The organism is Pseudomonadota bacterium, assembly GCA_039028155.1.
Taxonomy (GTDB): domain Bacteria; phylum Pseudomonadota; class Alphaproteobacteria; order SP197; family SP197; genus JANQGO01.
In genome coordinates this window covers 1-57,671 of sequence record JBCCIS010000010.1, presented here as the reverse complement: position 1 = coordinate 57,671, position 57,671 = coordinate 1, and the positions used below count along the sequence as shown (strand labels likewise).

The window sequence follows — 57,671 nt, the reverse complement described above, 5'->3', positions numbered from 1 at the left end:
CTCGGCCTGGAACAAGGCGAGGCGATCACCCATCCCTGGGTCAACAAGGCGATCGAGCGCGCCCAAGCGAAAGTCGAGGCCCGCAACTTCGACATTCGCAAGACCTTGCTGCGTTTCGACAACGTGATGAACGATCAGCGCAAGGTTATCTACGAACAACGCCGCGACCTCATGCGCGCCGAGGAAGTGTCTGAGACGATTGGCGAGATGCGCGAGCAGGTCATTGAGGATCTGGTTGGACGCTGCATTCCGCCTGACGCCTATCCCGAGCAGTGGGAGACAGCGTCTCTGGAAGAAGAGGTCCACCGCATTCTGGGTCTTAACCTGCCGGTTGCCGAGTGGGCCAAGGAAGAAGGCATCGCGGATGAGGAAGTCCGCGAGCGCATCCTGACGGCCGCGAACGATAAGTACGCCAAGAAAGAAGAGACCTATACGGAAAAGGTCATGCGCCTGGCGGAAAAGAGCCTGTTGTTGCAGATCATCGACCAGCGCTGGCGTGACCACCTCCATTCGCTCGATCATCTGCGTCAGGCGGTTGGCCTGCGCGCCTATGCACAGAAGGATCCGCTGCGTGAGTATCAGGCCGAGGCCTTCAGCTTGTTCGACCGCATGCTCGACAATGTTCGCGAGTCCGTCACCCAGGTTTTGATGCATATCGAGATTCGCGTCGACGCCGATGCCGATCAGCTGGCGCCACGCGAGCCGTCCCGTCCAATGCAGGAAAGCCGCAGCGATCCGGCGTTTGCCCAGCAAACCGGTCAACCCGCACAGACAGCGCCATCAGATCGCTTGGCCTGGCAAGCAGGTCAGGCAGTCAGCCGTGTCGATCCCAAAGATCGCGATCCCAATAACCCCGCGACATGGGGCAAGGTCGGACGCAACGAGTTATGTCCGTGCGGCTCGGGCAAGAAGTACAAACACTGTCACGGCAAGCTCGAGCAGGCCGCCGGGGCTTCGACCGCGGTTCATTGACCAAAACGAAGAAACCCGCGCGTCCGTTCCGGTTCTTCGACAACCGCGAAAAGTATCTGCTGTTCATCACCACCTGTAATGAGAAGCAGGTAACAGCTGAACGCATCGGCGCTGAAGTCGGTCATGTGCGCGCCCGGCCACCGGCCTTCCGGCTGTTTGACGCCGGTGTCGGCGACGCGACGGTTCTCTCGCTCGTCATGCGGCGCATGCACCATCGCATGCCGGATATCCCATTCCTGGTCGTCGGCAAGGAATCCAACCCGGAGAACTTGCGCGTCAGCCTCGAAAAACTGCCCGATCGTTTCGCCGAACACCCGCGCACGGTCGTCGTCCTGACCAACATGTTCTATTCGGAAGCGCCATGGCTTTCTCCCAACCGCGAGACGATGCGCGACAAGGTGAACTGGCACGAAGTCCAACTCGCCGGCAACACAGCACACGAATACGACAAACAGGTCCATGAACTCTCCGCCTTTGTCGAACGCTGCTGGCAGACGACAGCGAGCCACAAGACCGGCAACCCGCTCTATGTCGAGCCGTCCGTTCTGGTGCTCTACCGAGCTGATCAGAGTTTCGCGCTGAGCGATGTAATCCCCGATCCCGGCCGCTTCGATCCGGGCTACGACCTTGTTATCGCATCGCAGCCCTACCGTTCGCGGCTCCCGGCCGAGATCAAGGTCCACAATGTGCTGGCACCGCTTGCGCGTGCCCTGGCGCCAGGCGGACGCATGATCACAGTGCAGTCAACGCCAAAGGGATCGGGCATGGACATCATCCGCCGGGTGTGGCCGCGCGATGACGTCTTCACGACACCGCGTCAGGAGCTGTTGAAGGAACTCGAACGTCAGATCGGTGACGAATGCCCCGATCTCGAGTTCCTGAAGCAGCGCGCGAGTGAGGCCGAGTTCCGTTTCGAACTCCAGCTCTCGCCGGAGGAACTCTCCGGCTCGATTGGCACATCGCCCCTTCTGGCCGCATGGAACGCCGCCGTCTACGTCGCCCAGATCGGTGATGCCGAGTTACAGCAGGCGATGTCGTCGACCCGCTATTTGACTGAGACACGCAAGGTGCTTGAGAAGAACCGAGGCCTGGAGTTTGTCAACGAGGCCTTCGTCGTCGCCCGCAAACGCCGATGAATGAGACCTAGCTAAGGCTCTTGTGGCCCATGGCCATGAACTTGTCGCGCCGGCGCGCGACCAACTCGCCGGCGGGCACGTCATTCAACTCATCGAGGGCCCGGGCGATGGCATCACCGACCCGGCCAATCTGGGCCTCAGGATCGCGTTGGGCGCCGCCGACCGGCTCACCGATCACCTCATCGATCACGCCCAGCTTGTCGAGGTCCTGGGCGGTCATGCGCAGCGCCTCGGCGGCCTGCGCCGCTTCATCGCCGCTGCGCCACAGGATCGATGCACAGCCTTCCGGCGAAATCACCGAATAGATCGCGTGCTCCAGCATCAAGACGCGGTCGGCAACGGCAATCGCGATAGCGCCGCCCGACCCGCCTTCACCGATGACAACCGCGACGAACGGCACGCCCAGTTGCAGCGATGTCTCGATCGACCGTGCGATTGCCTCCGCCTGGCCGCGCTCTTCCGCACCGATGCCGGGATAGGCGCCCGCGGTGTCGATCAGCGAGATAACGGGCAGGCGAAACTGGTCGGCCAAGTTCATGAGCCGCACAGACTTGCGGTAGCCTTCAGGCCGCGCATAACCGAAGTTGTGCTTCACCCGATCTGCCGTGTCGGCGCCCTTCTCGTGGCCCATGACCACGACCGACTGACCGCGGAACGATCCAAGCCCGGCGACGATCGCCGCATCTTCGCCGAAGAAACGATCGCCCGCCAACGGGACGAAATCGTCGATCAAGTGGGCGATGTAGTCGGACGTATGCGGCCGGTCGGCATGGCGCGCGACCTGTGCCTTCTGCCACGGCGTCAGCTTGCTGTAGGTCTGGTTTAGGAGACGGTCGAGTTTGCCCTGCAGCCGCGCGACCTCGTCGACGATGTTGACGCCGTCGCCGTCCGACAGCTTGCGCAGCTCCTTGATCTTGCTTTCAAGTTCCGCGATCGGTTTCTCGAAGTCCAGATAGTGCTGCATGGCTGTGGCGCCCTGGCCGTTTCCGGGATCAGGCCGCGCCGGCGATCTGTTCGGCCTTGCGCACCATGACTTCGGCCTGCTTGATCGACGCGATATCGATCAGCCGGCCGTCAAGCGAGACCGCGCCCTGGCCTTCCTTCTGGGCCTTGGCCATGGCCTCCAGAATGCGCTTGGCCTTCTCGACCTCGGCTTCCGAGGGGCTGTTGACCTCGTTGGCGATATCAATCTGGGACGGATGGATCGCCCACTTGCCCTCGCAGCCCAGCACGGAGGCGCGATTGGCCTGGGCGCGGAACCCGTCGGGATCCTTGAAGTCGCCGAACGGCCCGTCGATCGGCCGCAACCCGTTGGCGCGGGCGGCGACCACCATGCGCGCGATGGCGTAGTGCCACATGTCGCCCCAGTGATAGTCGCGCGGCTTATCGCCATCGATGTCGGTCAGAACGCCATAGAGCGGGTTCGGGCCGCCGATCACCGTGGTGCGCGCCTTGGTCGACGCGGCATAGTCGGCAACGCCGAAATGCAGGCTTTCATTACGTTTGCTGGCCCCGGCGATCTCGTCGACATTGGCCATGCCTAGCGCGGTTTCGATGATCATTTCGAAACCGATCCGCTTCGTGCGGCCCTTGGCGTCCTCGCACTGGGTCACCAGCATGTCGACGGCATAGACGTCGGCGGCGGTGCCCACCTTGGGGATCATGAAGAGATCGAGCCGGTCGCCGGTCTGTTCGATGACGTCAATGACGTCGCGGTACATATAGTGGGTGTCCAGCCCGTTGATGCGGACCGACAGGGTCTTCGACCCCCAATCGATGTCGTTGATCGCCTCTATGACGTTTTTGCGCGCCTGCGGCTTGTCGTCCGGCGCGACCGCGTCCTCCAGATCCAGGAAGATCACGTCGGCGCCGCCGCTGGCCGCCTTCTCAAACAACTCCGGACGGCTGCCCGGCACGGCCAGTTCGCTGCGGTTAAGGCGCGCCGGCGCCTGCTCGACGATGGTAAAGCTCATCAAATCCTCCCGGTGGGCTCACCCCTGATTTGGGCGCTCCAATGCCTTTAGGAACCCCCGCCTGTCAAGCCCGTGCTAGCGGGTGGTGCTCGGCGACCGCCTGCTTCAGACGTTCTTCTAGCACATGGGTGTAGATCTGGGTTGTCGATATGTCGGCGTGACCCAGGAGCTTTTGGACCGACCGCAGATCGGCGCCATGCGCCAGGAGATGGCTGGCAAAGGCGTGGCGCATGACATGGGGCGAGACCCGTTCCGGATCGATGCCGGCCTCGCGCGCCAGATCCTTCAACATGTTGCCGACGGTCTGGCGGGTCATGTGACCACTGGCGGCGCGCGACGGAAAGAGCCAGGGCGCGCCGCTGTCAGAAGCCGCGCGCCATGCCGCGACCGCATCCTGTGCCGGCCCGCCGAGGGGCACCAGGCGTTCCTTGTTGCCTTTGCCGCGCACGACGAGATAGGGCCGGTCGTCGGCCGCCGCGGAGGCCGGCAGGGCGATCAGTTCGGAAACCCGAAGGCCGGTCGCATAGAGCAGCTCGATGACAGCCTGGCGGCGCAGACCGTCGGCGCCCTCGCCCGACCGGGCCGCCGCGAGCAACGCATCGACATCCTGCTCGCTCAAGACCTTGGGGATCGAAGCGCCACGGCGCGGCGCCTCGATCGCGGCGCTGGGATCGTCCGTGCGCTCACCCTCGGCATAGAGAAAGCGGAAGAACTGACGCAGGCACGACAACCTGCGGGCCGCCGTGCTGGCACTGCTGCCGCGCCGGTTAAGAGCCGTCAGATAGGCGCGCAAATCCTCGGTCCCAGCATCGGCCAGCGTGACCTTCCGGCGCGCCAGGAACCCGGCGGCATCGACGAGGTCGCGCTCATAAGCGGCAACCGTGTTGGACGCTGCGCCGCGCTCAGCCAGCATCATTTCCAGGAAGGTCTCGATACCCCGGGTCCGGTCGGCGGGTTCGTTTGTTGTCATGGTTCAGGCGCCGTTGGCGAACGCCGCCTCCAGGGCGATCAGACGGGCATCCTGGCCCAGCCCGACCTCGCGCAACGCCGAGACCACTGCGCCAAGCGTCACGGCATCGGCGCCAGAGGGACCGCCATCGCCCAACACGACCAGGGCGACCAGAACGGTCTGACCAACCTGCTGCGTGCTTGCCGAGCGGATCATGGCATCGATCAGTACGGTCTTCTGCACGGCCTCGCGGCTTTCCTGCGGTCCAAGCAGAAGCTCCGGCAGCAAGGGATCGACGGCCTCGTCGTCCAGTCCGGTCAGAAGCGAGGCATAGATCTCGCCACGCGCACGGGGGTCGCTTTCGGTATCCGCGGCAATCTGCTCCCACCACACCTTCATGCGTTCGCCGTCATCGGGTAGTTGTTCGCCGAAAGCCATGCGCATCAGGGGCCAAAGCGACTGGCTTTCGGCCAGCGCCGTCCCGTCGGAGCGTGCGCGGTCCTCCAGCAGCGGCCACCAGCGCGCGGCCGCTTCCGGGTCGCCCGCAACCAGCAATGCCGCGACGGCGTCGCCGGCAAACCACGACAGTTCCGGCGTCAAGCGCAACGTCGACACCTCGGGTGCGATGACGCGCGCGATCGCCGCGTAACTGACGATACCGCCATCGGCCAGGGCGTTGGCCAGGAGCGCGCGGTAAACCTCCGCCCGCGCCGTTTCACTCGGCTGGGTCTGGCCCGCCTGGTAGAGCAGCGCGCGTCCCTTGGGGCCGCCGATCTTCTGGGCGGTGCTCAACGCGTTGGCGCGCTCGACATCGGTAAAGGTCACCTGGTCATAGATCGCACCGAGCTCGGCGGGGTCCAAAACTGCCTGCGCCACGGCAATCTCGGCGGCCGGCAGCCTTGTATCGAGGGTCAGATCCTGATCCTGAGCCAACGCAGCCAGAACAGCGGGTTCGCCATCGCTGACGGCGGCGGGAAGGATCGCGACATCGGCCTGGAGCGCCATGGCAAGCAGCAGCGGATTGACATCGGCGAGCGAGTCCAGCGTCGCGCCGGGCTCGCCGCGAACCGCGCGGTCGAGCCTCAGAAACAGCGGGCTGATATCGGCGCCCTGGTCGCGAAGCAGGCTCAAGCCTAGGTCGGCTTGGCCATCCTGCCCATCGATCCGCTGACAAAAGATCATGGCTTCCTGCCAATAGACCCCGTCATCGGCGCGCAAGATCTCGCGGATCAACGGACAAGCCCCGGCAACATCACCCTCCAGCAGCATCTGGTTGATGCGCGGGCCCATGACCGCCGGCTCGCGCGTCAGGTTGCCGGCACTGCTCAACAGGGCCTCGGCGTCCTCGCCACGGCCCAGGGCGACCAGGCGGTCGACCCGGTAGCCCAGGAACTCGGCCGGGTCGATGGCGCGCGGCGGCTCGGCGGCCGACAGCAACAACCGGCCGGCCAGCCGGTTCATGGCGGCGGAATCGGTCGCCGTCGGAATGTTCGGAAGAAGCGCCTGGGCGATCGCAGGATCGGCATCGCGCCACATGTCGCTTGGCAGGCCGCCAGTTTCGGCGTCCAACGTGCCCGCGCCGCCGCCGCTTGGCGCGGTCAGGGCCTCGATTTCGACCTCCGGCGCCACTGTGGTCTCCGGCGCGCCCTGGCCCGTGCTTTCCTGGTCAAAACCGGGGATGATGAACAGCGGCTCGTTGCTGTCCGACTGCGCCCAAACGGCGCCGGTCGGCCACAACAAACACAAGGATACGGCCAGGGCCAGCCGGCTAATTTGTGAAGCGGTCATCCGGAATGGTTTTCTCAACCGTGGCGGTCGGCGGCGGGATGTCCCATGTCATGAGGAAGGTGCCACCCCCGACGACAATGATTACCACAAGCAAAAGGAAGAGTTTTGTGAAGATCCCCATGGCCTCATAATGTAGCTGAAATGGGCGGTTAAGAAAACTTTGTGCTATCGTCGCTTCATGGCGCTTGTACGGCAGTCCACGACATGGCGGCGCCCTGATCTCCTAATCCATCCGGGCCGTTTTGACCAAATCACGTTCACAATCCTTCCCCAAGACCGTCACGCTGGTCGGTCTGATGGGCGCCGGCAAGTCGACGGTGGGCCGCCGTCTGGCGACCCGCCTGAACCTGCCGTTCATGGATGCCGATCACGAGATCGAATCCGCGGCCGGCTGCACCATCCCGGAGTTCTTCGAACGCCACGGGGAATCGGCGTTTCGCGACGGCGAGAGCCGCGTGATCGCCCGCTTACTGCAGGGCGAGCCGAAGGTACTGGCAACCGGTGGCGGCGCCTTCATGAACGAGAAGACACGGGAGCGTATCGCCAAGCGCTCGATCTCGGTCTGGCTGCGCGCCGACCTGGATCTCCTGGTCAGCCGGGTGACCCGGCGCGACAACCGGCCGCTGCTGAAAACCGGCGACCCGCGTGAGATCATGCAGCGGCTGATGGATGAGCGTTACCCGATCTACGCGCTGGCCGATGTTGTCATCGACAGCGACGACGGACCGCATGAGGCCGTGGTCGAACGGATCGTTGCCGCCCTGGAGGCGATGAAGGAACAAGCATGAGTACGTTCGACCAGGTTGACGTCGCGCTTGGTGAGCGCAGCTACAAGATCGTGATCGGTGAAGACCTGTTGGATCAAGCGCCCGAGCTGCTGGCGCCTGTGCTGCAGCGCGACGCCGTTTTCATCGTCACCGACCGCAACCTCGCCGACCGCCACCTGCCGACGCTGCACGAGGCGCTCGACGGTGCGGGCATCAGTCATCGCACGTTCACCCTGCCGCCCGGCGAAAAGACCAAGGACTTTGATCATCTCCAAAGGCTGTTGAACGCCATGCTGGATGAGGGTGTCGAGCGTAGCGACATCGTCGTCGCTTTGGGCGGCGGGGTGATCGGCGACCTCACGGGCTTCGCCAGCGCGATCCTGCGCCGCGGCGTCGACTTCGTGCAGATACCGACAACGCTGCTGGCCCAGGTCGATAGCTCCGTCGGCGGCAAGACGGGCATCGACACACGCCAGGGAAAGAACCTTGTCGGCGCGTTTCATCAACCGCGCCTGGTGATCGCCGACCTCGGCTTGCTGAAGACGCTGCCGCCACGGGAACTGCGGGCGGGATATGCCGAGACCGTCAAGTACGGCCTGCTCGGCGACGCCGAATTTTTTGCCTGGCTCGAAACCAACGGCAAGGCGGTTGTCGATGGCGACATTCAGGCCCTGCATCACGCGGTGAAGACAAGCTGCCGCGCCAAGGCCGATGTCGTCGCCCGCGACGAGACTGAAGCAGGCGCACGCGCCTTGCTGAACCTTGGCCACACTTTTGGCCATGCCCTGGAGACCGAAGCCTCGTTCTCAGACGCTTTGCTGCACGGCGAAGCGGTCGCGCTGGGCATGGTGATGGCGTTCGAGTTTTCCGCGAAGATGGGGCTGTGCGACGATGACGATGCAACCCGCGTTCGCCGGCACCTCGCCGCCGTCGGCCTACCCACCCACCCCGGTGAGATCGACGGCATCGCGTGGGATGCCGAGCGCATCACCGCTCACATGATGCAGGACAAGAAGGTCAAGGACGGACAATTGACTTTTGTCCTTGTTAAAGGCATCGGCCAGGCGTTTTTGAGTCGCGATGTCGATCTGATCGACATGAATGGCTATCTGGCGGATCGCCTCGCCAATCCGGACGGCAGCTCTTGAACGCTGCTCTCCGGCTCCCTGCAACCCACCGACTGAACGAGACCCGATCATGGTTCCGATAGTGGAAGCAGCCGTCGTGGTGATCTTTTTCATGATCATCCTGTCGGCGTTCTTTTCTGGTTCCGAAACCGCGTTGACGGCCGCCAACCGGTCGCTCATCCACCACCTGGAGACCGAGGGCAATCGCCGCGCCCGCCTTGTGTCGCGGCTGATCGGCGATCGCGAGCACCTGATCGGCACCATTCTGCTCGGCAACAACCTGGTAAATATTTTTGCCTCGACGCTTGCCGGTTATGCGTTCAGCCAGTTGTTCGGCGAAGCGGGCATTGTTTACGCAACCATCGTGATGACCGCCCTGGTGGTCGTCTTTGCCGAGGTCATGCCCAAAACCCTGGCGATCCGCAAACCCGAGCGCTTTGCCCTGACCATCGCACCGGTCATGAGCGTACTGGTGCGCGTCCTTGCGCCCATCACGTCCGCGGTTCAGTGGCTGGTCATCGTTATCTTCCGCCTTATCGGCGTGCGCGACAGCGACGGTAGCGCGACATCGGAAGCGGAGATCCGAGGCGCCTTGGCGCTCTACAAACACGAAGGCGGACTGGTCAAGGACGAGCACGACATGCTCGACAGCATTCTGGACCTTGGTCAGGTCGAGGTCGGCGAGGTCATGACTCACCGGCGCTCGCTGATCACCGTCGACGCTGACGGTCCGATTGACGAGCTGATCGACGAGATCCTGGCCAGCCCCTATACGCGCATTCCACTGTGGCGCGACGAGCCCGACAACATTATCGGCGTGCTGCACGCCAAGAACCTGCTGCGCGAGCTCCGCCGTTCGGAAGGCCGCACCGAGGGCCTTGCGATCGTCGACATCGCGAGCGAGCCGTGGTTCGTGCCCGACACCACGACACTGTCGGAACAGCTCACCAACTTCCGTGAGCGCCACGCCCACTTCGCGCTGGTGGTCGACGAATACGGCACCTTGATGGGTGTCGTCACCATGGAGGATATCCTTGAAGAAATCGTCGGCGAGATCGAGGACGAGTATGACGAGGACATCCAGGATTTCGCGGTGTCGGAAGACGGATCGTTCACCGTTGACGGGACATCGACCATCCGCGACCTGAACCGCGAATTCGACTGGAACTTGCCCGACGACGAGGCCAACACCATCGCCGGCCTGGTCATCCACGAAGCCCGGCAGATCCCCGAGGTCGGCCAGAATTTCGTGTTCCATGGATTCCGCTTCGAGGTCACTGGTCGTCAGCGTAATCAGTTGACCGAATTGAAGCTGACGCCCCTGGAAGAGACACTGAACGGCGATGATGAAACGCCGGCCTGATGTCCAAACAGCTGTTGTGTATGATCCATAATCGACGAAACCCCCTCTCCCCTTGAGGGAGAGGGTTGCGTAGGCTTTCGCGCGATAGCGCGCTAGCCGAAGCTGGGTGAGGGGAAGTTTGTTCCATTGGCAGCGTCTTCAATTGTGTTACGCGCTAGCGCGCGGCCCCTCACCCCGGCCCTCTCCCTCAAGGGGAGAGGGAGCGAAGACGTCTCTCCTGTGAATGGCGCTCATGTGCCGATGAGATCATGATCGCTGCTCTCGTACCTGTCCTTGTTCCGGTTGTCGTCGCGATTCTCATCGGCGTCGTCTGGGGCAAACACGGGAAACCGGTCGACCCGGGCGCGGCCAGTCAGCTGATCTTAAACGTCGGCACGCCGTGCCTGATCTTTTCGACATTGTCGACACTCAGCATCGAACCAGGCGAACTCGGCCGCATGGCGCTGGCGTCGATCTTCATCATGGGCGGCTTCATCGTTATCGGTCCATTGATGTTGCGGGTGCTGGACCTGCCGCGCGGTGTCTTTTTGTCGCCCCTCGTTTTCGGCAACCTCGGCAATCTCGGCCTGCCGCTCAGCCTGTTCGCGTTCGGACAAGAAGGGCTCGAGTTGGCGCTGATCATGTTCGCCACGCAATCGATCCTGTTCTTCACGATCGGCATGTGGCTGATGTCGGCGCAGCCCTCTCCGCTGATGATGGTCAAGACGCCGCACCCCTACGCCATTGCCCTGGCGCTCGCCTTTACCTTGACTGACACGGCGCCGCCGGTGTGGTTGATCAACGCGACCGAGCTTCTGGGCGGCATGACCATTCCCCTGATGCTGGTGATGCTCGGCGTCTCGCTGTCGCGCATGCACGTCACGCGGTTCGTCAGACCGCTCATCCTCGCCCTGCTGCGCGTCGGCGTCGGCCTTGGACTCGCCTTCGTCATCGGCTGGGTGCTCGGCCTCGAAGGCCTGGCTCTGGGTGTCGTGATGATCGCCTGTTGCATGCCCGGCGCGGTCTTCAACTACCTAATGGCGGTTCGCTTCGATCGCTCACCGGGCGAGGTGGCGAGCTACATCGTGATCTCGACCGTGGCCGTCCTGGTCCTTTTGCCGGGTCTGATCCCCTTGGCATGGTGGGTGGCGGGCACACCCTGACGCCGCTTGCGCGGCTTTCCGGCAAGGGTTTATGCTGCAGCGCACAATAACTGGAGACCGGCATGCCTCTGCCAGAACCGGCGCCACGTCGTCTGATGCACAACCGCACCATCGTCTGTGAGGGCTATGAGCGCGATGACGGCCTGTGGGACATCGAAGCCCATCTGACGGACGTGAAGACCTATGGCTTCGACAACCGGGATCGCGGCCGGATCGAAGCCGGCGAACCGATCCATGGCATGTGGCTGCGCCTGACACTGGACGAAGAGTTCGTCGTTCACGATGTCCAGGCGGCCATGGATTACACGCCCTTTGCCATCTGCAGCCACATCGCGCCGACCCACAAGAAGCTGATCGGCGAGCGTATCGGCACCGGCTGGAACCGCCGCGTCCGCGCGCTGTTGGGCGGCACCGACGGTTGCACCCACATGCGCGAGATGCTGGGCCGCATGGCGACCGTGGCAATTCAGACGATGTACGGCAAACGCAGCAAGAAGCGCGAAGAGGCGGAAGAAAGCGGGCGCAAACCGTTCGTCATCGACGGTTGTCATGCCTGGGCGAGCGACGGACCTGTTGTCGCCCATGAGTATCCCGACTGGTTCACGGGCGAGCCCTGCAAGGCCGCCAGCGACGAAACCAGGCCGGACTCACAGGGACCGACTTAACTGGACGCCTCTTCCGGCGTTTGCGTGACGAGCGCCAGAGCATGAATGTCGCTCGCCATTTCTTCCGATAAGGCTTGGTAAACCATCCGTTGCCGTTGAACCCGTCCGAGACCGCGGAATTGTGCGGCGACAATCGTGACGCGGAAATGGCTTTCGCCTTCCGGCCGGGCACCGGCATGACCGGCGTGAAGATGGGATTCATCAACGATATCAAGATGTTCAGGCGACAGCGCCGCTTTCAGCTTTTGCTCAATGGCTTGCGCGACGCGCATGGCAGTCTCCGTGGTCAAAGCCGCCCGTGTGCCTTGTCAGGCTTGGCGTGCGTCACCATACTTCGCCCATGAGCCAGGCCAAACCACAGATTGACATCAACTCGGTCGCCCCCGTCGACACGGAGACCAGGCGATGCAGCTGGGCCGGCTGTAACGAGATCGGCGAGTTCAAGGCGCCCTTGTCTCGCGACAATCTGCGGCAATACCAATACTTCTGCCTGGAGCACATCCGCCAGTTCAACAAGGCCTGGAACTACTTCGAGGGCTGGTCCCGCGACGAAATCGAGGCCTATCAGCGTGCCGACCTCTATTGGCACCGCAGAACCTGGCGCCCAGCCGACCGCGAGGCCTTCACGCGCGCCTGGCGCGAGGCAATTTTGAACGAGCGCATCGACGACCCCTATGGTTTTGTCGATGGCGAAGAGGCGGGCGGCACCAACGGACGCAGCGACGAAGAAAGGGCCAATTCCCTGCCCGACGAGCGCAAGGCCGAGATCATTTTGAAGGTCGAACCGGGCGCCTCAGAGGACCACATCAAGCAGCGGTTCAAAGAAGAGGTGAAAATCCACCATCCCGACGCCAACGGCGGCGACAAGGAGGCCGAAGAACGGCTTCGTCTGGTGATTTGGGCCTATCGCCTGTTAAGCGAAAAGAAACAGGAGATATGACGGCTTCGCGACTTGTACCCAGAGGGGTCGTTATGCCAATGTTCCCGGCCGATTCTGCCTAGCGTGTCGTCGTATTTGGCCCGTGCCGCTGATCCGATCGATAGGGATGAAGTCGATCGACGTCAGAAGGTGCGGTCCCAACCCGTTTGCAACGAGTGAAAGTTAGACCATGGCGATTGAGACCACCGAATCAGGGCTGCTGCCGGCCGGAGAGCCGGACATCATGGTGTCGGTCCCGCAGCTGTTCGGCATCGAAACCGACCTGCAGGTTCCCGCCTATTCGGAACCGACCGACCACGTGCCGCCGGTTGACGAAAGCTATGTCTTCGATCCGGAGACCACGCTCGCGATCCTGGCCGGCTTCTCCCACAACCGCCGGGTGATGATCCAGGGCTACCACGGCACCGGCAAATCGACCCATATCGAGCAGGTGGCAGCGCGCCTGAACTGGCCGTGCGTGCGCGTCAACCTGGACAGCCACATCAGCCGTATCGATCTGGTCGGCAAGGACGCCATCGTCCTGCGCGACGGCAAGCAGGTGACGGAGTATCGCGAAGGCATCCTGCCCTGGGCGATCCAGCATCCCGTCGCGCTCGTCTTCGACGAATACGACGCCGGTCGGCCCGACGTCATGTTTGTCATCCAGCGCGTCCTGGAGGTCTCCGGCAAATTGACCCTGCTCGACCAGAACAAGGTCATCCACCCGCATTCGGCATTCCGCCTGTTCTCGACCGCCAACACGGTCGGCCTGGGCGATACCACCGGCCTCTATCACGGCACCCAGCAGATCAACCAGGGTCAGATGGACCGCTGGAGCCTGGTCGCGACCCTGAACTATCTGGCGCACGAGGAAGAGGAAAAGATCGTACTGTCCAAGATGCCGGGGCTCGACAGCAAAGAAGGCCAGGAGCAGATCAAGGCCATGGTCGCGGTCGCCGATCTGACCCGCGGCGCCTTCATGGCCGGCGACATCTCGACCGTCATGTCGCCGCGTACCGTGATCACCTGGGCGGAGAACGCCGAGATCTTCAATGATCTGGGCTTCGCCTTCCGCGTCACTTTCCTCAACAAGTGCGACGAGACTGAGCGGCCGCAGATTGCCGAGTTCTATCAGCGCTGCTTCGGCAAGGAGTTGCCGGAATCGGTGGTCGCGGAACGCGCCTGAGGTAACGGCCCTTGTCACGGGACGAGAACAGCGTCGAACCATTCAAGCGGGTCCTGGTCGGCACCATGCGGGCGATTTCGCGCGACGCCGAACTGGAGGTTAGCTTCGGCGTCCAGGATCCTTCCGCTGCCGGCCACAACGCGCAATTGACCCAGCCGCCACGTGATCTGGACGTTGCGGCTGTCACGCGCTCGCGCGGCGAGTCCGACGCGCTGGCACTGAAGCTGCGTCACCACGATCCCGCGACCCACGCCAAGCGCCAGCCCAGCGGCGAGATCGGCCGCGCCATTTATGACGCCGTCGAACAGGCACGCTGCGAGAGCCTCGGCGCGCGGCGCATGAAGGGCGTGCGCGATAACCTCTCGGTCGTGATCGAGGACCGCTGCCGCGCCAAGGGCATGCACCAGATCGAGAGCCAGGAGGATGCCGCGCTATCGGACATCATCGGGCTGATGGTCCGCGAACGCATGACCGGCGAGAAACCGCCGCCGTCGGCCGCCAAGGCGGTCGACATGTCGCGCAAGTGGGTCGAGCACAAGGTCGGCGCCGAGCTCGACGAACTCGCGCGTTCGTGCCGCAACCAGGAACACTTCGCTGACGTTTTGCGCGGCCTGATCAAGCACCTCGATCTGGCGGACGAGGAGACCGACCAGGCGTCCGAACAATCCGACAGCCAGTCCCAGGACGAGAACAGCGATCCCGATCAGGCCGAGGGCGAGGCCGAAGGCGAGAGCAGCGAGTCAGGCGCCGACGATCAAGCGGAAGCCGACGGCATGGACGATCAGATGGCCGAGGATGACTCAATGGCCGCCGACTCCGCCGACGCGGACGACGAGGACATGATGCCGGCCGGCTCCGACGACACCGATCCGTCCGGGCGCATGCGCCGGCCCGACGGCACCTTTGGCAACCGCCGCGAGCCGTATTATCACGCCTACACCAACGAGTTTGACGAGGTCGTCGGCGCTGATGAACTGTGCGACCCCGAGGAACTGGCGCGTCTGCGCGGCCAGTTGGATCAGCAGATCCAGCACCTGCGCGGCGTCACCTCGCGCCTCGCCAACCGGCTGCAGCGCAAGCTGATGGCCCAGCAGAACAGGTCCTGGGAGTTTGACCTGGAGGAAGGCATCTTGGATACGGCGCGGCTCACCCGCATCGTCGTCGATCCCTTGATGCCCTTGAGCTTCAAGGTCGAGCACGAGACCGAGTTCCGCGATACCGTCGTGACGCTTCTGATCGACAACTCCGGTTCCATGCGCGGGCGCCCCATCGGCATCGCCGCCATGAGCGCCGACATCCTGGCCCAGACGCTGGAGCGCTGCGGCGTCAAGGTCGAGATCCTGGGCTTCACGACACGCACCTGGAAGGGCGGCAGGAGCCGCGAGAAGTGGCTGTCGGACGGCAAGCTCGCCAATCCTGGCCGTCTCAATGATCTCCGCCACATCGTCTACAAGGCCGCCGACGCGCCGTGGCGGCGCGCGAGGAAGAGCCTGGGCCTGATGCTGCGCGAGGGGCTGCTGAAAGAGAACATCGACGGCGAGGCCCTGCTCTGGGCCCACGAGCGTCTGGTCACCCGGCCCGAGCAGCGGCGCATCCTGATGGTCATCTCCGACGGCGCGCCGGTCGACGACTCCACGCTCTCGGTCAACGCCGGCAATTACCTGGAGCGCCACCTGCGCGACGTCATCAACTGGATCGAGATGATGTCGCCGGTCGAGCTGATCGCCATCGGCATCGGCCACGACGTCACCCGCTACTACCGCCGCGCCGTGACGCTCGTCGACGTCGAACAGCTGGGCGGCACCATGCTCAACGAACTCGCCGCCTTGTTCGACGAAGAACCCACCGGCATGCGCCGCGCAAGCGGGCGCGGGCGGGCGGCATAGGCCCGCCGATCTAGTTTCTGTACTTGGCTGACCAAAATCTGGGCGTCGCCTCGTCTGGCTGCCGGTTAACCAGATAGACTGTCATGCCGTTTAGCCTAGTCTCGATAGGCGCTGGCCCATCGCCCTAGCGTGCTTCGATCCGGCTGCAGCACAAAAAGATAGAACGAGTAGGAGTATCTGAGACGACGCGCATCGCTCAAATCGATCTTGGAGCGGACGATCGCCTGCAGTTCCTCGCAGCTTAGTCTTTGCGTCTGGTAGAGATGCAGGCGGTCCTCAGGACGCACAACCAGCTGCCCATAACGATCCAACTCTCCGAAGTCCGCGTGATAGATGACCGGCCTTATGTAGACGACCCCGTTGTCGTCGATACGAACGACCTCGTTGCTGTACTCGGCCGCGATCGCGTCTTGCAGCTTTACCGCCGCTTCAGGCGTGTAGAGATCGTGGATGACGTAAGGTGAACCCTGATAGTGCGCCGTGCGACAAAGCGGATCGAGCCTGATCCAGCCCCACCAGAAACTGGCAAAGCCGTAAAGAAACCAGATCACCAGGATACCGGCGCAAACGGCTATCATCACTGGCCATCGTGTTCCCCGTTGTGTCATTGGGGTGACCGGCTTGATCCGGTGATACGCCCGTTCATGGCATCAAGAGGCCGCCAGACTGCTCCCGACGTCATTTGTCAGCCTTGTATGCGTTTTCCCACCGGAGCTTTGTTTCATAGCCCGGCTGGACCACAAAGACATAGAACGTGACGGGCCAACGATGTGGCGTCAGATCCTCTTTGTTAAACTCCGACCTAAGGTACGGTCGCACTTCATCACAGGTGAGCTTGGGGGTCTGAAGAAGAAATTGCTCGTCTTCAGGACGCACCACAAGCTGCCCCAGCCGAACGAGATCCAAGAAGTACCCGTAGTAGAGAGCCGGGCGAATGAGCACCGCACCATCGTGGTCAATGGTTACCGCCTCATCGCTGTACCGGGACGCGATGACGTCTCTTAACCGCTCGGCAGCCTCCGGTTTGTAGAGATCATCGACAACAAACGCGAAGCTTCGTCCGGGCTCGTCGACACACAACGGATCCAGCTTTTTCCAGCCCCAATGAAACTGCGCGGCGCTGTAGAGAAACCATAGAACAAGCGTACCGGATGCGACGGCCAAGCACGCCGACCAACCGAGCGGGTGGCCGCTCATTTGGTAAGCCAACGGGTGCGCGCCATGGTGTCGTGTCCCTGTGCCTATTCACCTCCTGTTCTATCACGAGGAAAGCGGCAATTGTGTGCATTTCTTGTGATAAATACACGGCACGCGTGTCCGTGTCACTCGGGGTAATCGACTCGACAAGCGGCGAATTCGACCGCACGAGACGCGTCAGCCCTTGGTCCCCGCCTCCGCCTCCAGGCCGCGGATGACGACGTCGAGGCCGAAGGCGAACTCGGCGTCGGGGTCGACATCGGCGATCTGGTCGACCAGTTCGGTGGTCAGCGGGAAGTCGCCTTTCGACAGGCTCTCGATCAGCTTGGTGCGCTCTTCCGGGCTATAGGGCGCGATCCAGTCGGTCAGCTCCCAGCACGAGAAGTTCTCCGTATAGGCCAGCAGCATGCGCGATGAGCGCACGGTTGCCTTGGGCGAGAAACCGCCAGTGCGCAGCGCGGCGTACATCGCCTCGCCCAGCCGGTGTTCGCTGGGCACCCAGTCCTCGAAAGTCGCGAACACAAGAATGACGCCGGGATGGCGGTGCGCCAACGCACGGAAAGCATGGCAGATGTCGCTGACCCGCTCTTGCCACGAACCGTTGGGCTCAGGCAACTCGCACTCGCTGATGACCGTTTCGATGACGCTGTTCATCAGTGCCGCGCGGTTCGGCACGTGATGATAGAGCGCCATCGGGTCGACCCCCATCGCGCCGGCCAGCTTGCGCATGCTGAACTGCGACGCGCCGCCACGATCGAGCATATCGATCGCCGCCTCGACAATACGCTGGCGCGACAGGGTTCCGCGTTGACTCATCGATATCGGCTCTCAAAGCAGTTGACGTACTCTACATTGTAGAAGAACCTAAATTTCTACGCCGTAGAATTTATTGAGGACTTTGACATGACACTAACTCACATTCGCAAATCTGCCATTACCCGGCGTCATTTGCTAGGAACCGGTATCGCTGCGGCCGCCGTGCTGCCATTCGCCGCACGGGCCGACCTGCCGACCAATCCCGACGTGGTCGTGATCGGTGCCGGCGCCGCGGGCCTGGCTGCCACGCGCACCCTGATGGAACGCGGCGTTTCCGTCGCCCTGGTCGAGGCCGGCGATCGCATCGGCGGACGCGCCTATACGGAGACCGAGACCTTCGGCGTTCCCTTCGACCACGGCGCCCACTGGCTGAACCACGGTACGCGCAACTTCTTCAACGGCTATGCCAAAGAGAACGGTTTCGACATCTATACCGACCCCGACAGCTACCGTGTCTTTATCGGCGACCGCGAAGCCTCGTCGAGCGAGGTCAATGCACTTTGGCAAACCTGGGGCCTGATGGACGACGAAATCGGCGAAGCCGCCGAAAGAGGCCTCGACGTCGCCCCAACGACGGTGACCTCGATGAACCTTGAATGGTCGAACACCGTCGCCTTCGGTATCGGCCCCTGGGACATGGCCAAGGACTTCGACGACTTTTCCACACTCGACTATTGGGAGACGGTCGAAGGCGGCACCAGCTGGTTCTGCCGCCAAGGTTACGGCGCCGTCGTCGCCCACTACGGCGCCGGCGTGCCGGTTTCGCTCGATACGGCGGTCAGCCGGATCGGCTGGGGCGGTTCGGGCGTCACGGTCGAGACAAACCGCGGAACAATCGAGGCCAAGGCCGTCATCGTTACCGTCTCGACCGGAGTCCTGGGCGCCGGTCACATCACCTTCGATCCGGTGTTGCCGGTCGAGAAGCAGGAATCCTTCAATGCAATCTCGATGGGCCTTTACAACCACATCACGCTTCAGTTCTCCGAGGACGTCTTCGGTGGCGGGCCGGACGGCTACCTGATGTTCCAGGTCGGCGACGACATGCGGGCCTTCGGCGGACTGACCAACATCAGCGGCAGCGGCATTTCCTATTGCGATGTCGGTGGATCGTTCGCCCAAGAGCTGGAACGGGCCGGCGATGCCGCGGCCGTCGATTTCGCCATGGGCAAGCTGAAGGAAATGCTTGGCTCGGATATCGAAAAGGCGTTCATGAAGAGCCATGTGACAACGTGGGGCCAGGACCCGCTCTTCCTCGGCTCCTATGCCGCGGCCGAGCCCGGAGCGTACCCGATGCGCGCAATCCTGCGCGAGCCGGTTGGTGACCGCATCTTCTTCGCCGGGGAAGCCTGCAGCCCGGCAGTCTGGGCCTTTGTCGACGGCGCGTACGAGACGGGCGTCGATGTGGGGCGTCAGGTGGCCGGCGAGGTCACCTGACGATCAGCGCAGATTGGTGCCGTAGAACTCCATGGTCCGCTGCCAGGCGAGCGCCGCGTCGGCCTCGTCATAGCTGGCGCGGGTCGGGTTGGCGAAGGCGTGCTCGGCCTCATACCAGTAGGCGCTCAGCGACTTGCCGGCCTCGGCCATCGCCACTTCGAAACCGTCGACCATGGGTTTGTTGATCCATTGGTCCTTGGTCGCGAAATGGCCGATGACCGGGCCTGAGAGCGGCGCCAGTTCGGCCGCCGACTTCGCGACGTTGCCGTAATAGATGACCGTGGCGTCGATTGGCCGGTCAAGCGAGGCGTTGAGCGACCATCCGCCGCCGAAACACCAGCCGACCGTGCCGATCTTGCCTGTGGTGTCGTCGCGCGCGCGCAGCCAGTCGGTCCAGGCGCCCAGCGTTTCGTTGGCTTCGGCCGCGTCGACGGCATTCATATGCGCGCGCGCGTCGTCGGGGTTGTCGGCGACCTTGCCGTCATAGAGGTCGACCGACAGCGTCGAATAGCCATGACCGACCAGGTCGGCACCGACCGCCTTGATCTGATCGTTCAGACCCCACCACTCGTGGATCAGCAGGATCGACGGCGCCGGTGTCTGGGCAGGCGCGCCGAAGGCGGCGTTGACCTGCTTGCCACCGGGCGTCGCGATCGTCACAGTCTCCAGCGATTCGGCGGCGGCGCGGGCAAGCTTGGGGTCGGCGAGAACGGCCGCCAGGCTTGTGGCGGCAAGAGGCGCGGTGATCGCTTGGCTAAGAACGTCGCGTCGGGCAAGCATGGCAGTCCTCTCGGATGGAGTTCCAATGGTCACGACGTTAACGCGCCTTTCGCGCACCACCAAGTCGTTGGCGGTCACAAGCCTGTGCGTTCTGTCGTTGACGCTGGCCGGCATCGTAGCGTGCGCGCAGGAGCCGACCGGCGAGGAGAACGTGACCACGGCAACCTTGGATCGCGACGATCCGGAACGCCGGTCCTTTGGTGAACTGACCCTGCTGGCAGGCTTCGAGCTAGAGCTCGACAACCCGGACTTCGGCGGCCTCTCCGGCCTGGACGTTACCGATGACGGTTCCCGTCTTGTCGCCGTCAGCGATCGCGGCTGGTGGGTCACCGCCGATCTGACACAGGACGACAGCGGTAAACTGCTTTCCATCGAGAACCTGTCGATCCAACCGATGTTCGACGTCGACGGCTCGCCGCTTGCCGACCGCGCGGGCGGCGACTCCGTACGCTGGCGCGACGCCGAGGATCTGGCGCGCACAACCGACGGCGGCTACTACGTCACCTTCGAGCGCGAGCATCGCCTGTGGCGTTACGACACCATCGACGCCCTGCCCTATGCCATCGAACTGCCGGGCGAGGTTGCGGCGCTCAGGTCCAATGGCGGCCTTGAGTCCGTCGCCTTGTTGCCCGACGGACGGCCTCTGGTATTCGCAGAGGAGTCCCGGGGCGACGATCAGGTCATCGACGGATGGCTGTTGGAGAACGGTGCCTGGCGAAAGCTCGCCTACCAGGGCCACGATGATTTCAGCGTCACCGGCATGGCGGGATTGGGCGATGGCAGCCTGATTGTTCTGGAGCGCTGGTTCATGGAACCGGCGTTCCTCAGCATCCGCCTGCGTCGGATCGCACCGGAGATGCTGGAAGCAGACGCCATCATCGATCCGCCGGTCCTTGCGGCGTTCAGCAACGCCCTCTTGATCGACAATTTTGAGGGGATCGCCGTGAGACCGGCGCCGGACGGCAGCGGCTACTTGCTCTATATCGTCTCCGACGACAACTTCATCTTCACCCAGCGAACGCTGCTTTATCAGTTTCATCTGGCGGTATCATGACCACGCAAACGCTCAACATCCGCTCGGCAAGCCATGACGATGTCGAAGCCTGTTTCGCGTTGTACCGCGAGGTGCAGGAGATCCACGTCGCCGCACGTCCCGATCTCTTCAAGCCGCCGGAACTAGACGACAGCTTCAGGCACCTGATCGGCGATGCAATCGATGCCGAGCACAAAGGCATCCTGCTCGCCTGGCACAACACGGTCGCGGTCGGCATGGCGATCTATGAGTTCACGCGCCTGGACCCGACCGGCGTCTACCTGATCGACCGGCCGATCCTTTGGCTGGAGTCTGTCGTCGTCTCACCCGATTACCGTGGAAAAGGGTGCGGCAAGGCGATGATGGATCTCTTGAAGAGTCTTGCTGCCGAAAACGGTGTCGAGACACTGGCTTTGGAAGCCTGGCGCTTCAATCAGGCGGCGCAGATCTGGTTCGAACGTCAGGGTTTCGCCACACACAGCAACACGATGATGGCCGTTATCGGCGACGATTAGTTTTTCGGCGCGACCAGATACTGCGGTGCGAAGAAACCCATGAGCAGGCGGTACGGCAGTAGGAGCGTCAGCGCCATCAAGCCCTTGATGGCGTAGTCGCCAATGCCGAGCTTGAACCAGTCCAAGCCCCATTCGGCGAAGAACAGGGCGAACAACAGATAGAAGAAGATCAGTGTGTCGAACGCCGACGCGATGGCCGAAGACACCAGCGGCGCGCGCCACCAACTGCCCCGGCGCAGTTTCTGAAAGATTGCGACGTCCAGAAGCTGGCCGGCCAGGAATGCCGAGCCTGACGCGACGGCGGTCAATAACGCGACCTCTGTCATCACCAAGGGCCAGTCGGCCAAGGGTTCGGGCCAGTCGGCAAAGAATGCGGACATGACGACGCCGACGATGAAACCGACGATCACAATCCTGACCGCCTTGGCCGGTCCGTAGGTGCGGTTGGAGAGGTCGGTCACCAGGAACGCGAACGGGAAGGTGAACGCGCCCCAGGTCAGCCACTCGCTGATCTGGAAGTGGACCAGGATGTTGGACGCGACCACGACCGCGGCCATCGCCACGGTCGGCAACACCAACTCGCGGGAAAACAGAGTCATGGGTGTCGGGCCAAGGGCGCCGCGATCACGCGGCGGCGTCTGCCTTGCGGGCGGCGGCCTTCTCGATCCGGCGCTTCAGGCGAAGCGCCTCATCCGGCAGCTTGCTGTCGTTGCGGCTCATCAAAAACGCATCGAGGCCGCCGTTCTTCTCGACGGTCCGAATGGCGTTCGCCGAGAGCCGGAGCGAAATCATCTGGCCGAGCGCGTCGGAATAAAGCTTGGTTGTCTGCAAGTTGGGCAGGAACCGGCGCCTGTTCTTGTTCTGCGCGTGGCTCACATTGTTGCCCGACTGGACGCCCTTGCCTGTCAGCTGGCAGCGTCGCGACATCATCCAACTCCTTAGAATAAGCTAAGGCGCGGCCGCCGGGGCCACGCCACATCAATCCGGGAGCGGCTATTTACGCGCGGCAGGCCGGAAGGTCAAGATTCACCGACAAAGGGCGCCTGATCGGATCACGAAGGGGCTGAATCGCTTGGTGATTCAGCCCCTCCGTGTGAATCCGATCTCCATCAAATCAGGATATGCTCTAAGGCCCTCCGCGCGGCGCTTCTGACCGGCAAGCCGCCCGCCGCGACGTCCTTTTCCAAGTCGGCCACCAAACCGGCCGTTCGCGGGTCGGTCCGGACCTTCTCCATGACGAAATCGCCGATTTCAAGCCACAAACGGCGTTTTGCCTGCTCCTGTCGTCGGGCGTCCAACTCGCCGGCGCACGTCATGGTCTCCCAGAAAGCCTCGATCGACTGCCAGACCGTGTCGATGTCGGTCCCTTCAAGCGCCGAGCACGATTCGACCCGGGGCGACCAATGCGTGGATTGCGGCTTCAGAAGACCGAGCGCGGCGCGGTAGTCGGCGACCACGTGGCGCGCGGCATCCTTCAAGGCGCCGTCGGCCTTGTTCACCAGGATCAGGTCGGCCAGCTCCATGACGCCGCGCTTGACGCCCTGCAACGTGTCGCCGGCGCCCGGCGCCAGCAGCAGCAAGAACATGTCGGTGACGTCGGCGACCGCGGTCTCCGACTGACCGACACCGACGGTCTCGACAATTACGACGTCATAGCCGGCCGCCTCGACCACGGCGATCGCCTCGCGGGTACGTCGCGCGATGCCGCCTAGCAAACCCGCCGACGGCGACGGCCGGATGAAGGCCCGGGCGTCGCGCGACAGCCGCTCCATGCGGGTTTTGTCGCCCAGGATCGAGCCGCCCGTGCGCGTCGAGGATGGGTCGACCGCCAAGACGGCGACACGATGACCCCGCTCGATGGCATAAAGCCCGAAGGTCTCGACAAAGGTCGACTTACCGACGCCCGGCGCACCGGAGATGCCGAGGCGCTTGGCCTTGCCGCCCAGCGGCAACAATCCGGCGAGCAGATCCTCCGCCGCGTCCTGGTCAGCGTCGCGGGTCGATTCGACCAGCGTGATCGCGCGCGCCATGGCGCGCCGGTCGCCGGCCTTTACGGCGTCGATGAGCTCGCTTGTGGCAGTCAAGGTGGTGCGGTCAGGCCGCCTGGCGCCGGCTCTGGACGAGATCGATGATCTCCGCCGCAGCCGCCGGGATGCTGGTGCCCGGACCATAAATCGCGCTGACACCGGCAGCCCTGAGCATATCGTAGTCCTGAGGCGGGATGACGCCGCCGCAGACCACCAGGATGTCGCCGGCACCCTGCTGCTTCAGGTCCTCGATGAGCTGGGGCACCAGCGTCTTGTGGCCGGCCGCCTGGCTCGACACGCCGATCACGTGGACATCGTTCTCGACAGCCTGGCGCGCTGCCTCGTCCGGGGTCTGGAACAGCGGTCCGATATCGACATCAAAGCCGATATCGGCAAACGCGGTGGCGATGACCTTGGCGCCGCGATCATGACCATCCTGGCCCAGCTTGACCACCAGCATGCGGGGCCGCCGGCCCTCCTTGGCCGCGAACTCATCGACGTCCGCGCGGATGCGCTCGAACGCCTCGTCACCCTCCCAGGCATCGCCGTAGACGCCTGAGATCGAGCGAATGACCGCGCGGTGGCGGGTGAAGACCTGCTCCATGGCGTCGGAAATCTCGCCGACGGTCGCGCGCGCACGTGCCGCCTCGATCGAGAGCGCCAGAAGATTGGCATCCCCGGCGGCGCCCGCCGTGATGGCGTCGAGGGCCGCGCGGCAGGTCGCGTCGTCACGGCTCTCGCGGACCTCAGTCAGACGCGCGACCTGTTGCTCGCGCACCTGCGTGTTATCGATGTCGCGAACGTCGACCTCGCTCTCCTCGCCGGTGGTGTACTTGTTGACGCCGACGATCACCTCCTCGCCGCGATCGATGCGCGCCTGCCGGCGTGCCGCGCTCTCCTCGATCCTCAGCTTCGGCATGCCCACCTCGATCGCCTTGGTCATGCCGCCGAGGTCGTCGACCTCGCCGATCAGCTTGCGCGCTTCGGCTGCCAGGGAATGAGTCAGACTTTCAACGTAGTAGCTGCCGGCGAGCGGGTCGACGACGCGTGTGACCTCGGTCTCCTCGGCCAGGATCAACTGCGTGTTGCGCGCAATGTGGGCGGCGAAGTCGGACGGCAGCGCCAGCGCCTCGTCGAACGAGTTGGTGTGCAGGCTCTGGGTACCGCCCAGAACGGCGGCAAGCGCCTCATAGGCCGTGCGGACGATATTGTTGTAGGGATCCTGCTCGGTCAGCGAGACACCGGATGTCTGGCAGTGGGTGCGCAGCATCGACGAACGCGGGTTCTTCGGCTCGAACTCCGCCATCAGCTCCGACCACAGCATGCGTGCCGCCCGTAGCTTGGCGACCTCCATGAAGAAGTTCATACCGATGGCGAAGAAGAAGCTCAGCCGCGGCGCGAAGCTGTCGACATCCAGGCCGCGCGACAAGGCCGCGCGCACGTATTCGACGCCGTCGGCCAGTGTGAACGCCAGTTCCTGCACCGCCGTCGCGCCGGCTTCCTGCATGTGGTAGCCGCTGATCGAGATCGAGTTGAAGCGCGGCATGTGTTCGGCCGTGTGCGCGATGATGTCGGCGACGATCCGCATCGACGGTTCGGGCGGGTAGATATAGGTGTTGCGGACCATGAACTCCTTCAGGATGTCGTTCTGGATGGTCCCGGCGAGTTTCTCCTGCGGCACCCCCTGCTCTTCGGCGGCGACGATGTACATCGCCATCACCGGTAGCACCGCGCCGTTCATGGTCATCGAGACGGTCATCTCGTCCAGCGGGATGCCGTCGAACAGGATCTTGGCGTCCTCGACGCTGTCGATGGCGACGCCGGCCTTGCCGACATCGCCGACGACGCGCGGATGGTCGCTGTCATAGCCCCGGTGCGTCGCCAGATCGAACGCGACGGACAGTCCCTTCTGGCCGCGCGCCAGCGCCTGACGATAGAACGCGTTCGATTCCTCCGCGGTCGAGAAGCCAGCGTACTGCCGGATCGTCCACGGCCGGTTGGCATACATGGTCGCACGCACGCCGCGGGTATAGGGCGCCAGGCCGGGCAGCGTATCCAGGCCCTCGAGCGCCTCCAAATTGGCGGCCGTATAGAGCGGTTTGATGTCGAGGCCCTCTGGCGAGCGCCAGACCAGGCCATCCACGCTGTCGCCTTTCAGGTCTTTTTCCGCCAGATCGCGCCAGGTTTCCGGCGCTTGGTCACGAAACCGGCTCATCGGCCCAATCCCATTCATTTCGCAAGTGCGAAATAAGTATGCGGCCGCCCCGGGGCACCGTCAATTGAGCTCGCCAATCTCCTGAAAACCCAAGGTTTTCAACAAACGCGGCGCTGGACGCCGCGCCGCCCATCAGCCAGTCTCGCTGCGCTCAGACGTCACACGGAGGGCGGGTTTGGAGATCTACGTCGATGCCGATGCGTGTCCCGTGAAGGACGAGATAGTCCGGGTCGCCGAACGCCACGGAATCATCGTGCACATGGTCAGCAACCGCGGTATTCGGCCAACCAACCCCGCCTTGGTGCGCAACGTCATTGTCGCCGATGGCCTTGACGTCGCCGACGACTGGATCGCCGAGCACTGCAGTGCCGGCGACATCGTGATAACCGCCGATATCCCGCTTGCCGCCCGCTGTGTCGAGGCCGGCGCCCGCGTTGTCGACCCGACCGGTCGACCGCTGACGCCCGATAACATCGGTTCGGTTCTGGCGACCCGCGACCTGATGACCCATCTGCGCGAGACCGGTGAGGTAACCGGCGGCGGCCGACCCTTCGCCAAGGCCGACCGGTCGCGGTTCTTGCAGGCTCTAGAAACAGCCGTACAGGCAATCAAACGGAAAAGCACGGTACCGCCGGCCTGAAACGGCTGGCCTTTTCACCTTCTCCAGCCATAAGTTGCCTGCACACGAAACAACTTCACCAGGGCAGGTCTATAATGGGTTCGGATCCGCGTTTTCAGCAAGTCGACGCAACGGTCGTGCCGCGTTTCGCCGATATGGCAACGTTCATGCGCACGACGCGCCACGATATCGACGAAGCCATCGACGTCGGCCTTGTTGGCGTTCCGTTTGATTTGGGCGTCAACTTCCGGACCGGCGCGCGTCAGGGCCCGGCCGGTGTGCGCGAGGCATCCAGGCTGATCAGACGCGTGCATCCGGCCAGCGGCATCAACCCTTTCGATGCCTGCAATGTCGCCGACTTGGGTGACGCGCCGGTCAACCCGCTGAGCCTGGAGGACTCGATCGCCAAGATCGAGGATTACTTCGCCCGCTTGCACGGCGCTGGCATCAGGCCGATCGCGATCGGCGGCGATCACACGATCCCGATCCCGATCCTGCGTGGCATCGCCAGGGACCAACCGGTCGGCGTGGTCCATTTCGATGCCCATGCCGACACACTTGATGAGTTGTGCGGCACCAAGGTCAACCACGCGACATTCATGCGCCGCGCCAACGAAGAAGGCCTGATCGATCCCAAGCGGATTATCCAGATCGGCCTGCGCGGCAGCAGGTTCAGCGACGATGATCTGAAGTATGGTTATGACGTCGGCTTCACCATTGTCACCATGGACGAGTATGAGGAGATGGGTCGCGCTGAGGTGATCCGCCGCATGCTGGAAACCCTGGGCGATGGACCGGTCTACATCTCGCTCGACATCGATGGCCTGGATCCGACCTACGCACCGGGTACCGCCGTCCCGGAGATCGGCGGTCTGTTGCCGCGCGACGTGCAGATGATCATCCGTTCGCTCATGGGCCTGGATGTTGTCGGCGCCGATATCAGCGAGGTCGCACCTTGCTTCGATCCGACCGGCATCACCTGCGTCACCGCCGCCAATCTGATGTATGAGATGCTGTGCGTCATGGCACACGCATCGACTGCTCGATCCTAGACGGACACAACACGGTAAGCCGCGATGGCTATCGATGACGTAACGACATCGCTGCCAACGATCGCCGACCTGGGCCGTGCCTATCGCACCGGTGCCTTCACGCCCGTCGATGTACTGGAAGGCTGCCTTGCCCGCATCGCGGCCTGGGAGGCGAAGCTCAATGCCGTCATCACGCTGAGCGAACCGCTCGCGCGTGAACAGGCCGAGCGCGCCAGCCGGGAGATCGCGCAAGGCATCGACCGCGGCCCGCTTCATGGCATTCCGGTCGGCATCAAGGACATCATCGACGTTGCCGGCCTGCCGACGACCTATGCCTCCAACGCGGTATCGCCGCGGACGCCGGCCCAATCGGCGGCTCTGGTCAATCACCTGGAAACGGCGGGCGCGGTCTTTGTCGCCAAGACGAATGTCCTCGAGTTTGCGTCGGGCGCGCTGCACCCGGCCTTCGGGCAGACCAACAATCCGTGGGACATCTCGCGGATCTCCGGCGGTTCCAGCAGCGGATCGGGCGCCGGCGTCGCAGCCGGCTTTTTCGCCGCGGCTGTCGGCACCGATACCGGTGGGTCAATACGCGGTCCGGCCAGCTATTGTGGAATCGCGGGTCTGAAACCGACCTTTGACTTGGTCGATACGACGGGCGTCTATCCCCTTTCGCCGTCGCTCGACCACGCCGGCCCCATGGCGCGCACGCCGCTTTGCGCGCTTGCCATGCTGGACGGCATGGCCGGGCGCAGCAGCGACCTGACACCGCACCCGTTGGGCGGCATACGCTTCACCGTAATCGACGCGTTTCGACGTGATCCCGCACTGTCGGTCGGAATCGCAGCGGCGTTTGACGCAGGCATCGCGGCCCTGGAAGCGGCCGGCGGTGAACGCCTGGATGTTGATCTACCCGCCCTCGGGCCCTGTGATCGGGCGTTGATCGACATCATCTTGCCCGAAGCGACGGCGGTCCATGAAGCGGTCCTGGCCATCAACCCAGAGGGCTACGGGCCGCAAACCCGGCTGCAGCTGGAAATGGGCTTCGAAACGTTGGCTATCGACTACGTCAAAGCCAATCGTTTCCGCGCCGACCTCCGCCGTGATTTCGACGCAGCGTTTGACCAGGTCGACCTCCTGGTGTGCCCAACTGTCGCTTGGGTCGCACCGTCCGCCGACATCGACATCGTCGATGACGAGGGCACAGTCGAGATGCGGTTCATGGGGCCCTTCAACCTGACCGGCCATCCAGCGCTATCCATCCCCTGCGGCCTGGCCGAAGACGGTTTGCCGGCCGGACTCCAAGTTGTGGGGCCATGCGGCGGCGACAGCCGGCTCTTGAGGATCGCCGAGAGCTGGACCCGGCATATGCCCTTGCCGGACATCAAACTGAAACAATAAGGCCCCTTCCCGGATATTCTTCAGAAACAGCCGGTCGCCACATTGGCTTGGCGCGAGGGACATGCCCTCGCCCAGAAAATGTTGGAGATCCGTGCCATGTTGACCAAACCGCTAGAGCATTTCACCGCCGTTTTCAGCCGTATGCGCCGCCGCAACCGCGTGGGCCGCTCGCTTACCGCCATGGAAATGCTGAACGACCATACGTTGCGCGATATTGGCCTTCATCGCTGTCAGATTGCCGGCCTTTCCGGCACCGCCAATGACAACAGCAATCCGGCCGATATCCGGCACTACGCATAACTCCCGCGGCGTCACAAAGCCGATTATGCCCGGCGATCAAGACCCAATCGCCGGGCATTTGGCTGCGCGTGTCCTGAAACAATTGAAACACAATGCCCTCCTTCCAGGCACCGAACAGAAACGAAGCGCTGATAGGCTTGAAGCGGATGGCGCTGTGCCGGCGTCAGGAGTCGTGGAACGAGAACATAACGAAGACGGACACAGCAAAGGGACGGCCCACAGCGGCCTTGCCGGACCGCGAGCAGATCCTGTTGGATTTCGCGGTCTCGCAGTCGCGCGCGGTCTACTATGTCGCCGAGCTTGAGAACGACTCACCGGTCCGCTTCATCAGCAACAATGTCGAGCCGATAACCGGCCACAGACCGGCAAACTTCATTGACGAACACGCCTATGGCCGGCGTTTCATCCATCCCGACGACCTCGACGACTACATGGACAACATCCGGCGCCTGCCCGAGGCCGGCGTACTGACACACACCTATCGGTTTCAGACCGCGGGCGGTGATTGGATGTGGTTCCGCGACGAACTGCGCATGATGCCCGCGACCGATGACGCGCCCCCCCAGTTTGTCGGATGCATGATCGATGTCACCGCCGAGGTCGAGAGCCAGCGCGCGCTGATCCGGTCCGAGGCGATGAACCAGGCCATCGTCGCGACGTCGCGCAACGGCATTGTCGCCATCAACGGCGACGGCAAGCTTGTGGCGATGAACCCCGCGGCCGAACGCCTGTTTGGGCTTAAGCGAGCAGACGTCATGGGCTGTCAGATAAGCGATGTCATGATCCCGCCGCATCTTCGCCAGCACCACGAAGAAGGTTTTGCCCGCTATCGCGAAACCGGGATTTCGGAGATTGAGGGCCAGGTCATGGAGACCGAAGCGATGCGCGCCGACGGTTCTTGCTTTCCGGTGGAACTAGCGTTCTCGCAAATCAATGTGGACGGAGAAGTCCAGTTTGTGGCCGACATTCGCGACCTGAGCGAGCGGTTGGAGGCACGCCAGCAGCGCGAGAACCTGCTGCAGCTCCTGCAAGATGCCATGAACAGTCTGCCGCACGGATTCTCCGTCTCCGATTCCGACGGCAAACTTCTGTTGTGCAACGGTGCCTTTGCCGAGGCTTATGGCCACGCGCCCGACGACCTGATCGGCCGCGGATCGCGGCACTTCGTCGAACAATTGGTCCCAAACATCGCTTCCATCAACGGCCAGCAGCTGATTGATGATCGCGTCGACATCGACGATATCTTGGGTCGTTTGGACCGGGCCAGCACGGCACCGATCGAAGTGCATCTGAAGACCGGCGAGTGGTGGCTGATCACCCGCCATCCGACGTCGGACGGTGGCATCGCCTCGCTGCGGACCGACATCACAGCGCTCAAGGCCGCCGAGGCCGCGGTGCGCGAGAGCAACGCCATGGTCCACCGCCTGCTGGAAGCATGCCCGGTACCATTCGGCATGACGCGCGCGCAGGACAGCCTGATCCTCTACGAAAGCCCGGCTTCGAAGGCGCTCTTTATGCGCGACAGCGACGTTGAACCGGCCTTCGGTATCGACAACTTCGCCGATCTCGCCGAGCGCGACCGCTACTTGGACATTCTGAGGCGCGACAGGACCGTCGACAATTTCGAGGTGACGCTCAAACGCACCGACGGCAACACGTTCCCCGGTCAACTCTCTGCCCGGCTGATCGAGTTCGACGGCGAGGAAGTCATTGTCTTCAGCTCCGCTGACATGACGCTCCAGCTTGAGATCGAAGCGGAGATGGCGCTACAAAGGGAAGCGCTCCACCAGACCGAAAAACTGAGCGCGCTGGGCGAGTTGCTTGCCGGCATTGCCCACGAACTCAACAACCCGCTCTCGGTGCTGGTCGGCCAAGCTCTCCTGTTACGCGAGACCGCCGAGGACCCAACGGTCAAGCAAAGGGCCGAGCGCATCGGCAACGCGGCCGACCGCTGCGCCAGGATCGTCAAGACGTTCCTGGCCATGGCGCGCCAAGAGCCGACCAAAGCGCGCGACATAAGCCTTCGCGATATCGTCGACGCGGCCTTGGAGTTCACCGGGTACGCCTTGCGCGGCTCCAACATCAAGGTTCAGGTCCGTATGGCCCGCGAGTTGCCGCCGATCCATGCCGACGCCGCGCAACTCCAGCAGGTTCTGGTTAACCTCATCGTCAATGCCCAGCATGCTCTCGACGAACGCGACCGAGACGAGAAGCGGATCCTTAAAATCAGCACCAGCTTCCGCGAGCGCGATCAAGAAGTGGTCTTGAAGATCAAAGATAACGGCCCGGGCATGCCCGAGCACGTGCGTCGCCGCATCTTCGAACCGCTGTTCACGACGAAGGACGTGGCAACAGGCACCGGCATTGGCCTGGCTTTATGCCATCGCATCATCAAGTCCCATGGCGGGAAGATGAAGGTTGAAAGTCAGGAAGGACAGGGTACGGCTTTTGTCATCCGATTCCCCGTCAGCGAAACGGCAGCGCCGGCAGAGGAAGCGCCGGACCAAACGGTAAAGAAAAAGACAAGCGGCCGCGCCCTGGTCATCGATGATGAACCAGATGTCGGCGAGCTGATCGGTGAGATCCTCAAGCGGGAGGGGTTCGCGGTCGACCTCGCCCATTCCGGCGCCGACGCGTTGGACCGCCTGAAGGAAGGTGGCTACGACGTCATCTTGAGTGACCTGAAGATGCCCGGTTTCAACGGCCATGATTTGTTTCAGGAGCTGACGGGCGCCTTCGGTGACCTGGTCGACAAACTCGCCTTTATCACCGGCGACACGATGAGCGCCAAGGCGCGTGAGTTCTTGGACTCGAGCGGACGCCCCTACCTTGAAAAACCCATCTCGCCCAAGGATGTGCGCCGCCTGCTTGCCAAGATGGCGGATTCTGGCCCAACGTAGGCGGTACGATGATCAGAATTGGCGGACGAGCGCCCAAGCAGTCCGCGGCAGAAGGAGACCAGTGTGCGAGGTGATCGCGTCCATATCGTTGTCGTCGATGATGAACCCGACATCCGAGAAACGGTTCGAGAGTACCTCAGCCTGCACGGCTTTCGGGTCACTGCGGCGTCAGGCGGTGTCGAGCTCCGGAAGATCTTGGAGGAGAGCAGTGTTCAGCTCGCCATCCTGGACATCGCCATGCCGGGCGAGGACGGTCTGTCGCTTGCACGCTACCTGCGCGAACATCACAAGACAGCCATCATGATGCTGACCGCCGCCGGCGAAGTGGTCGATCGCATCATTGGTTTGGAGATGGGTGCGGACGATTACCTCGCCAAACCCGTCGACCTGCGCGAGCTATTGGCGCGCGTCAAGGCTGTCTTGCGCCGCACCAACATGATGGCCGAAAGCCCCAGCATGGGCGACGACACACCCCACGAACGTGTCCGTTTCGGGACCTGCTGGTTGGATCTGGAGAGCCACAAGCTGATCGATGACGACGGCAACGATGTCGCCATCACCGCCATGGAGTTCGACCTGCTGCGCGCGCTTGCCGAACACCCCAACCGTGTCTTGTCGCGCAACCAGCTGCTCGACCTCGCCCACAACCGCGACTGGGAGCCGTTCGATCGCAGCATTGATATTCGTGTCGCGCGCCTGCGCCGAAAGGTTGAGGCTGATCCCGGCAAACCACAGGCCATCAAGACAGTGCGTGGCGTCGGCTACATGTTTGTACCGACAGGTCAGGCGGATCAGACAGCCGAAGCGGACTAGAGCAAGTTCACAGGGCTAGGTGGATCCGTCAGCACGGCAGATGGTGACGCGGTACGAAGGCCTGCCGTGATAGCGCAGGCGGTACAATGGTGGCACAACGCCGCCTGGCCATGGCGCCCACCCAGTTATCGAAAAAGACACGGGAATCGCGCCACCACGGCGGCCGGCCCAACGCGTCTCGTTTGCGGGCCTTCATGTTTAGCGGTTCCCGCGTGTCGAGACCGGCCGTGGCGTCACGATGATACTCGTTCCACAGTGTATCGGCCTCGTACTCCAGGTGATTGAACATATAGGCAGCCGAGCGCTGCTCGTCGGCCAGCAGGCACGGGCCGGTCTCGTTCGACGCGGCCAGCGTCACGAGGTCGTCCACATCGTCGATCGCCCGCTGGTCGACCGTCGTATGGCGCGACACCGGGGTTGTCATACGTCCGCCCAGACCACGCACCAACCAGTGTCCGCTGTCCTCGATGTCCTGCTGGTAGAGTCCGAAGACCTTTCGCGGCAGCGGCTCCTTCCGGATGCCGTGGCGATGGAACAGCGCCGCCTGCGCGGCCCAGCAAACGTAAAGACTGAGACCGACATGGTCGTCGGCCCAATCAAACAGCCGAGCCAGCGAGCGCCAGTAAGTGACGGCGCCGAACGGCAGCAGTTCGACCGGCGCGCCGGTCACGATCAGACCGTCGAACCGGTGATGGGCGACATCCTCCCAACGCTGGTAGAAGCGCTTTAGATGGTCGTGTCCGGTTGTCTTGGGTTCGTAGCCCGATGGCAAGAGCAACGTCAGGTCAACGGCAAAAGGCGAATGGGCCAATAGCCGGGCGAATTGGCGTTCGGTCGCCGGCTTTTGCGGCATCAGGTTGACCAGCGCCACCTTCAGCGGCGCTTCATGGGCGGTTACCGCGACACCTTCACCCACCAGGATATCCCGGGCAGGTAGTTCATTCGGAAGAACAATGGGCATGACGCACGCTCGGTTCACAAGAACAGGCGGCTGGGCCCTTATAGAGTGCCCAGCCGCCCGCTTCAATCATCACGCTGCTTTCTTTACGGTCGAGACCGCATCGAGCGCCTGGCTGATATCGCCGATGATGTCGACGACGTCTTCGATACCGACAGCCAACCGCACATAGCCTGGCGTCACGCCGGTCGCTACCTGCTCGTCGGGCGTCAACTGCGAATGTGTCGTCGAAGCCGGGTGGATGGCCAGCGTCCGGGCATCACCGATATTGGCGCAGTGATAGGCAAGCGACAGATTGTCGATGAACTGGCGTCCGGCCTCGACGCCTTCAGCCAGTTCGAACCCGACCAGACCGCCGAAGCCGCCACTCAGGTACGAGCGCGCACGGCGGCGAACTTCGCCTTCCGTGTGACCCGGGTGAATGACACGCGTGACTTCTTTGCGGCCCGCCAGGAAATCGGCAACGACCTGGGCATTGCGGCAATGCTCGCGCATCCTGATCGGCAAGGTCTCCAGACCCTGCAGGAACTGGAAGGCATTGAACGGGCTCATCGGCGCGCCGAGATCACGCTGCAATGTGCACCGCGCTTTGACGATATAGGCAACCGGGCCCATCTCCTTGGTCGCCTCGGTCCAGACAGCACCGTGATAGCTGGGATCGGGCTGGTTCAGCACCGGAAAACGTTTGGCATGACGCTCCCAGTCAAACTTTCCGCCGTCGACAATCAAACCGCCGATCGATGTACCGTGACCGCCGATGTACTTGGTCGCCGAATAGACAATGATGTGGGCGCCATGGTCGAAAGGCCGGCAAATCACGGGCGCGGCCGTGTTATCGACGATAAGCGGCACACCGAGCTCCTCACCGATAGCCGCGACTTCCGCGATCGGGAAAGCCTCAAGCTTGGGATTGGGCAAGGTTTCGGCGAAATAGGCTCTTGTCCGATCGTCGGTGGCCTGGCGGAAAGCTTCCGGATCGGCGGGATCGACAAAACGCACCTCGATACCCAAGGTCGGCAGGGTGTTGGAAAACAGATTCCAGCTGCCGCCGTAGAGGTCGGTCGAGCTGACGATGTTGTCACCCGCCTGGGCGATGTTCAGGATTGAGAACGCGACCGCCGACTGACCGGACGCGGTCGTCATGGCCGCCGCGCCACCTTCCATCGCCGCGATGCGCTGTTCCAGCACATCGCAGGTCGGATTGTGAATGCGCGTGTAGATATTGCCCAACTGCTTCAATGCGAACAGATCGGCGGCGTGTTCGGTGTTGTCGAACGTGAAAGCGGCTGACTGATAGATCGGCACGGTAACGGCGCCGGTGGTTGGATCCGAACTGAATCCATGATGGACGGCAAGTGTTTGGGGATTGGTGGTTTCGTAGTTCATGACTGCTTCCTCATGGTCGATGTTGGTCAAAGAAAGTTATGCCGCGTGCGGCAAGGCCGGCACGCTGACAGCTGAATGGGCGTGCCGGTTGATGTGATGGCTGATGGCTGTCTGAACCAAGGACTTGTGCGTCAGAGGCAACATGTGCCCGGCGCCCTCGATCGTGTGCAGCACCGCGGCTGGTATGGCGCGCGCCAGGCTGGCGGCAACGCTCATCGCCGGCACACGGGACTGATCGCCGCGAATGATCAGGGTCGGCACCTGAAGATCCTCATAGGCCGCTGTGGATCGTGGGTCGTCGAAGACCGCGCTGAACTCCTGGGCAATGTTCTCGATCTGTGTGGCGAGCAATTCCTGGCGTTCACGCGGCAGCAGGTCCCAGGTGCCGCGGCCGTTCCAGTAGTCGATAAAATGCGCCATGCCGGCAAAGTGATCACCACGGCTGAGCGCGGTCACGACCGTTGTCGCAACATCTTCCACTTCATCGAACAGGAAGCGGCGGCCCCGAGCACCGAAGCGCAGAACATTGAAGGCCACGGGCTCGATCAGCGTCAGGCTCTTCACCGTCTGGGGGTACCGCATGGCGTACCACAGGGCGACCGCGCCGCCATAGGAGTGGCCGACCAGATGGATCGGTTCGCGGCAGTCTTCCGAGATCGACGAGACGACTTCGCAATCCGTCGCCAGCGTGCGCGGCGCCGTGCCCGACCATCCGGCACTCTTGCCGTAACCGGGAAAGTCCGGCGCGAACACGCGATAGGCGGAAGCCATGTCGATCATCGCGTCACGCCATTGCGCGCTTGAACTGGCAGAGCTGTGAAGCAGCACGACGGGCCTTCCCGACCCGGTTGATCGAACGGCCACGCTTCTATCATTGGCATTGATGTAACTGACCACCGACATGTTTTCCTCCGGTCTCCATCGCGGGTCATCTCCCGCGCCCCGAACCGGAATATGGCGATGCCCCATTTCGACTGGGTTTCGCCCTTGGCGGGAATTCGTTTCAGTCACGTAACAAACGGATTCGGGACAAAAAAGAGCCGGAACGGTGCCCAGCGGCGACCGTTCCGGCCCATGGTCGATTCGGTAGCGGGTGAGGTTACGCAGCCGTCTCGACGTTTGCGGTGTTTGCGGTAACGCGGGTCTTGAACCAACGCGCCATGGAGCTCTCTGGCTTGCGCGCCGTACGCTCGTTGATCAGCGCTTCTGCGAGGCCCTGGCGTCCGCCGCGGAAAGCGGCCTCGACCAACGTCCAGTCGAGAACGTCGCGCTGGGCGTTGCTGCCACCGAAGCGGCTGGCGATCAGGCGCACCGGACGCAACGACTCGATCACGGCGTCGTAGTCGCCTCTATCGAAGGCCTCGATAGCGCGACACACCGGCAAGCCGACCTCGCGTGTCATTTGGCCGTTCGAGTCGTTGTCGCCGGCCCGTTTGACAAGCGTCGACATGACCTGTTCGGCAGCATCACGGCGACCGGTCGACACAAAGGCCATCATGGCGTGCATGTCATTAAAGGCGTAGTAGCCGTCCTTCGTCGCACCTTTGTAAGTCTCGACGACGTCGGTCCACCGGTCGCCGACATCGTGGCCGGCCAGTTGCAAGCGCCACAGCAACGAGGCGGCATCGACCAGTTCCATCAACACGTCCGAGGCTTCAGGATGGATCGAACGGTCATAGAGGTCGAGCACGCGGCCAAAGTCGCGCTGATCGAGATAGTAGAGCGCCAGGTGCCACCAGTTGTGGAAGGCAAAACCGTTTTCGGGCGACCAGTTGTCGGAGGTCGACTCCAGGAAGTCGATGCCCTCTGAGGTCCGTCCCTGCATCTCGAGGATATGGGCCAGGGCATGGACACCCCATGCGTCACGCGGGTTCATCTCGATCGACGCCTGCGCGGCTCGCTCGGCTTCGCCATAGTGGCCCATTTCTTCCAAACCGAACGCATACATGCCCTGCAGGTAACCCCAGGTCGGCTCATTCGGTGCCCAATGGGGCAACACCCAGGCCACGCGATCACGCAGCATGCGCGACTGACCCAGCAAGAAATCGCACTGATGGGCAAACTGCATGGCGATGGCGTCACGCGGATAGGTGCTCAAGACATCGCCATAGCGTTCGGCCGCGCCGTGGAAATCGCCGGCCAACCACGCCTTGGCGGCGGCCAGATGGCCACGCTCGCGCTCGTTGGCCTGGTCGACGCGTTTCTCGATTTCAGCCACCGACGCCTCAAGCTCCGGCACGGCGGCCTTTTCGCTGGAGATCAGAAACAGACCGGCGCGGAAACAGTGACCCATAACAAAGTCGGGATCGGCGGCCAGTACGTCGTCGATCTCGGCCAGCGGATCGTTGAAGTAGCCCTGAAACAGGGCGAAGGCGCGATCGAGACCCTCAATGGAGGTGCGGTTGGTTGTGGAAACCGGTGCACCACTGAAATCAGTCTGCGGCATGGATATCTCCGTCATCTCGTGTTGTGTCGTGGAAACTCGGTGCGCCGCTCGGTTTCCCCCCAAGCTGGCAGCGTGGAGAACATGTGGTCGGCCTGTTTCATCTCTGTGTCGCGCGGCCGCACCAAGTGTTTCAACCGTGTTTCACGCCGGACGCGACATCGACGGCATGCCTATATCCAGGATCGGGCCGGCGCCTCACGCCGGTGTGAACAGCTCAGTCCCTGGGTGGCAGCATGCCGGACGCCAAGACCCTTAAGGCATACATCAATCTGGTGACGGCCTGTCTGACGGCAGCGGACGATTTGTACCTCGCGACCGCCGATGCCTTAGGTCGCGAGTTGCTGGAGCGCGGTATCGATTTGGAGGAACTGGCCGCGCTCAATCAAGCGGCCCTTGAGCATCTGTTGGGCACGCGCCAGGAGATCAACCCTGCGACAGTCGTCGCAACATGCTCTGACATCCTGCGTCGTTTGTTGGCGGTGTATGACACCGATAGCCGGGAGCGGCGACATGAGCTGGAAGCGGTCGGCCATGAGCTGCGCGAACGCGAAACCTTCCTGCGCAGCGTCATCGATGCGGCGCCAGCGGCCATCAATATCAAGGACCGCGAGGGCCGCTACGTCTTGGTGAACCGCTACTTGTCTGCCATGTTCGGTGTTTCGCCGGAAGATATGATCGGTCGCACCGACGACCAGAAACGTCGGATGCAATACAAGGACCTGAACGGGACCGATGATGACAGCCAGGTCTTGAAGAGCGGCATGGCGGTTCTGAACCGCGAGGGTGAATACCGCATCAATGGTGAGCGTTCCGTCTGGTTCAGTTCGAAGACACCGATCAAGGACGACACCGGCAATGTCAGCCACGTCGCTACGGTCAGCATCGACATCACCGAGCGTATTCTGGCCGAAGAAGAACTGCGTAAGAGCGAACAGCAGTTCCGCAGGATCGTCGAGTCGCACCCGCTGCCGGTGTGGCTGGTCGAAATCGATAGCGGGCGTATACTCTACGAAAGCCCCGCGGCGTCCGAACTTTTGGGTGTCGAGTGGCCGGCAAGAGAACAACGCAACGTCGTCGACTTCTATGCAGACCCCGGCGATCGCGGAGCCTATCTGGCCGAGATCAAGAAGACTGGCGAGGTTCGCGATCTGAAGTTCCAGGTCAAACGGGCCGACGGCGACGTCATCTGGGTTTCCGTCACCAGCCGCCTTCTGCAGACCAATGGACCGCCCGTCGCCATATCCAGCATGGTCGATCTGACCGAACGCCTGGCGTTCGAGGATGAGTTGGAGCGCCAAAAAGAGGTGCTCCACCAGAACGAAAAGTTGAGCGCGATGGGCGAACTCTTGGCCAGTGTCGCCCATGAGTTAAACAACCCGTTGTCGGTGGTCGTCGGGCAGGCGATCCTGTTGGCCGAATCAGCGGCCGACGAACAGATGAAGGACCGTGCCGATCGCATCGGACATGCGGCCGAACGATGCGGACGCATCGTCAAGACGTTCCTGGCCATGGCGCGCCAGCAACCGTCGATCAGCGAACCAATTGACGTCAATCACGCGATCGATGTCGCGTTGGAAGTCTGCGACGATGACCTGAACAGCGCCGACATCAAGATCTCTCGCCACCTGTCACATAAGCTGCCGGCGGTCGCGGCCGACTTCGGCCAGATCAGCCAGGTCATTGCAAACCTGATCATCAATGCCAAACATGCAATGGAAAACCATAGCGATGACCGGGTGCTGAAGCTGACGTCATCCTTCCGGCCGACGACCGGTGACGTGGTCGTGAAGGTCAAGGATAGCGGCCCGGGTATTCCAAGCGAGATACGCAACCGTATCTTTGAACCATTTTTTACCACCAAGGCCACGGGCAAAGGCACCGGTATCGGTTTGGCACTTTGTCATCGTATCATCGAGACCCATGGTGGGCGCATCAAGCTGGACGATGCGTGTAAGGACGGCACGGCGTTTGTTATCAAGCTGCCCTGCCATCACGCCGAGAGGGCGGAACAGTTGACGATGGAAAGCACGACACAAGGCGCGCGCCAGCTTTCGATTCTGGCGATTGACGACGAGGAAGACATGACGGAGCTCGTCGCCGACATCCTGCGATTCGACGGCCATGACGTGGAAACCGCCAACTCCGGCAAACGCGCATTGGAACTCATCGCCCAGAACGACTTCGACGTCATCTTGAGCGACCTGCGCATGCCCGGTCTGGACGGCCCCACATTGTTCCGGCATCTCGAGGAATCGCGGCCAGAGCTGGTGTCGTGCATCGCCTTTATCACCGGCGACACGTTGAGCACCGACATCCATCAGTTCCTCAAGTCGTCAAAGCGTCCCTATCTGGAAAAACCCGCAGGACCTGCGGATATACGTGCCCTGGTCCAGGCGATTGCCGAGCAGCGCGGCACCTAGGCAGACCGACGCCACGCTGCCGACTAGCGGCTGTGACCCGTGAATTGGTCAGAACAATTCACAGATTGGCGTTGCGCCAGGGGCGGCTGGCGGGGCTCAAGATCGCTCGCACAATCTGTGGTCGCAGGCCTTGGCATTTTGCACTTAAGCTGCTGGCGCATAAGGGGGTTTCCGGCCCAAGCAGCACCGTGCTACCAAACTGTCGGGAAGGAAGAGTCTTAATCTGGGGGGATTAGAGCATGTTTAAGGAGTTCAAGGAGTTTGCCATTAAGGGCAACGTGATGGACATGGCCATCGGCATCATTATCGGCGCGGCTTTCACCAGCGTCGTGAAGTCGATGGTCGATGACATCCTGATGCCGATCGTCGGTTACTTTACCGGCGGTGTCGACTTCACCAGCATCTTTACCGTCTTGGGGGACGGCGCGTACGAGTCGCTCGCCGCCGCGCAGGAGGCCGGCGCCGCCACCATCAACTGGGGCGTCTTCATCAACAACTGCATCAGCTTTGTGATCGTTGCCTGGGTCGTGTTCATGTTGGTCAAATCCATGAACGCCGCCAAGCGCAAGGAAGAGGAGGCGCCAGCGGAACCGGCAGCGCCACCGCGCGAAGAGGTTCTGCTGGAGGAGATTCGCGACATTCTCGCGAAGTCCTGATCATCGAGCACACTCAACGTGAAAAGAGCCCGTGCTGACCTACGGGCTCTTTCTTTCTGATGTTTGTCAGGGCGAGGCCTTGGCGGCCGCCTTTTTTTCCTTCTTGCGCGCGCGGTAGTCCTGCCAACGCTGCAAGACGACGTAATAGGACGGCACGAACAGCACCGCCAGGCAGGTCGACGCCAGCATGCCAGTGAAAACGGTGATGCCCAGCGACTTGCGGGCGTTGGCGCCGGCGCCGCTCGCCAGGACCAGAGGAACAACGCCCAGGATAAAGGCGAACGAGGTCATCAGGATTGGCCGGAACCGGGTCTCGGCAGCCTTGACGGCGGCTTCGCGCACGTCGACACCTTGGGCATGCAAATGGCGCGCGACCTCGACAATAAGGATCGCATTCTTGGCCGATAACGCTATCAGCAAGACTAGGCCAATCTGGACGTAAAGGTTGTTGGCGATACCGATCCCCAGCAACACGGCGACGGTGCCCAAAAGCGCCAACGGGACCGCGAACAACACGCTGCCCGGCGTCACCCAGCTCTCGTATTGGCCGGCCAGGACAAAGAACACGAGCGTGACCGCAAGCGCGAAGATGAAATAGGCGGAGTTGCCGACCAGTTGCTCCTGATACGACAAGCCGGTCCACTCGTAGCGCATGTTCGACGGCAGGTTTTCGTCGGCGATCTGCTCCAGGAGCTCGATCGCCTGACCGGAGCTGTAGCCCTGGTTCGCGATGCCGTTGACCTCGGCCGCCGGGTAGAGGTTGTAGAGTGTCACGACGCCCGGGCCCTGGTCCGATTGGATGTCGGCGACCGAGCCGACCGGGACCATGTCGCCGCTTTGGCTGCGCACATAGAACTGTTTGATGTCTTCCGGCTGCAGCCGGTACTGCTGATCGGCTTGAACGAAGATTGAGAAGTTGTGGCCGAACTTGGTGAACTGGCCGACATAGGCCGAGCCAAGATAAGCCTGTAGCGTGTTGAAGAGATCGCCGACGGCAACACCGAACACCTCGGTCTGCTGGCGATTGACGATGACGCTGACCTGGGGCGCCTGGGCGCTGAAGGTCGAAAAGGCGTTGAGGACCTCCGGTTCACTCAGCGCGGCCGCGGCGATGGCGTCAGTCACCTGCTGCAGTTCCTGATAGTCAAAACTGCCATCGGTCATTTCGATCATCATCTCGAAGCCGCCCGACAGACCGATACCGGGAACCGGCGGCGGGATGACGACAAGCGTATGGGCCTCCTGCAGCTCCTTCAGCTTGGCGTTGAGATTATTGTAGATCGATAACAGATCCTCGCCATCGCCACGCTCGCTCCAGTCCTTTAGAACCAGATAGGCAACGCCGGCATTGGCGAGCGAGGCGCTGCTCTCCAGCAACGACATACCGCTGATCGCGACCGCATACTCGACGCCTGGAATGTTGAGCGAGAGATCGGAAATGTCCTTCATCGTCGCTTCCGTGCGCTCCAGCGAGGCGCCATCCGGCAGATAGGCGGCGACGACCACGTAACCTTCGTCCTCGATCGGGATGAAGCCGGTCGGGATGCGTGTCAGGCCAAAGAACGCCAACCCGACAAGGGTGAGCGCGATCAGCGACATTAGGATGCTGTGGTTGACCATACGGCCGATCAAGCGGACATACCAACGCTCGAAGGGGTCGTAGAGCCAGTCAAAGATGCGGAAGACGAAGAACTTTCGTTTCGTCTTTGGCACGGACCTCAGCCACTGGCCGCACTGTGTCGGCTTAAGCGTAATGGCGTTGATCGCGCTGATCAGCGCCGTCGCGGCGATCACCAGGGCAAACTGGCGGAACATTTGGCCTGTGATGCCCGGCATGAAGGCCGCCGGCAGAAAGACGGACATCAGCACCAGCGTGATACCGACGATCGGGCCGAACAGCTGACGCATGGCATCGACCGCGGCCACCTTCGGTTTCTTGTCCTTTTCGATCTCCTGGGTGACGCCTTCAACGACAACGATCGCATCGTCGACCACGATGCCGATCGACAACACCAACGCCAGCAGTGTCAGGATATTGATGCTGAACCCCATCAGCGCCATCGCCGCGAATGCGCCGACAATGGTGATCGGCACGGTTGTCGTCGGCACAAGGGTTGCCCGCCAGTCCTGCAGGAATATGACGATCACAATCAAGACCAGGATCCCGGCCTCGAACAACGTCATATAGACCTCGTCGATCGACTTCTCGACGACGATCGTGGTGTCGAACGGGATGCCGTACTCAAGACCTTCGGGAAAGTCAGCGGACATCCGTTTCATGGTGTCCCTGACTTGCTGGGCGGCATCCAGGGCGTTGGCATCAGGCAGTTGGAAGATCGCCAGGCCCGCCGCAGGCTTGTTGTTCAGGGTAAAAGCCTGGCCATAATTCTCACTGCCCAGCTCGACACGGCCGATGTCGCGAATGCGGGTAACCTGGGCGCCGGCGTCATCGGCTGCCTTGACGATGATCTCCTCGAACTGCTCGACCTCGGTCAGCGCCCCGTTGAGATTGACCGTAATCTGGAAATCCTGGCCTTCCGGCACCGGCGGCATGCCGGTCTGGCCGGCCGAGACCTCCTGGTTCTGCTCCTGGATGGCATTGATGACATCGGCGGGCGTCAAAGAACGGACCAGCATCTCTTCCGGGTTCAGCCAGATCCGCATGCTGTACTCGCCGATGCCAAAGACCAGCACATCGCCGACACCTGTCAGTTTGGCGAGTTCGTCGTGCAGGTTGATCGTGGCGTAGTTGCTCAGGAAGAGCGCATCGAACTCATCGTTCTTCGATGTCAGCGTCACGATCTGCAGGATCGATGTTGACTTCTTCTCAGTTACGACACCTTGCTCCTGCACCGCGCTGGGCAGGCTGGCGAGTGCGGCCGATACCCGGTTCTGCACCAGAACCTGGGCTTCGTCGGGATCGGTGCCGACCTCGAACGTCACGACGAGCGCATAGCGACCGTCATTTGTCGCGGTCGACTCCATATAGAGCAGGTCCTGAATGCCGTTGACCTTTTGCTCTATCGGCAAGGCCACCGTCTCGACCACGATCTTGGCGTTGGCGCCCGGGTAATAGGCGGTAACCTGAATGGTCGGCGGCGTGATCGGCGGGTACTGGCCAACCGGCAAGGTGAAGATGCAAACACCGCCAATCAGGAGAATGACCAGCGCGATAACGTTCGAAAGAACGGGCCGCTCAATGAAGAACTTTGACAGCATGACCGGCTCGGTGACCTATTGGGTTTCGCTTGTGGCCGACGTGGCCTGTTGCTCCTGCGGCGCGACCTTTGCACCGACCTTGGCATTGACCAAGCCGTTGACGACCACGCGGTCATCCGCGCTAATGCCACTGGTGATCGCACGCAAACTGCCTTCCAGGGGCCCGGTCTCGACGGCCTTTCGCTGCACCACGTCATCGCTGCTGACAACCAGCACGAACCGACCCTGCTGATCCTCGCCGACTGCTAGATTGGGCACCATAAGTGTGGGCTTCGGTTGGCTGATCGGGATACGCACACGCACGAAAAGGCCAGGGAACAACAAGCGGTCATAGTTGGGGAACACGCCGCGCATCTGGATCGTGCCTGTTGAGGCGTCGACCGTGCTGCTGACGAAGTCCAGTGTTCCCTCGTGGGGGTAACCGGTTTCGTTGCTCAGACCAATATAGACGGGCGCAAAGCCGACGCCGGGAATCACCTCGTCGGTTTCCTGTCGCACCATCTCGCGGACCCTCAGAGCATCGCGTTCATTCAAGTTGAAATTGACATAGATCGGCTGCAGGCGATCCAAGGTGGCGATCACAGTGGGACTGCCGGAAGCGCCCACGAGATTGCCCGGATCGACCAGACGCGGTCCGATCCGCCCGCTAAACGGCGCACTGACAATGGTGTAGCCCAGATTGATCTCCGACAACCGCACCTGGGCCGCCGCCTGATCGCGCTGGGACTGCGCGTTCTCAAGTGATGCAACGGAGGTAGCGTTTTCGGCCAGCATCGCACGCTGACGCTCAAGCTCCTGCTCGGCGCTTCGATAGGCCGCCAGGTTAAGCAACAGGTTCTGCTCGTACTGATCGGGCTCGATCGTGAACAGCAACTGCCCTTCCTCAACGAACGAACCGTCTTCGAAGTAAACCTGCTCAAGATACCCCTCGACACGCGCGACAAGATCGACCGACTGCGATGCGGCGACGGTGCCGGTGAAGGTAATGGCATCGGCGATGTCCATGGTCGTCGGGTAAGCCACCGTGACCTTGGGCAGGTCCTGTTGGCTTTGCGACTGATCCTGAGCCGCCAACGGCAACGACATCAGCCAGATACCGGCGCCGGCGATGAGCAGAACCAAGAGGCTCTTCATCCACAAACCCGAATGTTTGGCGTTACGACTGATCATCAGCCCTACCCTACTCAACGTCACTTGACTGAAGATTGGGATCGTTCACCTCGTCAATCATGCCACCCCAATCCGTTCGCTGCTCCATCTCATCAACCACGCCTTGCGATACAAAACCTGTCGCCTCGCGCACCTGCCAGCCGCCCCCAAGCGCGCGGTAGATGGCGACGACACTCAGTAGCTCATTGCCTCTCGCCACGACCAACGAGTCTTCGACCGCCAATTGGGCATCCGCGGCATTCAGCACCGTCGTGTAGTCGGTCTCGCCCGATTTGTACTGGACCATCGACAGTTCCGTCGACCTGCCGGCCGCACCGACTGCCTCGGCCAAGACGGCTGCGGCATCCTTCGACGTCGATAACGAGGCCAAACCCTCTTCCACTTCCTGCTGCGCGGTCAAAACAACGTTTTGATAGTTCAGGACCGATTGCTGGAACGCGGCATCTTGAACCCTGACCTGATTGATCAGCCGGCCGTAGTTGAAGATGGGAAACACAAACGACGCGCCCGCGTTCAACGCCCGACTGTCCCAGCGGAAGATATCGGTCAGCGATGAGTTCAAGACATTGCTGGAGCCAAAGCCGAACGAGCCGCCCAGCGAGAACGAAGGATAGAGCGCGGCCTCGGCGACACCGATGGCGGCCGATTGGGCGGCGGCGGCGGCCTCGGCCTCGCGAATATCCGGGCGCCGGCGCAGCAGATCGCGCGGTATCCCAACACCAACCACGTCGGGCACCTGCGGCAATCGTTCGACTGGCGCCAGATACGCATCGATCGCATTGGGAGTGACGCCCAACTGGACAGCCAAGGCGTACTTAGCCTGGGCCAGGCTGTTCTCGAACTCCGGAATTTGCGCCTGGGTCTGCGCCAGCTGCGTCTCTGCTTGTAGGACGTCGAGCTGGCTCGTCTCGCCATACTTGAAACGAACCTCGGCGATTCTCAGGTTCTCTTCCTGGGTCACCACGTTGGACCAGGCGACCACAAGTCGCTCCTGAAGCACGCGTATGTTGATGTAGGAGTTCGCGACGTCGGCGGTCAGCGACACCAGGGCGTCGTCGTAAGCCGCGATCGACGACTCAAGCGCTGCCTGATCGGACTCGATGGCGCGCCTGAACTTGCCCCAGAAATCGATCTCCCAGGCCACCTGGAGCGCGACCTGGTCGATTGCCAGGTTCTGTTCGGGGAAGTTGAACCGCCGGAACGTATCGTCATCCAGACGGGCATACTCCACCTTGCCGCGGATTTCCTGCTGCTGGGGATAGATCTGCCCTTGCGCGATACCAAGCTGCGCGCGCGCCTGCAACACGGCGACGCCCGCGGCCTGCAGGGTCGGGTTGTTGCTTTGCGCAACTTCGATCAACTGGGTCAGAACCGGATCGTTGAACGTCGTCCACCACCGCGGATCGGGGTCCGCTCCCTGCCCCACCACCAACGGCGCCGGCTCGGTCCACTCCGCTTCGACCGCCGCCTGTGGCTCGACAAAGTCGGGGCCCACCGGTGCGCACGCGGCGAGTACGGCACCCGCTGCCAATACCGCCAACAGGCAGCGCCCAAGCGCACGCCGGACGGCAACGATCACGTGGCTATCTGTCACGATGTCACCACCGAACGCGCCGACATGCGCCGTCGGAGCCCGCCAGGTATTGGCTTGGCCGGTATGTCGGCAACGTAAGGAGGCATGCTCGCATAGATCCTGCCGCATCAGTCTTACCGCACAGTGTGCAACAAAGTGTCGCGGTGATCCATAAAACTCAACGATTTGAATATGTTGCTGACGATCTTAAGGATCAGCCAGCAGATCGGCGACGGTGCTGCGGACCTGACCCGGCAGAAAGGGTTTGGTGAGGTAAGGACGCCCGGTCTTGGTCAGAAACGCGTCGGTTGGCTGGCTCAAGAGGTCGCCGGTGACAAAAATCAGACGATCCAGCAGATGGGGCACCCGGCGTTCCATCTCCGCATAGACCGCTTTGCCATCCAGATCGGGCATCCAGAGGTCGCAAATGATGAGGTCATAGTCGCCGGTTTCCAGACGGTCCAACGCCTCGCGGCCATCGGCGGCGCCATCTATCCTTAAATCCAGCGATTGCAGAATATCGCCCAAGAGATCGCGGATATCGGCTTCATCGTCGATGATCAGGACGCGTTTGCCACGGATCGCTTCCGACGGCACATCAGCGATGGGTTCGACACTGCCGGAACCCCACTGGTACGGCAGCTTGACACAGAACCGCGCGCCGCCCTCCGCCGCATCCTCGACACTGATCGTCCCGCCATGGGCGACCACCATGCCATGGCAGACGGCAAGTCCGACGCCGGTGCCAACGCCCGTCGGCTTTGTCGTGAAGAAGGGATCGAAAATGCGTGTCTTGATCGCGTCGGGCACGCCGTTGCCGGAGTCCGAGACCGCCAGCTCAACCGCCTTCGACACCGCGTCGAGCCGAGTCTCAACGGCGATCACCTTGGGATCGTTAGTCTCCTCCATGGCTTGCATGGCGTTGATCAAGAGATTGACGATGACCTGGTTAAGCTGATCGGGATCGCCGACAACATCAGGCAGGCCGGGCGAGAGATTGATGTCGACCCGGATGTTGTTGAGGCTTAACTGATGGCCCATCAGCTCCAGCGCGTGGTCGACAAGCTGGTTGACCTGCACCGGCCGGCGTGACGCCGGTGTGTCGCGCGCCATCGCCAGAAACGTCTTGATAATCCTCGCGCACCGTTCGGCGGCGCCCAGGATTGTGGCCGCCCGCTTACCCAGTTCGGTGTCGGCGGCATCGCTTTCCATCAACGCGGCGTGGCCCAGGACCACCTGAAGTGGATTGTTCAGCTCGTGCGCGACACCGGCGAGAAGCATGCCCAGCGCTGAGAGTTTTTCGCTTTGATAGAGTGCCTCGCGCTGGCGTTCGACCTCTTGTTCGGCGCGCACGCGGTCCGACACGTCCGTATAGGTGACGATGAAGCTGCCATCTCCGAGCCGGTCGCGCCGCGCTTCAATCGTGCGCTCGCCAATCTCCAGCTGGTGGTACTCCTGGCCGCTGACAAAGAAGTAACTCTCGATCCGCTCGGCAACCAGCTCGGCGATGTCCCGCCCTTCCTCGCGTTCTTTGGGATAGAGAAAACCGCGGCGAATGCGGTCCTCGATCAGATCGGCGACGGGCGTGCCCGGTGTGCTGAACTCCAGCGGACAGTCGAGCAGGTCGTGAAAACCCTGATTGGTCAGGATGACCTCAAGATCCGGTGACAGGACCAGCACGCCTTGGGCGACATTCGACAGAACCGCCGAAAGGTGCTTCGTGCGCTCAGCAAGTTCATCGTTCAGCCGCGCCTCTTGGTCTTTAAGCGCGAACTCGACCCGCTTGCGTTCGGTGATGTCGGTACGCACCGACACAAAGCCGCCGGAGTCCAGACGTTGCTCCTTGACCAGGTCCCAGCGCCCGTTCGGCCATGTGTCTTCCGAAAGCGCCAGCTTCGCCCGACGCCTCAAGTTGATGAACTCCTGAATCCAGGTATCGGTGTCCGTCTCGTGAAACGTCGGGTCGGTAACCGCACCTTGCTCGACACTGGTGCGCACCAAATCGACCATGGACTCGCCGACAATGTCGTCTTGGGCCGGCAGATAGGGAAAGACCTCGTGAAAACGCTGGTTGGTCAGCACGACGCGCTCGTCGGCGTCGTACAGCACAAAACTGTCGGAGAGATTGTCGATCGCCTCGCGCAACAGCACCTCGCGCGCGCCGGCCTGCACCAAATCGCTGGCGTCGACCAATGTCATGATGGTGGCATCGGATCCGCCGAAGGAAACCTTGGACTCGCTCACCTCCAACCACCGGGCCTCACCGTTCGCACTGGTGAAGCCGATTGTCTGCGGTGCGAGTGGGCTGCCGTTCTGTGCCGCGATGTGCCGTTCCAGGAGATCAGGCAGTCCGTCAGCGGTCACGAAACGCAACAACGTCGGCTCGTCCACCACTGCCTGGTTCCCCTCCAGGCCGAGCATGGTTCGCGCCGCGCGGTTCATGAACAGCGGGCGGAAGTAGCTGTGAACGACGACGCCGTTGGCAATTGAATCAAGCACCGGCCCGATGGCCGCAACGTCGTCATGGGTGGGTCTGTTGGCTGCGCCAGCCGCTGGATCAATGACAACATTCAACGAACCGACGCCGTCGATCGCCACGATCGCCATTCCGCCGGCTGGTTTTTCCGGCCCCTCGCCGTCTTGCCGATAGGCGTGATTGGCATAGGCGACATCGCCATCGTCCGGCCCGTTCCGAACCGCCACCGGATCGCGACTGTCGTCAAAGACAGCGGCAAACAAGACCTGGAGTGCCTTATCCATGGTTCACGCGCGGCACCATGTCACGCCGGCAACCCAGCAAGACGGTAGCCTTCCAGAACGTGTTCCAACTCGGCGGCGTTGCGGAAGGGTTGGGTTGCCCCCCACTTGGCCGAGGAGAAGTCCGGAAAGGCGCTCATAAAGCGCTCTACAACAGACCGTGCTTCATCCATGCGTCCCAACCGTGCGAGCGCGGCGGCCAGTATGCGCAGCGGCTCGGCAATATCGCGCAGCTTGCTGAGTTCTTCGGCCGCGCCCTCGTAATCGCCCATGCAATAGAGCGCGAACCCCAGGTGCCAAACATACCACTCCGGATAGTGAGGGTTGAGCCGCTTGGCCGTGCGGACACTTTCGACACCTTTTTCGGGCTCGCCGTTAAACGTGTAGGCTTCCTGAATCAGACAAAGCGCGTCGGCTTCGTTGGGGTTCAACTCCAGCGCGCGGTGCAGTGACTGAAGAGCAATCGCGCGCCGGCCGGCATACAGACTGACCATGCCGAGCGCCATATGGGCCAGCGAGTTGTTTGGGCCGGTCTCAATCGCGCGATCCGCGGCCGTGTATCCACGGATCAGGCTCTCCCGTGCGTTCTCCAGGTGATACAGGAAGGAGTCGGTGTAGTAGTAGACGGCGAGCCAAGCATGGGCATCGCAGAGATCGGGGTCAATCGCGATCGCGCGCTCCAATGACTCCTTGGCATCCTCACGTCCCTGGGCGCGCAGAATGTTCTGGCGCCCCCGCACAACCCACTCATAGGCCGACAGGTCATTGGGCCGTACGGCGGGTTGCGGCTGCAGTTTCCCGGTACCCAGCGCCTGCGACAGTGCCTCGGCGATATGGCGAACCACATCGTCCTGCACGGCAAAGATATCTTCGACATTGCGGTCATAGCGTTCGGCCCACAGATGATGCCCGGTCTCGGCCTCGATGAGCTGGGCGGTGATACGAACGCGATCTCCGGCGCGCCGGACGCTGCCCTCGACCAAGTGCCGCACGCCGAGCTCGGTTCCGATCCGCCGCGCGTCGATGGATTGGTTCTTGTAAGCAAAGCTTGAGTGACGCGCGATGACGAAGAGACCGGGAATGTGGGCGAGTTCGGTAATCAGGTCTTCCGTGACGCCATCGCAAAAGTAGGCGTGATCAGCCCCGTCGCTCATATCGTCGAAGGGCAAGACCGCAATCGACAAGGGCGGCCGTTCTTCCGCGTCATCCGCAACATCTCGTCGTTGCCACGTCGCTCGATCGGGGTGCAGCAAGTAGATCTGGACCGGCCGCGAATGGTTCTTCAGCTGCACCATGCCGCCATCGCGAAAGTTCAGATCGGTCTGGTGACCAATCGCGTCGCGAACCCGTTGCGAGACGCACAGGCCGCCGGCGGGTGCTTTCGCCTCCAGCCGCACGGCCACATTGACCCCTTCGCCATAGATATCGCCGGCATCGTTCAGCACGTCGCCCAGGTCGATACCGATGCGATAGGCGAAACTCGTCTCGTCGTGGTTCTCACCGCGCGAGGCTAGAGTTTGTTGTATCGCGTGTGCGCATTCGACCGCATCCAAGACGCTTGCAAAAATGGCCAAGAGCCCGTCACCGGTCGTCTTGAAGACCCGGCCGTTGTGGGTGGCAATCGCAGGCGCGAAGACGTTGTCGCGATGGTTTGAGATCTGTCGATGCGCGGCGCCCGTGTCGCGCTCCATGGCGCCGGAAAAGCCAACCGCATCAAGCGCCAGAATGGCCGCCAGCCCCCTGGAGACATCCCGCGAACGATCGGCAGGCTGATTTGGCGTCGCCTCGGTCATGGATGCAGTCTGCCGCAGCAATCCGGCACTCACAACCGCGGCTGGACGGTCCTATCCGCCCGTCTCCTTCTTGTAGTCCTCATAGTAGCTATCCAGGACTTCGCGGGTAAACCCGCCGATGGCCGCATAGTCAGCCTCGGTCAGGTTGGCGAGCGAAACACGGGCTGACGCATCGACGACCTCGAACCCCTTGCCCGGCAACAGGACAACGCCCGTCTTGTCGGCCAGCCGGAACAAGAAGTCCGTACCCTTGTTGCCGTTCGTGAACCAGGCCGCGAAGTCTGACCCATAGAGTTGCCCCGCCAGCTGCTGCAGGTCGATAAGGCTGTAGTAGTCGACCTCGTTGGGGCCGCGCACAGGCTCGATACCGATGTGGAGGCACAGGGTACGATAGCGGTCACGGATCAGGTGTTTGGCCGCGTCCTTGTATCGGTGATCGCGGTCCATCAGCCCGTGCAGCGCAAAGAGACTCATTTGAAGCTGCTGTGGGGTCGAGAGGCCGGCGGTGTGGTTCAGCGCGACGGCACGGCTGTCGGCAACCAGCCGGTCGATGAAGCGAATATCGCGAGGCGTTGTCGTCAAGCTGGAATACCGCGTGTCGAGACCGACCTTCACGTCCTCTGGCAACGCGCCGAGCGCATCATCAAATACGTTGTCATCGTGCAACGCCATCGCACCCAAGCGCCAGCCCGTGGCACCGAAGTACTTCGAGAACGAATAGACCAAAAGCGTATTGCGCGGGCAGACAGCGAACAACGAAACAAAGTCGTCTGCGAAGGTGCCGTAAACATCATCGGTGATGATCATGAGATCATCCCGCTTGTCATCGACAAGGTCGGCCAGCGCCGCGAGTGTCTCATCGGCCATTTTGGTCGACGGCGGGTTGCTGGGATTGACGACACAAAGCACCTTTATCGCCGGGTCCATCAGCTTCTCCAACTCAGAGGTCGGGATCTGCCAATCAGACGCCTCGTCCATGCGCACGTCGATGACCGCCATGTCGTAGTCGGGCAAAGGCGGAATTTCGAGATAGGGCGAGAAAATCGGTGTCCCCAGGGCAATCTTGTCGCCGAGGTGTATCAGACCGTTGACCCTGAGTGTCTGGAACACGTAGGTCATGGCCGCCGTGCCGCCTTCCGTCGCGAACAGTGAAAAACTGCCGCCACGTGGTCGTGATCCATACATTTCCTCAGCCAAGTAGGCCTTCACGATCTTCTCACTGTTCACCAGCATGCGCGGCGGCACCGGGTAGTTGCAGCCTAGGAAAGCGGCGACCATCTCGAGCAGGAATTCGTCGCGGGCAATGCCAAGCTGATCCTTCACGTACGTCATCGCGGCCTGAACAAAACCGACGCCTGGCGCGTCGGCATGGCTCTGGGCATAGATCTCGAAGCGATCGACAATACCGTCGCGTTCGGGCAAACCGCCGAAGCCGCTGTTGAGATAGGCGTAGGAACGCTCGGCCTCGTGCATGGCGAACTCGCCCAGACGCAGGAAGGCGCGGCGCGGCAAGGTCGCCAAGAAGTTCGGGTTGCCGCGCCCCGCGTTCAGCATCATGTGGTCGGCGCTCGACGAGGCGATGTCGATCAGTTTGTCTTTCAGCTCAAACGGGCTGAGGTCCGCCAAACTGCTGAGGTCCTGCTTCGTCATGGGATCTCTCCAATAAATCCTGTGCCCTCGGTTACGCCACTCTTCCTCAAGACGGCGGGTTCACATCGATGATCCCGACGATGATCGGCCCCCACAGTGTCAGGAACACGTTGGCGACGGCGTAGGTGACCGTGAAGGCAACCACAGGCGTCGCGTTGCCCGCCTTGTCGAGCAAAGCGGCAAAACCCGGGTTGGCGCTGCGGCCACCGACCATGCATGCCAGCGCCTCGATCGGGTTGCGGATCCGCAACAGATAGTACGAAATGTAGAACGTGATGATGGTGGGGATGATGGTGACGGCGACGCCGAGCAGGAAAAGCGTGATACCGCTCTGCTGAATCGTGACAAGCGCTTGCGGTCCAGCGGTCAGGCCGACCACCCCGACAAAGACTGCCAGCCCGAAGTCGCGCAGGAAGTTCGAGGCGCCGGTCGGTAATGCCGCGAAGTGTGGGTGCACGCTACGCAACCAGCCAAACAACAGGCCCGACAGCAAACAGCCGCCGCCGGTCCCGATAGTGACGGGTATGCCGGCGATCTTGAACTGAACCAGACCGAGCAGGATGCCAAGCGTCATGCCGACGCCAAAGAAGATGAAGTCGGTTACGGCGGCCGCGGTAATCTTGTAACCGACTTGCGCCTGCAGCCGGTCAAGCGCCTTCGGCCGGCCAGTGAAGGTGAGTTCGTCACCCCGCTTCAGTTCCAGCTTCGGCAACAGCGGCAGTTCCCGTCCCATCCGTCTGACCGCCATCAGGAACGTGCCGCGCCAGGCGTCGTCGTCGACGGAGTCGCGGAAGTCCTGCAGATGGCGGCCCACTAGCTTCCGATTGGTCAGGATGACGTCGCGGTTCTCCTCGACCAGTTGGAAATCGCCTGGCGCGACGACCTCCGGGCCAATGTAGGCGGCGGCCTTTTCAACCTCCGCCACCCTGCCGGTAACGGCCACCGTATCGCCCGCCTGGACGACCGTGTCATCGGCGGCGTCCAGGGTCTTTCCGTCCCGGGTGACGGTCTCGATGACGAGGTCGGGATGGTCCTTGTCGATCGCCAGCGCTGTCTTGCCGGCGGCCTGGTGGTCGGGGGCGACCTCGAAGACCCGCGTGACGACCGAACGCACCGCGTTGAACTGACCGGGCTCCAGCTCCGCCTTGCCGCCCGACATTTCCTTGGCAAGCTTCAGCGCCTCGGCGCGGATGTCCCACTTCATCACTGTCGGGAAGAACCAGGAGACCAAGATGATCGGCCCCAGCGAGCCAAAGATGTAACAGACCGCATAACCAACCGCGACGTTGGTCTCCATTTGCTTGATTAGCTCAGGCGAAACATCAAGCCGGGCGATCGCGTCACCGGCCGTGCCGATAATGGCCGATTGGGTCAGGCCACCGGCCGCCAAACCCGCCGCCATGCCACGATCCAGATCGAACAGCCAGGCGGCGGCAAGCACGGTCAGCAGCCCCATAAAACACATGATGAAGGCAGAGACGAGCTGGTTGAGCGAGCGAAGGTTCAGCGCATGGAAGAACTGGGGACCGCCCTGGTATCCGACGGCATAGATAAAGAGCGCGAAGAAGATCGTCTTGATGGAGCTGTCGATCTTGACGTCAAACTGGCCGATGGCGACGCCGACCAGCAGGGTACCGGCGATACCGCCCAACACGAACCGCCCGACCTTGAACTTGCCGACGAAGTAACCCAGCGCCACGGTCACAAAGAGTGCCGCCAAGGGCGCGGCATCAAAAAACGTGTCGATCAACTCCATGCTCGCGTCACCCCCCATGGCCCGATCCGGATGGACACAGCAGCAGGGCTAGTGCAGTGCAAAACCCAATTCAACAACTATCCGCCGCCCTCACCTTCTCCACTCAACATCTGCTCGGCCCGAGGCGTGGGGCGATAAAGCGCCCACGCCTGACCGGAAAGTCCCCAGGGTCGTGTCACCCACACCAGTTCATAGGCCACCCGTCCGCCTGCGCGATCGACCCACTGCGCCAACGGAAAATCTCCGATCTGGTGGCGGTCTTCCTGCACATACCATGTCAGCGGCATACTCGAGTCGTCGTTGATATAGATCAGGTCATCGCTATGGCCGGCCTTCCGCGCAAAGTATCCGGTCATCATGGCCAGACGATAATCCTGACTGCCACCGACCCTGACCGGGTAGTCGGCATCAGGCACCGCCATCATCTGCGCGACGGCGGTACCGTACGCGCCGCGCCCGTCGTTGAAGAAACTCCGCAGCAACATGACCTGCCCGCCGATGTAAGCCACGACAAGCAATACGGCGAGCCCACGCATCGCATGGCCTCGATTGACCAGCCAACCGAGCAGACGAGCAAACGCCAGAAGCGCGAACAGGGCGGAAAGCAGGAAGTAACGCGGCTGCGGGTAATGCACGAGGTCGGCCAAGATCAGTACCAGCGGAACAACGAAGATGATGGCACTGTCGAACACGAGCCGCGGCGAACGCGGTGCCACGACAATCGCGAACGCCGCCAGCACGACAAAGACAACGAGCGATAAGGCATAGGGAAACGGCATCCCGGTTCCGATGGAGTAACCCGCCAGTGCTCCCGCACTCTCGACAACATCAGTCGGTTCGCTATTGCCGTAGATACCGAACATCAGAAAGTAGAGGGCATAACCAACTGCCACGACACCTGGCGCCAGGAAAAGCGAGACAAGCTGGCCTAAGGGAACACGACGGCCACTGAGACCAACACGTCCGGATGCCAGCGCCATCAAGCCAAGCGCCGCCAATGCCAGCACGAACATCAGGTGCGACAACACACCGACCGTCGCGCAAAGTGCAAACCACAGCCTAGCGGACGGGCTTTCCGTATCGAGCCAGCGTTCCAGTGCCCACAACGCGCCAATCGCCATGGTCAGCATGAGCGCGTAGCCGCGCGCTTCGCCACTGTAGTGTATCAACGGATAACTCATGGCGACCAACATCGCGGCGAAGACGGCCTCAATACCGCTGCGTTGCAGCGCTAGACCAGCCGCCAATACGACAGCGAGCGATCCGGCAACGACCGACAGTGCGCGATAGACGACAGCCGCCGGTTCAGAGCCCGAAATGCCTCGCACGACCGCCATATAGATCGTGTTAACGGGATGCGTGTTGTCGTGACCGGCGAGAACCAGGATCGCAGCGTCATCGCGCGACTGGGCGTACCAGTCGAGGATGTAGAGACTCCAGATTTCGTCGATGGAAAGATCGCCAAGCGCACTCACAACCCTCAGCGCGCAGCCGACCACCAGGATTACGGCAAGAATGACCCATAACGTCAGACCTTGCCCTCTTGCCGCCTGATCAGGCGAAACCGTCGATGGTGTCGTCACGCGATCATCCCTTATGAGCGACGTGAGAGGTCAGCCTTTGGTTACTTCTGCTCGCGTTGGCGTTGGCCGAAGGAGGTCTCCCAGCTTTCCTTGGTAAAGCCGTCCACGATGTCCTCAAGCTTGTTCATGTCTTTGCCGACAGCCGGGCGCTCACTGATCTCGGCGAACCAGCGTTTGACGTTTGGGAAGTTGTCGATGTCCTGGTTCTGGCGCTTGTAGAGCCGGCACCACGGGAAGATCGCCATGTCGGCGATCGTGTAATCGTCCGCGGCGACGTATTTGTGCTCGCTCAACTGCTTGTCGAGCACGCCATAAAGGCGCGAGGCTTCGTTGGTGTAGCGCTCTTGCGCATAGGGCAACACGACGGCGCCGTCAGGGCGCATCGGTGCATAGGCATTGAAGTGATGGGCCTGGCCCAGCATCGGGCCGAAGCCGCCCATCTGCCAGAACAGCCATTGCAACGTGTCCCAACGCTTGCGCGGTTCCTCGAGCAGGAACTGGCCGGTCTTCTCGGCGAGATAGAGCAGAATGGCACCCGACTCGAAGACAGCCATGGGTTTGCCATCGGGGCCATCTGTATCCAGGATCGCCGGTATCTTGTTGTTGGGGCTGACTTTCAGGAACGCCGGATCGAACTGGTCGCCCTTGTCGATGTCGATCCAGGTCTCGCGATACTCGAGACCGGTCTCCTCCAGCATAATGTGGATCTTCTGGCCGTTCGGCGTCGCCGCCGTATAGAGGTCGATCATGGTGCAGGGTTCCTCGTCTGGACATGCAGCGGCGCGGGTCGCAGCAACTTAATCGCCTGCGAACCGCCCGCCAATCACTATGCCATGCAACCCGCTAACGCCCCCTGAGCCTGGGATCGAGGGCGTCGCGCAGCCCGTCGCCGATGTAGTTGACGCTGAGCACCGTGAGCGAGATGGCTAGTCCGGGCCAGATCACGCGTTCCGGTGTGATCGTCATGAAGTTGGCACCGTCAAACAGCAGCCGGCCCCAGGTCGGGAAGTCCGGCGGGAAACCGAGACCCAGAAACGACAGCGCGGACTCTGTGATGATCGCGTTGGCGACACCCAGCGTCGCCGAAACCATGATCGGGCTCAGCACGTTGGGCAGGATATGCCGGGAAATGATGCGCCGGTTCCGCGTGCCGATGCTGCGCGCGGCCAAGACGAACTCCTGCTGTTTGATGGCCAGGACATCGCCCCTGACGATGCGCGCGGTTTGCATCCAACTGGTGATGCCGATAACCGCCACCATCAAGATAAAGATGCCGGTCTCCGGCCCGAAACTGGTGCGCAAGGTGTCGCGGAACAACAGAATGATGACGAGCAGCAGCGGCAGGATCGG

Annotated in this window: 48 protein-coding genes (1 of these 48 running past the window's edge); 21 read left to right on the top strand and 27 right to left on the bottom strand. The window is 62.2% G+C overall.

Translation table 11 applies throughout. The annotated features are described in order from the left end of the window. Window positions 1-972, top strand: partial view of a preprotein translocase subunit SecA gene (gene secA, locus AAF563_07495; protein ID MEM7121101.1) — the 3' end only. The gene continues 1,809 nt to the left of window position 1, outside the view; 972 of the gene's 2,781 nt are visible here — the last part of the coding sequence; its start codon lies beyond the left edge, outside the window; it ends in the stop codon at window positions 970-972. Beyond that, entirely contained in the window at window positions 969-2,108 is a 1,140-nt protein-coding gene (locus AAF563_07490; protein ID MEM7121100.1) for a hypothetical protein, read from the top strand. Before secA ends, AAF563_07490 begins: the two co-directional genes overlap by 4 nt. Window positions 2,109-2,115: 7 nt before the next feature. On the opposite strand, the gene AAF563_07485 is transcribed toward AAF563_07490, so the two are convergent. The 4 genes from AAF563_07485 to AAF563_07470 form a co-directional block, all read right to left on the bottom strand. Continuing rightward, window positions 2,116-3,072: an acetyl-CoA carboxylase carboxyltransferase subunit alpha gene (locus AAF563_07485; protein MEM7121099.1), complete on the bottom strand. Its 957-nt coding sequence runs from the start codon at window positions 3,070-3,072 to the stop codon at window positions 2,116-2,118. A gap of 28 nt (window positions 3,073-3,100) precedes the next feature. Further along, window positions 3,101-4,081, bottom strand: a complete 981-nt coding sequence (locus AAF563_07480) for a CoA ester lyase (protein MEM7121098.1) — start codon at window positions 4,079-4,081, stop codon at window positions 3,101-3,103. A gap of 64 nt (window positions 4,082-4,145) precedes the next feature. Next, a complete protein-coding gene (locus AAF563_07475; protein ID MEM7121097.1) occupies window positions 4,146-5,051 on the bottom strand; it encodes a site-specific tyrosine recombinase XerD in 906 nt (301 codons plus the stop codon). 3 nt (window positions 5,052-5,054) lie between these two features. Continuing rightward, on the bottom strand, window positions 5,055-6,818 hold the full coding sequence (locus AAF563_07470; protein MEM7121096.1) for a hypothetical protein: 1,764 nt from the start codon (window positions 6,816-6,818) through the stop codon (window positions 5,055-5,057). 242 nt (window positions 6,819-7,060) lie between these two features. Here AAF563_07470 and AAF563_07465 point away from each other — a divergent pair, with 242 nt between their 5' ends. From AAF563_07465 to AAF563_07445, 5 genes are all read left to right on the top strand, one after another. Next, window positions 7,061-7,606 carry a shikimate kinase gene (locus AAF563_07465; protein MEM7121095.1) on the top strand — a complete coding sequence of 182 codons (546 nt, stop codon included), beginning with the start codon at window positions 7,061-7,063 and terminating at the stop codon, window positions 7,604-7,606. Further along, window positions 7,603-8,733 (top strand): 3-dehydroquinate synthase, encoded by a 1,131-nt coding sequence (gene aroB, locus AAF563_07460; protein ID MEM7121094.1) that lies wholly within the window; start codon window positions 7,603-7,605, stop codon window positions 8,731-8,733. Before AAF563_07465 ends, aroB begins: the two co-directional genes overlap by 4 nt. A 49-nt stretch (window positions 8,734-8,782) precedes the next feature. Further along, window positions 8,783-10,075: an HlyC/CorC family transporter gene (locus AAF563_07455; GenBank protein ID MEM7121093.1), complete on the top strand. Its 1,293-nt coding sequence runs from the start codon at window positions 8,783-8,785 to the stop codon at window positions 10,073-10,075. A 248-nt stretch (window positions 10,076-10,323) separates the two neighbouring features. Next, entirely contained in the window at window positions 10,324-11,217 is an 894-nt protein-coding gene (locus tag AAF563_07450; GenBank protein MEM7121092.1) for an AEC family transporter, read from the top strand. A gap of 62 nt (window positions 11,218-11,279) precedes the next feature. Beyond that, the gene (locus AAF563_07445) at window positions 11,280-11,882 is read left to right on the top strand and encodes a DUF2889 domain-containing protein (GenBank protein MEM7121091.1); all 603 of its coding nucleotides are present in this window, start codon (window positions 11,280-11,282) and stop codon (window positions 11,880-11,882) included. Here the strand turns inward: AAF563_07445 and AAF563_07440 are convergent. After that, window positions 11,879-12,154, bottom strand: a complete 276-nt coding sequence (locus tag AAF563_07440; GenBank protein ID MEM7121090.1) for a BolA family protein — start codon at window positions 12,152-12,154, stop codon at window positions 11,879-11,881. The genes AAF563_07445 and AAF563_07440 overlap by 4 nt on opposite strands. A gap of 68 nt (window positions 12,155-12,222) precedes the next feature. Here AAF563_07440 and AAF563_07435 point away from each other — a divergent pair, with 68 nt between their 5' ends. From AAF563_07435 to cobT, 3 genes are all read left to right on the top strand, one after another. Continuing rightward, entirely contained in the window at window positions 12,223-12,822 is a 600-nt protein-coding gene (locus AAF563_07435; GenBank protein ID MEM7121089.1) for a DnaJ domain-containing protein, read from the top strand. Window positions 12,823-12,991: 169 nt separating this feature from the next. After that, a complete protein-coding gene (gene cobS / locus AAF563_07430) occupies window positions 12,992-13,987 on the top strand; it encodes a cobaltochelatase subunit CobS (GenBank protein MEM7121088.1) in 996 nt (331 codons plus the stop codon). A gap of 11 nt (window positions 13,988-13,998) precedes the next feature. Continuing rightward, window positions 13,999-15,873, top strand: a complete 1,875-nt coding sequence (gene cobT / locus AAF563_07425) for a cobaltochelatase subunit CobT (GenBank protein ID MEM7121087.1) — start codon at window positions 13,999-14,001, stop codon at window positions 15,871-15,873. A 95-nt stretch (window positions 15,874-15,968) separates the two neighbouring features. On the opposite strand, the gene AAF563_07420 is transcribed toward cobT, so the two are convergent. From AAF563_07420 to AAF563_07410, 3 genes are all read right to left on the bottom strand, one after another. Beyond that, complete coding sequence (locus AAF563_07420; protein MEM7121086.1) at window positions 15,969-16,451, bottom strand: hypothetical protein; 483 nt, start codon at window positions 16,449-16,451, stop codon at window positions 15,969-15,971. Between the two features lie 100 nt (window positions 16,452-16,551). Next, a complete protein-coding gene (locus AAF563_07415; protein ID MEM7121085.1) occupies window positions 16,552-17,070 on the bottom strand; it encodes a hypothetical protein in 519 nt (172 codons plus the stop codon). A gap of 177 nt (window positions 17,071-17,247) precedes the next feature. Beyond that, entirely contained in the window at window positions 17,248-17,886 is a 639-nt protein-coding gene (locus tag AAF563_07410) for a TetR/AcrR family transcriptional regulator C-terminal domain-containing protein (GenBank protein MEM7121084.1), read from the bottom strand. 87 nt (window positions 17,887-17,973) lie between these two features. On the opposite strand from AAF563_07410, the gene AAF563_07405 reads away from it, so the two are divergent. Further along, window positions 17,974-19,320 (top strand): FAD-dependent oxidoreductase, encoded by a 1,347-nt coding sequence (locus AAF563_07405; protein ID MEM7121083.1) that lies wholly within the window; start codon window positions 17,974-17,976, stop codon window positions 19,318-19,320. 3 nt (window positions 19,321-19,323) lie between these two features. Here the strand turns inward: AAF563_07405 and AAF563_07400 are convergent, their stop codons facing one another. Next, a complete protein-coding gene (locus tag AAF563_07400; GenBank protein ID MEM7121082.1) occupies window positions 19,324-20,100 on the bottom strand; it encodes a dienelactone hydrolase family protein in 777 nt (258 codons plus the stop codon). 25 nt (window positions 20,101-20,125) lie between these two features. Here AAF563_07400 and AAF563_07395 point away from each other — a divergent pair, with 25 nt between their 5' ends. Both AAF563_07395 and AAF563_07390 read left to right on the top strand, forming a co-directional pair. Continuing rightward, window positions 20,126-21,154: an esterase-like activity of phytase family protein gene (locus AAF563_07395; protein MEM7121081.1), complete on the top strand. Its 1,029-nt coding sequence runs from the start codon at window positions 20,126-20,128 to the stop codon at window positions 21,152-21,154. After that, window positions 21,151-21,648: a GNAT family N-acetyltransferase gene (locus AAF563_07390; protein ID MEM7121080.1), complete on the top strand. Its 498-nt coding sequence runs from the start codon at window positions 21,151-21,153 to the stop codon at window positions 21,646-21,648. Before AAF563_07395 ends, AAF563_07390 begins: the two co-directional genes overlap by 4 nt. Here the strand turns inward: AAF563_07390 and AAF563_07385 are convergent. The 4 genes from AAF563_07385 to scpA all read right to left on the bottom strand — a co-directional run bounded on the left by AAF563_07385 (window position 21,645) and on the right by scpA (window position 25,890). Next, window positions 21,645-22,247, bottom strand: a complete 603-nt coding sequence (locus tag AAF563_07385; GenBank protein MEM7121079.1) for a queuosine precursor transporter — start codon at window positions 22,245-22,247, stop codon at window positions 21,645-21,647. The two genes, AAF563_07390 and AAF563_07385, sit on opposite strands and share 4 nt — an antisense overlap. 25 nt (window positions 22,248-22,272) lie before the next feature. After that, window positions 22,273-22,575, bottom strand: a complete 303-nt coding sequence (rpmB, locus tag AAF563_07380) for a 50S ribosomal protein L28 (protein MEM7121078.1) — start codon at window positions 22,573-22,575, stop codon at window positions 22,273-22,275. Window positions 22,576-22,757: 182 nt separating this feature from the next. After that, window positions 22,758-23,732 (bottom strand): methylmalonyl Co-A mutase-associated GTPase MeaB, encoded by a 975-nt coding sequence (gene meaB, locus AAF563_07375; protein MEM7121077.1) that lies wholly within the window; start codon window positions 23,730-23,732, stop codon window positions 22,758-22,760. Window positions 23,733-23,742: 10 nt separating this feature from the next. Next, window positions 23,743-25,890 carry a methylmalonyl-CoA mutase gene (scpA, locus tag AAF563_07370; GenBank protein ID MEM7121076.1) on the bottom strand — a complete coding sequence of 716 codons (2,148 nt, stop codon included), beginning with the start codon at window positions 25,888-25,890 and terminating at the stop codon, window positions 23,743-23,745. A 175-nt stretch (window positions 25,891-26,065) separates the two neighbouring features. Here scpA and AAF563_07365 point away from each other — a divergent pair, with 175 nt between their 5' ends. From AAF563_07365 to AAF563_07340, 6 genes are all read left to right on the top strand, one after another. After that, window positions 26,066-26,530 carry a YaiI/YqxD family protein gene (locus AAF563_07365; GenBank protein ID MEM7121075.1) on the top strand — a complete coding sequence of 155 codons (465 nt, stop codon included), beginning with the start codon at window positions 26,066-26,068 and terminating at the stop codon, window positions 26,528-26,530. Window positions 26,531-26,604: 74 nt separating this feature from the next. Further along, on the top strand, window positions 26,605-27,561 hold the full coding sequence (gene speB, locus AAF563_07360) for an agmatinase (protein ID MEM7121074.1): 957 nt from the start codon (window positions 26,605-26,607) through the stop codon (window positions 27,559-27,561). A gap of 24 nt (window positions 27,562-27,585) precedes the next feature. Next, window positions 27,586-28,941, top strand: a complete 1,356-nt coding sequence (locus AAF563_07355; GenBank protein ID MEM7121073.1) for an amidase — start codon at window positions 27,586-27,588, stop codon at window positions 28,939-28,941. 96 nt (window positions 28,942-29,037) lie between these two features. Further along, complete coding sequence (locus AAF563_07350) at window positions 29,038-29,241, top strand: DUF1127 domain-containing protein (protein ID MEM7121072.1); 204 nt, start codon at window positions 29,038-29,040, stop codon at window positions 29,239-29,241. A 92-nt stretch (window positions 29,242-29,333) separates the two neighbouring features. Continuing rightward, complete coding sequence (locus tag AAF563_07345; protein ID MEM7121071.1) at window positions 29,334-32,141, top strand: PAS domain S-box protein; 2,808 nt, start codon at window positions 29,334-29,336, stop codon at window positions 32,139-32,141. 63 nt (window positions 32,142-32,204) lie between these two features. After that, complete coding sequence (locus AAF563_07340) at window positions 32,205-32,954, top strand: response regulator (protein MEM7121070.1); 750 nt, start codon at window positions 32,205-32,207, stop codon at window positions 32,952-32,954. A gap of 28 nt (window positions 32,955-32,982) precedes the next feature. On the opposite strand, the gene AAF563_07335 is transcribed toward AAF563_07340, so the two are convergent. The 4 genes from AAF563_07335 to AAF563_07320 all read right to left on the bottom strand — a co-directional run bounded on the left by AAF563_07335 (window position 32,983) and on the right by AAF563_07320 (window position 37,744). Next, window positions 32,983-33,915 (bottom strand): homoserine O-succinyltransferase, encoded by a 933-nt coding sequence (locus AAF563_07335; GenBank protein MEM7121069.1) that lies wholly within the window; start codon window positions 33,913-33,915, stop codon window positions 32,983-32,985. A 69-nt stretch (window positions 33,916-33,984) separates the two neighbouring features. After that, on the bottom strand, window positions 33,985-35,298 hold the full coding sequence (locus tag AAF563_07330; GenBank protein ID MEM7121068.1) for a PLP-dependent transferase: 1,314 nt from the start codon (window positions 35,296-35,298) through the stop codon (window positions 33,985-33,987). A gap of 36 nt (window positions 35,299-35,334) precedes the next feature. Then, window positions 35,335-36,162, bottom strand: a complete 828-nt coding sequence (locus AAF563_07325) for an alpha/beta hydrolase (GenBank protein ID MEM7121067.1) — start codon at window positions 36,160-36,162, stop codon at window positions 35,335-35,337. Between the two features lie 235 nt (window positions 36,163-36,397). After that, window positions 36,398-37,744, bottom strand: a complete 1,347-nt coding sequence (locus tag AAF563_07320; GenBank protein MEM7121066.1) for a tetratricopeptide repeat protein — start codon at window positions 37,742-37,744, stop codon at window positions 36,398-36,400. Between the two features lie 233 nt (window positions 37,745-37,977). On the opposite strand from AAF563_07320, the gene AAF563_07315 reads away from it, so the two are divergent. Both AAF563_07315 and mscL read left to right on the top strand, forming a co-directional pair. Beyond that, window positions 37,978-40,164: a PAS domain S-box protein gene (locus tag AAF563_07315; GenBank protein ID MEM7121065.1), complete on the top strand. Its 2,187-nt coding sequence runs from the start codon at window positions 37,978-37,980 to the stop codon at window positions 40,162-40,164. Window positions 40,165-40,403: 239 nt separating this feature from the next. Continuing rightward, window positions 40,404-40,820 carry a large conductance mechanosensitive channel protein MscL gene (mscL, locus tag AAF563_07310; GenBank protein MEM7121064.1) on the top strand — a complete coding sequence of 139 codons (417 nt, stop codon included), beginning with the start codon at window positions 40,404-40,406 and terminating at the stop codon, window positions 40,818-40,820. A gap of 66 nt (window positions 40,821-40,886) precedes the next feature. Here the strand turns inward: mscL and AAF563_07305 are convergent, their stop codons facing one another. From AAF563_07305 to AAF563_07260, 10 genes are all read right to left on the bottom strand, one after another. Further along, window positions 40,887-44,039, bottom strand: coding sequence for an efflux RND transporter permease subunit (locus AAF563_07305; GenBank protein MEM7121063.1), 3,153 nt, complete (start codon window positions 44,037-44,039; stop codon window positions 40,887-40,889). A 15-nt stretch (window positions 44,040-44,054) separates the two neighbouring features. Then, window positions 44,055-45,209, bottom strand: a complete 1,155-nt coding sequence (locus AAF563_07300) for an efflux RND transporter periplasmic adaptor subunit (GenBank protein ID MEM7121062.1) — start codon at window positions 45,207-45,209, stop codon at window positions 44,055-44,057. 10 nt (window positions 45,210-45,219) lie between these two features. Next, window positions 45,220-46,803 carry an efflux transporter outer membrane subunit gene (locus AAF563_07295; protein ID MEM7121061.1) on the bottom strand — a complete coding sequence of 528 codons (1,584 nt, stop codon included), beginning with the start codon at window positions 46,801-46,803 and terminating at the stop codon, window positions 45,220-45,222. Between the two features lie 186 nt (window positions 46,804-46,989). Beyond that, a complete protein-coding gene (locus AAF563_07290) occupies window positions 46,990-49,542 on the bottom strand; it encodes a PAS-domain containing protein (protein MEM7121060.1) in 2,553 nt (850 codons plus the stop codon). Window positions 49,543-49,562: 20 nt separating this feature from the next. Beyond that, window positions 49,563-51,332 (bottom strand): adenylate/guanylate cyclase domain-containing protein, encoded by a 1,770-nt coding sequence (locus AAF563_07285; protein MEM7121059.1) that lies wholly within the window; start codon window positions 51,330-51,332, stop codon window positions 49,563-49,565. Window positions 51,333-51,383: 51 nt separating this feature from the next. Further along, window positions 51,384-52,982: a bifunctional aspartate transaminase/aspartate 4-decarboxylase gene (locus tag AAF563_07280; protein MEM7121058.1), complete on the bottom strand. Its 1,599-nt coding sequence runs from the start codon at window positions 52,980-52,982 to the stop codon at window positions 51,384-51,386. A 46-nt stretch (window positions 52,983-53,028) separates the two neighbouring features. Next, window positions 53,029-54,738 carry an aspartate-alanine antiporter gene (gene aspT / locus AAF563_07275; GenBank protein ID MEM7121057.1) on the bottom strand — a complete coding sequence of 570 codons (1,710 nt, stop codon included), beginning with the start codon at window positions 54,736-54,738 and terminating at the stop codon, window positions 53,029-53,031. Between the two features lie 77 nt (window positions 54,739-54,815). Next, window positions 54,816-56,321 (bottom strand): glycosyltransferase family 39 protein, encoded by a 1,506-nt coding sequence (locus AAF563_07270; GenBank protein ID MEM7121056.1) that lies wholly within the window; start codon window positions 56,319-56,321, stop codon window positions 54,816-54,818. Window positions 56,322-56,362: 41 nt separating this feature from the next. After that, window positions 56,363-57,070, bottom strand: coding sequence for a glutathione S-transferase N-terminal domain-containing protein (locus AAF563_07265; GenBank protein MEM7121055.1), 708 nt, complete (start codon window positions 57,068-57,070; stop codon window positions 56,363-56,365). Window positions 57,071-57,164: 94 nt separating this feature from the next. Beyond that, window positions 57,165-57,671: ABC transporter permease (locus tag AAF563_07260; GenBank protein MEM7121054.1), on the bottom strand; the 507-nt coding region annotated here is incomplete at its 5' end.

Excerpts from the sequence above, each read along its gene's own strand:
- AAF563_07485 (MEM7121099.1), bottom strand. The coding sequence starts at position 3,072 with ATGCAGCACTATCTGGACTTCGAGAAACCGATCGCGGAACTTGAAAGC.
- AAF563_07480 (MEM7121098.1), bottom strand. The coding sequence starts at position 4,081 with ATGAGCTTTACCATCGTCGAGCAGGCGCCGGCGCGCCTTAACCGCAGC.
- AAF563_07475 (MEM7121097.1), bottom strand. The coding sequence starts at position 5,051 with ATGACAACAAACGAACCCGCCGACCGGACCCGGGGTATCGAGACCTTC.
- AAF563_07470 (MEM7121096.1), bottom strand. The coding sequence starts at position 6,818 with ATGACCGCTTCACAAATTAGCCGGCTGGCCCTGGCCGTATCCTTGTGT.
- aroB (MEM7121094.1), top strand. The coding sequence starts at position 7,603 with ATGAGTACGTTCGACCAGGTTGACGTCGCGCTTGGTGAGCGCAGCTAC.
- AAF563_07455 (MEM7121093.1), top strand. The coding sequence starts at position 8,783 with ATGGTTCCGATAGTGGAAGCAGCCGTCGTGGTGATCTTTTTCATGATC.
- AAF563_07450 (MEM7121092.1), top strand. The coding sequence starts at position 10,324 with ATGATCGCTGCTCTCGTACCTGTCCTTGTTCCGGTTGTCGTCGCGATT.
- AAF563_07445 (MEM7121091.1), top strand. The coding sequence starts at position 11,280 with ATGCCTCTGCCAGAACCGGCGCCACGTCGTCTGATGCACAACCGCACC.
- AAF563_07440 (MEM7121090.1), bottom strand. The coding sequence starts at position 12,154 with ATGCGCGTCGCGCAAGCCATTGAGCAAAAGCTGAAAGCGGCGCTGTCG.
- AAF563_07435 (MEM7121089.1), top strand. The coding sequence starts at position 12,223 with ATGAGCCAGGCCAAACCACAGATTGACATCAACTCGGTCGCCCCCGTC.
- cobS (MEM7121088.1), top strand. The coding sequence starts at position 12,992 with ATGGCGATTGAGACCACCGAATCAGGGCTGCTGCCGGCCGGAGAGCCG.
- AAF563_07420 (MEM7121086.1), bottom strand. The coding sequence starts at position 16,451 with ATGATAGCCGTTTGCGCCGGTATCCTGGTGATCTGGTTTCTTTACGGC.
- AAF563_07415 (MEM7121085.1), bottom strand. The coding sequence starts at position 17,070 with ATGAGCGGCCACCCGCTCGGTTGGTCGGCGTGCTTGGCCGTCGCATCC.
- AAF563_07410 (MEM7121084.1), bottom strand. The coding sequence starts at position 17,886 with ATGAGTCAACGCGGAACCCTGTCGCGCCAGCGTATTGTCGAGGCGGCG.
- AAF563_07405 (MEM7121083.1), top strand. The coding sequence starts at position 17,974 with ATGACACTAACTCACATTCGCAAATCTGCCATTACCCGGCGTCATTTG.
- AAF563_07400 (MEM7121082.1), bottom strand. The coding sequence starts at position 20,100 with ATGCTTGCCCGACGCGACGTTCTTAGCCAAGCGATCACCGCGCCTCTT.
- AAF563_07395 (MEM7121081.1), top strand. The coding sequence starts at position 20,126 with ATGGTCACGACGTTAACGCGCCTTTCGCGCACCACCAAGTCGTTGGCG.
- AAF563_07390 (MEM7121080.1), top strand. The coding sequence starts at position 21,151 with ATGACCACGCAAACGCTCAACATCCGCTCGGCAAGCCATGACGATGTC.
- AAF563_07385 (MEM7121079.1), bottom strand. The coding sequence starts at position 22,247 with ATGACTCTGTTTTCCCGCGAGTTGGTGTTGCCGACCGTGGCGATGGCC.
- rpmB (MEM7121078.1), bottom strand. The coding sequence starts at position 22,575 with ATGTCGCGACGCTGCCAGCTGACAGGCAAGGGCGTCCAGTCGGGCAAC.
- scpA (MEM7121076.1), bottom strand. The coding sequence starts at position 25,890 with ATGAGCCGGTTTCGTGACCAAGCGCCGGAAACCTGGCGCGATCTGGCG.
- speB (MEM7121074.1), top strand. The coding sequence starts at position 26,605 with ATGGGTTCGGATCCGCGTTTTCAGCAAGTCGACGCAACGGTCGTGCCG.
- AAF563_07355 (MEM7121073.1), top strand. The coding sequence starts at position 27,586 with ATGGCTATCGATGACGTAACGACATCGCTGCCAACGATCGCCGACCTG.
- AAF563_07350 (MEM7121072.1), top strand. The coding sequence starts at position 29,038 with ATGTTGACCAAACCGCTAGAGCATTTCACCGCCGTTTTCAGCCGTATG.
- AAF563_07345 (MEM7121071.1), top strand. The coding sequence starts at position 29,334 with ATGCCCTCCTTCCAGGCACCGAACAGAAACGAAGCGCTGATAGGCTTG.
- AAF563_07335 (MEM7121069.1), bottom strand. The coding sequence starts at position 33,915 with ATGCCCATTGTTCTTCCGAATGAACTACCTGCCCGGGATATCCTGGTG.
- AAF563_07330 (MEM7121068.1), bottom strand. The coding sequence starts at position 35,298 with ATGAACTACGAAACCACCAATCCCCAAACACTTGCCGTCCATCATGGA.
- AAF563_07320 (MEM7121066.1), bottom strand. The coding sequence starts at position 37,744 with ATGCCGCAGACTGATTTCAGTGGTGCACCGGTTTCCACAACCAACCGC.
- AAF563_07315 (MEM7121065.1), top strand. The coding sequence starts at position 37,978 with ATGCCGGACGCCAAGACCCTTAAGGCATACATCAATCTGGTGACGGCC.
- mscL (MEM7121064.1), top strand. The coding sequence starts at position 40,404 with ATGTTTAAGGAGTTCAAGGAGTTTGCCATTAAGGGCAACGTGATGGAC.
- AAF563_07305 (MEM7121063.1), bottom strand. The coding sequence starts at position 44,039 with ATGCTGTCAAAGTTCTTCATTGAGCGGCCCGTTCTTTCGAACGTTATC.
- AAF563_07300 (MEM7121062.1), bottom strand. The coding sequence starts at position 45,209 with ATGATCAGTCGTAACGCCAAACATTCGGGTTTGTGGATGAAGAGCCTC.
- AAF563_07290 (MEM7121060.1), bottom strand. The coding sequence starts at position 49,542 with ATGGATAAGGCACTCCAGGTCTTGTTTGCCGCTGTCTTTGACGACAGT.
- AAF563_07285 (MEM7121059.1), bottom strand. The coding sequence starts at position 51,332 with ATGACCGAGGCGACGCCAAATCAGCCTGCCGATCGTTCGCGGGATGTC.
- AAF563_07280 (MEM7121058.1), bottom strand. The coding sequence starts at position 52,982 with ATGACGAAGCAGGACCTCAGCAGTTTGGCGGACCTCAGCCCGTTTGAG.
- aspT (MEM7121057.1), bottom strand. The coding sequence starts at position 54,738 with ATGGAGTTGATCGACACGTTTTTTGATGCCGCGCCCTTGGCGGCACTC.
- AAF563_07265 (MEM7121055.1), bottom strand. The coding sequence starts at position 57,070 with ATGATCGACCTCTATACGGCGGCGACGCCGAACGGCCAGAAGATCCAC.